Annotated in this window: 40 protein-coding genes and 1 pseudogene; 21 read left to right on the plus strand and 20 right to left on the minus strand. The window is 72.5% G+C overall.

The features are described 5' to 3' along the window. Positions 1 to 9: 9 nt before the first annotated feature. A complete protein-coding gene (locus ACFOYY_RS39440; RefSeq protein WP_386196407.1) occupies positions 10 to 621 on the minus strand; it encodes a dihydrofolate reductase family protein in 612 nt (203 codons plus the stop codon). 87 nt (positions 622 to 708) lie between these two features. On the opposite strand from ACFOYY_RS39440, the gene ACFOYY_RS39445 reads away from it, so the two are divergent. Genes ACFOYY_RS39445 through ACFOYY_RS39455 form a run of 3 tightly spaced genes read left to right on the plus strand, consistent with a single transcriptional unit; the run spans position 709 to position 2018 of the window. After that, positions 709 to 1044 carry an ArsR/SmtB family transcription factor gene (locus ACFOYY_RS39445; protein WP_352013367.1) on the plus strand — a complete coding sequence of 112 codons (336 nt, stop codon included), beginning with the start codon at positions 709 to 711 and terminating at the stop codon, positions 1042 to 1044. Then, a complete protein-coding gene (locus ACFOYY_RS39450) occupies positions 1041 to 1541 on the plus strand; it encodes an SRPBCC family protein (RefSeq protein ID WP_362911913.1) in 501 nt (166 codons plus the stop codon). The genes ACFOYY_RS39445 and ACFOYY_RS39450 overlap by 4 nt, the downstream gene beginning before the upstream one ends. Positions 1542 to 1556: 15 nt before the next feature. After that, positions 1557 to 2018, plus strand: a complete 462-nt coding sequence (locus ACFOYY_RS39455; RefSeq protein WP_362778879.1) for a VOC family protein — start codon at positions 1557 to 1559, stop codon at positions 2016 to 2018. Between the two features lie 91 nt (positions 2019 to 2109). On the opposite strand, the gene ACFOYY_RS39460 is transcribed toward ACFOYY_RS39455, so the two are convergent. Beyond that, positions 2110 to 3894, minus strand: coding sequence for a DUF4132 domain-containing protein (locus ACFOYY_RS39460; RefSeq protein ID WP_386196410.1), 1785 nt, complete (start codon positions 3892 to 3894; stop codon positions 2110 to 2112). A gap of 163 nt (positions 3895 to 4057) precedes the next feature. Here ACFOYY_RS39460 and ACFOYY_RS39465 point away from each other — a divergent pair. Further along, positions 4058 to 4231, plus strand: a pseudogene (locus tag ACFOYY_RS39465) (alpha/beta fold hydrolase); the annotation flags it as partial. Between the two features lie 144 nt (positions 4232 to 4375). Here the strand turns inward: ACFOYY_RS39465 and ACFOYY_RS39470 are convergent. Continuing rightward, a complete protein-coding gene (locus tag ACFOYY_RS39470) occupies positions 4376 to 6175 on the minus strand; it encodes an alpha/beta fold hydrolase (RefSeq protein ID WP_386196411.1) in 1800 nt (599 codons plus the stop codon). Between the two features lie 120 nt (positions 6176 to 6295). Here ACFOYY_RS39470 and ACFOYY_RS39475 point away from each other — a divergent pair, with 120 nt between their 5' ends. Then, a complete protein-coding gene (locus tag ACFOYY_RS39475; RefSeq protein ID WP_352013372.1) occupies positions 6296 to 6853 on the plus strand; it encodes a winged helix-turn-helix domain-containing protein in 558 nt (185 codons plus the stop codon). A gap of 406 nt (positions 6854 to 7259) precedes the next feature. On the opposite strand, the gene ACFOYY_RS39480 is transcribed toward ACFOYY_RS39475, so the two are convergent. Further along, positions 7260 to 7850 (minus strand): hypothetical protein, encoded by a 591-nt coding sequence (locus tag ACFOYY_RS39480; RefSeq protein WP_386196414.1) that lies wholly within the window; start codon positions 7848 to 7850, stop codon positions 7260 to 7262. Positions 7851 to 7988: 138 nt separating this feature from the next. Here ACFOYY_RS39480 and ACFOYY_RS39485 point away from each other — a divergent pair, with 138 nt between their 5' ends. Continuing rightward, positions 7989 to 8732, plus strand: coding sequence for an SAM-dependent methyltransferase (locus ACFOYY_RS39485; protein WP_352013374.1), 744 nt, complete (start codon positions 7989 to 7991; stop codon positions 8730 to 8732). A 195-nt stretch (positions 8733 to 8927) separates the two neighbouring features. Here ACFOYY_RS39485 and ACFOYY_RS39490 read toward each other — a convergent pair whose 3' ends face one another. From ACFOYY_RS39490 to ACFOYY_RS39510, 5 genes are all read right to left on the minus strand, one after another. Further along, entirely contained in the window at positions 8928 to 9782 is an 855-nt protein-coding gene (locus tag ACFOYY_RS39490) for a S1 family peptidase (protein WP_386196416.1), read from the minus strand. Positions 9783 to 9814: 32 nt separating this feature from the next. Then, positions 9815 to 11299, minus strand: a complete 1485-nt coding sequence (locus ACFOYY_RS39495; protein ID WP_386196418.1) for an alpha/beta fold hydrolase — start codon at positions 11297 to 11299, stop codon at positions 9815 to 9817. 191 nt (positions 11300 to 11490) lie between these two features. Continuing rightward, positions 11491 to 12351, minus strand: coding sequence for an aminoglycoside phosphotransferase family protein (locus tag ACFOYY_RS39500; RefSeq protein ID WP_352013377.1), 861 nt, complete (start codon positions 12349 to 12351; stop codon positions 11491 to 11493). Between the two features lie 37 nt (positions 12352 to 12388). Continuing rightward, positions 12389 to 13978 carry a multicopper oxidase family protein gene (locus ACFOYY_RS39505; RefSeq protein ID WP_362778899.1) on the minus strand — a complete coding sequence of 530 codons (1590 nt, stop codon included), beginning with the start codon at positions 13976 to 13978 and terminating at the stop codon, positions 12389 to 12391. After that, complete coding sequence (locus ACFOYY_RS39510; protein ID WP_386196420.1) at positions 13971 to 14384, minus strand: hypothetical protein; 414 nt, start codon at positions 14382 to 14384, stop codon at positions 13971 to 13973. The genes ACFOYY_RS39505 and ACFOYY_RS39510 overlap by 8 nt, the downstream gene beginning before the upstream one ends. A 107-nt stretch (positions 14385 to 14491) precedes the next feature. Here ACFOYY_RS39510 and ACFOYY_RS39515 point away from each other — a divergent pair, with 107 nt between their 5' ends. Next, on the plus strand, positions 14492 to 15370 hold the full coding sequence (locus ACFOYY_RS39515) for a LysR substrate-binding domain-containing protein (protein WP_386196422.1): 879 nt from the start codon (positions 14492 to 14494) through the stop codon (positions 15368 to 15370). Here the strand turns inward: ACFOYY_RS39515 and ACFOYY_RS39520 are convergent. After that, a complete protein-coding gene (locus tag ACFOYY_RS39520; protein WP_352013381.1) occupies positions 15345 to 15968 on the minus strand; it encodes an SRPBCC family protein in 624 nt (207 codons plus the stop codon). The two genes, ACFOYY_RS39515 and ACFOYY_RS39520, sit on opposite strands and share 26 nt — an antisense overlap. 143 nt (positions 15969 to 16111) lie before the next feature. Here ACFOYY_RS39520 and ACFOYY_RS39525 point away from each other — a divergent pair, with 143 nt between their 5' ends. Further along, positions 16112 to 16759, plus strand: a complete 648-nt coding sequence (locus ACFOYY_RS39525; protein ID WP_352013382.1) for a TetR/AcrR family transcriptional regulator — start codon at positions 16112 to 16114, stop codon at positions 16757 to 16759. Here ACFOYY_RS39525 and ACFOYY_RS39530 read toward each other — a convergent pair. Further along, the gene (locus tag ACFOYY_RS39530; protein ID WP_386196425.1) at positions 16725 to 18053 is read right to left on the minus strand and encodes an MFS transporter; all 1329 of its coding nucleotides are present in this window, start codon (positions 18051 to 18053) and stop codon (positions 16725 to 16727) included. The genes ACFOYY_RS39525 and ACFOYY_RS39530 overlap by 35 nt on opposite strands. Before the next feature lie 57 nt (positions 18054 to 18110). Between ACFOYY_RS39530 and ACFOYY_RS39535 the strand changes: the two genes are divergently transcribed. Then, entirely contained in the window at positions 18111 to 19037 is a 927-nt protein-coding gene (locus tag ACFOYY_RS39535) for a LysR family transcriptional regulator (protein ID WP_386196427.1), read from the plus strand. Here the strand turns inward: ACFOYY_RS39535 and ACFOYY_RS39540 are convergent. From ACFOYY_RS39540 to ACFOYY_RS39555, 4 genes are all read right to left on the minus strand, one after another. Beyond that, a complete protein-coding gene (locus ACFOYY_RS39540; protein WP_386196429.1) occupies positions 19015 to 19854 on the minus strand; it encodes a pentapeptide repeat-containing protein in 840 nt (279 codons plus the stop codon). The genes ACFOYY_RS39535 and ACFOYY_RS39540 overlap by 23 nt on opposite strands. A 76-nt stretch (positions 19855 to 19930) precedes the next feature. Next, a complete protein-coding gene (locus ACFOYY_RS39545; RefSeq protein ID WP_386196431.1) occupies positions 19931 to 21100 on the minus strand; it encodes a serine hydrolase domain-containing protein in 1170 nt (389 codons plus the stop codon). A gap of 203 nt (positions 21101 to 21303) precedes the next feature. Then, on the minus strand, positions 21304 to 21690 hold the full coding sequence (locus ACFOYY_RS39550; protein WP_386196433.1) for a hypothetical protein: 387 nt from the start codon (positions 21688 to 21690) through the stop codon (positions 21304 to 21306). Positions 21691 to 21833: 143 nt separating this feature from the next. Then, positions 21834 to 23003, minus strand: a complete 1170-nt coding sequence (locus ACFOYY_RS39555) for an alpha/beta hydrolase family protein (RefSeq protein ID WP_386196435.1) — start codon at positions 23001 to 23003, stop codon at positions 21834 to 21836. Positions 23004 to 23113: 110 nt separating this feature from the next. Between ACFOYY_RS39555 and ACFOYY_RS39560 the strand changes: the two genes are divergently transcribed. Together ACFOYY_RS39560 and ACFOYY_RS39565 are read left to right on the plus strand one after the other, a co-directional pair. After that, the gene (locus tag ACFOYY_RS39560; RefSeq protein WP_386196437.1) at positions 23114 to 24250 is read left to right on the plus strand and encodes a sensor histidine kinase; all 1137 of its coding nucleotides are present in this window, start codon (positions 23114 to 23116) and stop codon (positions 24248 to 24250) included. After that, positions 24247 to 24894, plus strand: coding sequence for a response regulator (locus ACFOYY_RS39565; protein WP_386196439.1), 648 nt, complete (start codon positions 24247 to 24249; stop codon positions 24892 to 24894). The genes ACFOYY_RS39560 and ACFOYY_RS39565 overlap by 4 nt, the downstream gene beginning before the upstream one ends. Before the next feature lie 86 nt (positions 24895 to 24980). On the opposite strand, the gene ACFOYY_RS39570 is transcribed toward ACFOYY_RS39565, so the two are convergent. Next, positions 24981 to 26153 (minus strand): FAD-dependent oxidoreductase, encoded by a 1173-nt coding sequence (locus ACFOYY_RS39570; RefSeq protein ID WP_362778920.1) that lies wholly within the window; start codon positions 26151 to 26153, stop codon positions 24981 to 24983. Between the two features lie 140 nt (positions 26154 to 26293). On the opposite strand from ACFOYY_RS39570, the gene ACFOYY_RS39575 reads away from it, so the two are divergent. The 5 genes from ACFOYY_RS39575 (at position 26294) to ACFOYY_RS39595 (ending at position 30659) form a co-directional block, all read left to right on the plus strand. After that, entirely contained in the window at positions 26294 to 26899 is a 606-nt protein-coding gene (locus tag ACFOYY_RS39575) for a TetR/AcrR family transcriptional regulator (protein WP_386196441.1), read from the plus strand. A 58-nt stretch (positions 26900 to 26957) separates the two neighbouring features. Then, entirely contained in the window at positions 26958 to 28199 is a 1242-nt protein-coding gene (locus ACFOYY_RS39580) for a GNAT family N-acetyltransferase (protein ID WP_352013392.1), read from the plus strand. Between the two features lie 166 nt (positions 28200 to 28365). Continuing rightward, entirely contained in the window at positions 28366 to 29199 is an 834-nt protein-coding gene (locus ACFOYY_RS39585; RefSeq protein ID WP_362911937.1) for a maleylpyruvate isomerase family mycothiol-dependent enzyme, read from the plus strand. 114 nt (positions 29200 to 29313) lie between these two features. Then, entirely contained in the window at positions 29314 to 30180 is an 867-nt protein-coding gene (locus tag ACFOYY_RS39590) for a universal stress protein (protein ID WP_386196443.1), read from the plus strand. After that, positions 30177 to 30659, plus strand: a complete 483-nt coding sequence (locus tag ACFOYY_RS39595; protein ID WP_352013395.1) for a CBS domain-containing protein — start codon at positions 30177 to 30179, stop codon at positions 30657 to 30659. The genes ACFOYY_RS39590 and ACFOYY_RS39595 overlap by 4 nt, the downstream gene beginning before the upstream one ends. A gap of 3 nt (positions 30660 to 30662) precedes the next feature. Here the strand turns inward: ACFOYY_RS39595 and ACFOYY_RS39600 are convergent, their stop codons facing one another. After that, positions 30663 to 31178, minus strand: a complete 516-nt coding sequence (locus ACFOYY_RS39600; RefSeq protein WP_352013396.1) for a hypothetical protein — start codon at positions 31176 to 31178, stop codon at positions 30663 to 30665. An 827-nt stretch (positions 31179 to 32005) separates the two neighbouring features. On the opposite strand from ACFOYY_RS39600, the gene ACFOYY_RS39605 reads away from it, so the two are divergent. Next, complete coding sequence (locus ACFOYY_RS39605) at positions 32006 to 34417, plus strand: HelD family protein (protein WP_386196445.1); 2412 nt, start codon at positions 32006 to 32008, stop codon at positions 34415 to 34417. Positions 34418 to 34424: 7 nt separating this feature from the next. On the opposite strand, the gene ACFOYY_RS39610 is transcribed toward ACFOYY_RS39605, so the two are convergent. The 3 genes from ACFOYY_RS39610 to ACFOYY_RS39620 form a co-directional block, all read right to left on the minus strand. After that, positions 34425 to 36062: an ABC-F family ATP-binding cassette domain-containing protein gene (locus ACFOYY_RS39610; RefSeq protein WP_352013398.1), complete on the minus strand. Its 1638-nt coding sequence runs from the start codon at positions 36060 to 36062 to the stop codon at positions 34425 to 34427. Positions 36063 to 36338: 276 nt separating this feature from the next. Further along, the gene (locus tag ACFOYY_RS39615; protein WP_352013399.1) at positions 36339 to 37592 is read right to left on the minus strand and encodes an FAD-dependent monooxygenase; all 1254 of its coding nucleotides are present in this window, start codon (positions 37590 to 37592) and stop codon (positions 36339 to 36341) included. Between the two features lie 131 nt (positions 37593 to 37723). Beyond that, positions 37724 to 38611, minus strand: coding sequence for a universal stress protein (locus tag ACFOYY_RS39620; protein ID WP_386196448.1), 888 nt, complete (start codon positions 38609 to 38611; stop codon positions 37724 to 37726). Between the two features lie 405 nt (positions 38612 to 39016). Here ACFOYY_RS39620 and ACFOYY_RS39625 point away from each other — a divergent pair, with 405 nt between their 5' ends. The 4 genes from ACFOYY_RS39625 to ACFOYY_RS39640 all read left to right on the plus strand — a co-directional run. Continuing rightward, positions 39017 to 39667 carry a CBS domain-containing protein gene (locus tag ACFOYY_RS39625; protein WP_386196450.1) on the plus strand — a complete coding sequence of 217 codons (651 nt, stop codon included), beginning with the start codon at positions 39017 to 39019 and terminating at the stop codon, positions 39665 to 39667. Between the two features lie 42 nt (positions 39668 to 39709). After that, the gene (locus ACFOYY_RS39630; RefSeq protein WP_352013402.1) at positions 39710 to 40570 is read left to right on the plus strand and encodes a universal stress protein; all 861 of its coding nucleotides are present in this window, start codon (positions 39710 to 39712) and stop codon (positions 40568 to 40570) included. Positions 40571 to 40719: 149 nt separating this feature from the next. Beyond that, positions 40720 to 41589: a universal stress protein gene (locus tag ACFOYY_RS39635; protein WP_352013403.1), complete on the plus strand. Its 870-nt coding sequence runs from the start codon at positions 40720 to 40722 to the stop codon at positions 41587 to 41589. Between the two features lie 46 nt (positions 41590 to 41635). Then, on the plus strand, positions 41636 to 42061 hold a 426-nt coding region (locus ACFOYY_RS39640), incomplete at its 3' end, for a universal stress protein (RefSeq protein WP_386196541.1).

Consider the following 42061-nt stretch of genomic DNA (forward strand, 5'->3'; position numbering starts at 1 on the left):
TCTCTTGCATTACCCCGGTGTCCGGGGCGTGCGGCGATAGATCATGTGGGTCACACCGATTCCCTCGATGATCTCCGCCTGCTCGAAGCCGATCGGTGCTGTGGCGTTGAGCCCGGCCAGCACAGGCGTGCCGCCGCCGAGTACCACCGGCACGACGTCCAGCCGCAACTCGTCGAGCAGGCCGACCTTCAGCGCGTCGGCCGCGGTGCCGCCGGGACCGACGCCGACGTCGCGATGCCCGGCCACCTCGCGGGCTCGCGCGATCGCGTTCTCCACGCCGTCGCTGACGAACGTGAACGGTGTCGTCGCCGTCCAGCCGGACGGTGGTGGGCGGTGGCTGACAACGAACACCGGTACGCCGCCCGGGTGCCGCCCGTTCCAGCCCGCGGTGAGGTCGAACAGGTTCCGGCCGATGACACAGGCTCCGAGCGTCTCCTGGAGTCGGCGCAGGTAGCGGGCCGTTGCCTCGGAGGTGCGGTAGGTCAGCCGGTCCGGATCGGCCGTTGGCGTGGCCACGGAGCCTGCCGTGCACCAGGCGAACAGCTTGTCGAAGCCTGACTGGCCGGGGCCGGAGATGTACCCGTCCAGCGAGACCGACGCCTGTGTGAAGACCTTTCCCATGGTTGCCCCCGAGCGTCTGCGATTTTGACAAAGCTGGACGCTAGCACATATAAAACCATCAGGTTATGGAACCGGAGGGTTATGGAAATGGTTGCAAGCGACAGGCTGGACGCGACGTTCGCGGCGCTCGCCGACCCCACCCGACGGGCCATCCTGGCCCGGCTCGCGGCGGGTGACGCCACGGTCACCGAGCTGGCCGCGCCGTTCGCGATGAGCCAGCCCGCCGTCTCCAAACACCTGCGCGTGCTCGAACGGGCGGGCCTGATCAGCCGCGGCCGCGACGCACAACGCCGGCCATGCCGGCTGGTGGCCGAGCCGCTCAAGACGGCCACGGACTGGCTGGCCGACTACCGCGACTACTGGGAAGCGAGCTATCAGCGACTGGATGCCTTGCTGGAGGACCTGCAGGACGGCAAAACGTGACCTCCCCCCACCCCGGCCTCGGGCTGCACGTCGTCGCGTCCGGTGCCACCGGCCTCGTCCTCACCCGGACCTTCGCCGCTCCCGCGCCGCTGGTCTTCGCCGCGCTCACCGAGCCGGAACTGCTCCGCCGCTGGTACGGCGCCCGCGGCTGGCAGCTCACCGTTTGCGAGGTCGACCTACGCCCAGGCGGTGTCTGGCGGTTCGTCTCAACAGGGCCGGGTGGCTCCGAGATGGAACTACACGGGCTGTTCCGTGAGGTCGTGCCGCCTGTACGCCTCACACAGACCGAGATCCACCGTGACTGGGCCGACGGCGCGGCACTGGTCACCACCGTTCTGGACGAGACAGACGGACACACCACCATGACCGTCACCGCGCAGTACTCCTCGCCCGAAATTCGCGACATGGTCGTGCGCAGCTCCATGCAACGCGGCGCCGGCGAAGGATACGACCGCCTCGCCGCTGTACTCGCCACACTGCCACCACACCTCCCCTGACGAAAGGCGCCATCCATGACCGACGCATCCGCACCAGTCACCGAGATCCCGGCCGACCTCGGGGAAGTTCCCGAGGACTCCGGCAACCCGCCTGTGCCCCCTGGCACGCTGCTGCTGGAACTCGTGCCGGTGCCGACCACCGACATCGAACGGGCCAAGGCCTTCTACCAGGACCAGCTCGGGTTCCGTCTCGACGTCGACGTCAACCCCAAGCCCGGTGTCCGCGTCGTCCAGCTCACTCCGCCCGGTTCGGCATGCTCGATCACGCTCACCGAAGGCCTGCCCACACTCGACATGCCCCCAGGAACTCTGCGCGGTCTGCACCTCGTGGTGGCCGACATCGAGGCATCGCGCGCCCAACTCGTCGGGCGTGGCGTCGAGATCAGCGAGATCGAGGACTCCGGCGGCGTGCTCTACGCCTACTTCGCCGACCCGGACGGCAATACCTGGTGCCTTCAGCACATGCCCTGGCGCTAGTGGGGCGTGTGGTTGCTCGACGACTTCGACAGCCCGGGCGCCTGGCCAGGTGGCTGGACGACGTGCCCGTCGTGTTGGTGCCGCATGACTTCTAGTGCCAATATCCGTCGTAGTAATCAACCAGGTGCTGGGCGTCCGGGCCGGCCGAAGCGGCGGCGACTGTGAGGTCGGCCTCCCGGAGGATCTCCGACCGCACCCGTGGCGGCACCGACGCCGCGGGCACCTTCTGGCCGTCGCGGTGGAAGGTCATCGGGTTGGTCGCGCACAGCGCGTCCAGGTCCCAGCCCTCGTCGGACATGCCCTCGACGACGCGCAGGAGCCAGCGGGCCTGCCAGCCCGCGAGGTCGCGCACCACCTCGCCCTGCCCCTCGTGGCAGTCGTGCTCCCAGTAGCCGATCGACACGCCGGTCCATCCGTGCCGGATCAGTTCCGTCCGGGCCAGGTCGTAGCGCACGACATGACCGGCGACACGGTCCGGCTCTTTCACGTACACCTCGCGGAGGACTTGTTCGAACGGCTGCGCCAGACCCCTCTCGCGCCACGCACTCACCTCCTCGGCGCTTGCGTCGGCCGGGTGCCACAACGTGACAGGGCCCTCGGGGTGGTGCCCGGCCAGTTCCCAGCCGTCGACGGTTCTGACGGGCAGGCCAGAGGGGCCGCCGGGGGTCCGCCACACCAGGGTGCGTGCGTCGGGGCCGGTGACGGGGTGGTCGAGGAGATGTTCACCGACCTCACGCCAGGTCCATTCACGCTGGTGGATGAGCGCCTGCTCCAGGCGGTGGCGCGCGGCCGTGTGCGCCTGCTCGACCTCTCTGGGCGTGGCGGCGGTGGCGGGCAGAGCGCGGTCGAGGAGCTGGTCGCGGGTCAGCGCCGCCGCGTCGGCGAGCGCATCGAGTGCGCGAGTGGCGTTCTCCTGTACGGACGCCGCCCGCACGCGCGCCTGAATGAGCGCCAGTGGTGTGACTGTCTCGGGCCCGCCCCGGCGGGCCAGCACGCCGACAGCCCCGTTGGCGACGGTCTCGCTGCGGCAGCTGGAGCCGGGGCCGTCGTGGCCGGTGCCGCAGGTGACGGCGGCGTCGGCGAGCAGCGACGGGACCCAAGGCTCGTCAATGACCTCGCAGGTCCAGATCAGGCCGCACGCCGTCGAAACGGTCTGGCCCTTCAGGAAGCGGTCCTCGCTCCAGCTGATGTCGGCGTGATGACAGACGAACGGGCCGCCCCGGTAGGCGGCCAGGCGGGTGACCAGCTCGTGGACCAGGGTGACGGCCTCAGGAGTGAGCAGGTCGCAGACGACCCGCAACCAGCCGTCGCCTGGGGCCGGTGTGTCAGCGGTGGCCCAGTGACGTAGCAGCGGCAGCATTCCGGCCAGGCGAAGGCCGTACTCCTCGGCCAGTATCGTGGCGAAGGGGTCGGCCTCCCCGATCACGTTCCTGACCGCACCGTCTGGGCCGTCTTCGGTGAGCAGGCTTTCCAGGAGCGGCTGGAGCTCTCCGAGGTCTGTCAGGTGGCCGAACAGGTCGCGGCGCTGTTGCGGATGGAGCAGGTGGGCGGCTGACAGCGGAATCCGATAGAGCTCCTCGTGGCGGGTGTGGCCTTGGCGGGCCCAGTATCCGGCGCGTTCGGCCAGGTTCCAGGCGTCGCCGGGAGTCCAGTCGACGGCGCGCGCGGCCACGGTGCGGACCAGGCGCAGGACGCGCTCGTCGTAGTCGTGGCCGCCCTGCGGGCTGAGCCAGAGCTTGGTGTGGGCGTAGGTGCCGTAGAGGCGCCAGTCGGTGTCAGGGCCGGGGTCGAGGCCCTGCTCGGTGAGGGCGTCGAAGCGCTGGTAGGCCTCTTTGGTAGCCGGTTCCAGATGGTCCCAATTTCCCGCGCACGTCACCTGGTGATCATAGTCGCACGATGAAGGACCGCCGGGACGGTGGCCAGGTCGTCGCGGTCGTCCAGGAGCATCACCATGGCACTGAGCCTGTCCCAACAGCCGGGCCGGCCCCGCCGACGCCCCCGCGATCGTCCTGCTGCACGGCTACCCCACCAGCTCGTTCGTGTTCCGCGAACTCATCCCGCTGCCGGCCGACCGCTACCCTGTCATCGCGCCGGACCACCTCGGCTTCGGCCACTCGGTCTCCCCTTTCGCGGGGGAGTTCGCCTACACCTTCGACGCCCTCGCCGAACTCACCTCCGGACTGCTCGAACATCTGGGCCTTGACCGCTACGCCCTCTATGTCCAGGACGACGGCGCCCTCATCGGATGGCGTCTCGCGCTCCGGCACCCCGATATGCTGCCCGGCCCCCGTGGCCGTGGTCTTGGGCGGCGGCTTCGTGCGTTCTTGCACCTGTCGTGGAGTGGCGGGGTGAGGGGGTTACCGGGTGGGGATTCGCACGGTGAACGGTTCGTTGTCGAGTTCGCCGTGGACTTCGGTCTGGTTTTCTGCGCGGAAGGGTCGCCAGCTCAGCGACAGGCGGTTCCCGGGCGCGGTGGTGAGGGTCGCGGTTGCGGTTTTCGGGTTGAGGCGGATGGTCCCGGAGACCTGGACGTCCTTGACGTACCGGACCTGGTGGAGGGTGGTCGGCCCGCCTTCGGTTCGCAGGATGCGGCCGCCGCGCAGGCCGGGTTCGGTTTGGGGCGCAGGGGTGAGGGAGGTCGGGTTGAGGGGCGCGATCGCGTCGGCGGCTGTCGCGAAGGCCGCTGCCACGGTCCGGCGTTGCCTGTCGCTCAGTTCGTGGCCGTACGGCATGGCCAGCTCGCGTGCCTGTGTGGGGAAGTCGCCGAGCAGCCGGTAGTTCTCCGCGGTGCAGTCAGGGTGCGCCGGCTTGGTGGGGTCGGCGATGAAGGAGCGTAGGACGCCCTGCAGGCATGCGCCGAGCGGGTTGGATCCGAACAGCTGGCCGTGGCCTCCGAAGGGCACGGTGTAGGCGTGTCCCCTGGGGTGGCGGGCGGCCACGGAGGTGGCGTCGAGCGGGGAGGTGTCGGAGTCGAACTGGCCGCTGATCGCCAGGACGGGGACGTTCGGCCGGTTGCCGGTGGCCGGTGGGCTCTGGCGTGGGGTGGGCCAGTGGGCGCACTGTCGCGTCCAGTCGGCGACCGGTCCGGTGACTTCGGAGGGCCGGTAGGGCGCGTAGAGGTGGTGGCGTCGCGCGTAGGCGTTGAGTTGCCGGAGGCGTTCGGCGGTGGGGGCGTCGCGGTCGAAGGGGAATCTGGTGTCGCCGCAGTAGTAGGTGAACAGGGCCGGTGCGGGGGATCTGTCGGGCGGGGGTGGCGTGGCGCGGTTCATCAGGCGGCGCAGTGGGGCCGGGTCGTCTTTGAGGTAGGCGTTCGCCGCGGCCAGGGTGGATCTGGCGTCGGGGTTGGCGGCGGCGGTGAGCAGGTGGCCGGTCTGGCCGATGGGTAGCTTCGGGTCGGGCTGGGCGCGGAGTCGTTTCAGTAGTTCATCCCACAGGGCGGCCGGGTCGGGGTTGTGCCTGGCGCAGGCGGGTGAGCGGCGGCACGCGTTTCGCAGGGCTTTGAGGCCCAGTTTCTGCTGGTTGCGGAAGCCCTGTTCGGCGTAGCCGTCCTCGCCGGTGCCGATGACGCTTTCGAGGAACATGGCGCGCAGGTGCTTGGGGAAGCGGGTGGCGTAGGCCTGCCCGAGCAGTGTGCCGTAGGAGGATCCGACGAAGGTGACGTCGCGGACGCCGAGTGCGGCTCTGACGGCGTCGAGGTCGGCGGCGGCCTGGCCGGAGGTGAAGAATCCGCCCCTGTCGCCGATCTGGTGCGCGCACGCTTCGATCGTGTTCGGCCGGGTGATGTCGAGCCCGCGGCATGACAGCGGCGAGGATTCGCCGAATCCGCGTGGTTCGACCATGAGGATGTCGACCCGGTCGGACAGCGGTCCGAGCAGCGTCTTGGCGAGCCCGGCGTAGGAGGGGTCGAGTGGTCCGGGGCCGCCGCCGTTGGCGATCGCGGTGGTCAGGGGTGGGCGGCTGCGGTCGCCGCGGGGGATCCACAGGTAGGCGACGGAGATCTTCTCCGCGCCGGGGTTCGACCAGTCGAGGGGGACGCGGAGTTCGCCGTGGCAGGGGGTTGTCGCTTCCGCGCATGAGCGGGTGTGCGCCGCGGGGGTGGGCAGCAGGGCGGTCAGGGTCGCTCCGGCCGCCAGGAGGGCCTTCCAGGCAAGGTTCATGAGTACACAATGACTGTGCACAATGGATTGTGCAAACAGGTTGTGCACTGTTGGGGACGTCCGGCCAGGTCAGGGCGGCGAAAGTTGCACAACGGATTGTGCACAGCTAGTTTGTCGACCATGGTTGGAGAGCCCGCGCGTCATGAGGTCACCGACCTGGAGGCTCTGACGTCGCTCACGCACCCCCGGCGGCGGCGCATCCTCGACCACCTCTACAAGCACGGGCCCGCGACGTCGGCCACGCTCGCCCGCGAGCTCGACCTCAACACCGGTGCCACCAGTTACCACCTGCGTGAGCTGGCCAAACACGGCTTCGTCGAGGAGGCGCCGGCAAGGGGGCACGGGCGGGAGCGGTGGTGGCGCTTCGTCATGGCCGACTTCCGGTTCCCCCGGCGCAGCCGGCAGGACGCCAAGACGCGTGCCGTGCTGGACGAGATGAACACGCGGGCGTTCGCCGCCGACATCCAGCAGTTCCAGCAGGCTCTGGCCGACACCTCCGGCCAGGATGGCTGGGACGACGCGTTCCCTTACTCGCGGGGGAGCATCCGCGTGTCGCTGGGCCGGCTGGAGGCGTTCTTCGAGGAGTACGTGGCGCTGCTGATGAAGTACTCGGGTGAGGAGCCGGACGAGGACGCCCGCACCGTCAACACCGTGTTCATGGCCTATCCCGACGTGTGAGCGGGCGCCGGGCGCCGTGGGCCCCAGGCGAGTGGCCTTGGCGGGGATCCCGGCGCGGTGTGCGAGCACCCCCGATCGGCGTTCGGTGACGGGCCAGGAGAGCCCGTACGGCGGTGCGGACCGGCTCGCTTGGAGACTCGGCAGCCGGTGGCGAGGGCGCGCCCGGCGCGCTCATCCCCAGAGGCACGGCCTCGTCCTGGCCGGCGCCGATTGCGGCGGCACGGCATCGGCGGACGATGAGATCGCTCCGGCCGCGCGGGGCGTCGGTCGGCGTGCGCCGCAGGCGAGGGGTTTCCGGTGCTCCCAGGTGCGGCTCGAACGGGGCCGGCGGATCGCGCCGGTCGGCATCGTCGTCAGGACGGCGACCAGCGCTTCCTCCAAGCCGGCCGGTGAGCCGGTCACCGCGTCAGGGGAGGCGGACGCCGGCGACGATCTTTTTGAGGTCGGGGACGAGCGGCGTGCTGGCCATCACGGTGATGACGGTTCCTTCTCGTTCGATCCAGCCGACGTACCGCCCGTCGCCGAGCGCGCCGTCGCCTTGCTTCGTCAGTGCTCGACGGCCGCCGATCGTCGTGGTCTTCGCGTCTTCGGCGAAGGTTCCGTAGGTCACGGGGAGGCGCTTCAGGTCGGTGAGTCTCCTGGCGTCCGGCCAGCAGAGCACGCGTACCCACAGGCTGCGCTGCTTGGGGTCGGCGTTGGCCCGGTTGTCTCCCCACTGGTAGCCGTATTCGGTGACGCCGTTGTGCCTGCCGGCCACCACTCCGCCGTAGGTGAAGCCTTTGGGGATGTAGCCGATGCGCACGCCCTTGATGGCTCCCGCGCCTCTGGCGGGCTTGTCGATCCTGGAGTCGTGGGAGCGTTTGATCTCCGCCTTGCTCGGGGTGGGGCAGGCGGTGGTGTTCCCCGTGGCGGCGTGGGCGGAGGGGCCGGTGAGCAGCGTCGCGGCGGAGGTCGCGGACAGGGCGGCGATCGTGAGTGCCTTCGTGATTGTGTTCACGTACGGATTGGATGCGGCGGGCGGGCCGGAGGTTCGCAGTCTTCTGAAGTGTTTCGAGTGCCGCCTCCGGCCGGTGCCCTCCGGAGTCGGGCCGGAAATGTGTGGTCTCGTCTGTGGGAGATGGGACAGATTGGTGCCATGGAACGTCAGCTCATCAGTCATCTCGCTCATCGTGACCACCCCATCGCCGCGCCGGTCTCCGGCGCGCAGGTGACCCGGCTGTTGCGCCGGGCCCGGTTGCCCGAGGGGGCGAGGATCCTGGACCTCGGCTGCGGCGAGGCGGCGTGGACGTTGCGTGCGCTCGCGCTCTACGAGGACGCGACCGCCGACGGCGTCGACATCTCCGCCGACGCGCTCAAGGCGGCCGAGGGGCACGCCGAGGTCCAGGGCGTCTGGGAGCGTGTCCGGCTGCACGAGAGGCCGGCTGCGGATTTCCCGGTGGCCGAGCGCTACGACCTGGTGATCTGCGTCGGGGCGACGCACGCGTTCGGGGGTCTTGGCCCGGCCGTCGAACGTGTTCGGCGCTATCTGCGGCCGAACGGGCTGGCGCTCGTCGGTGAGGGGTTCTGGGAGTGCGCGCCGACGCCGGAGGCGCTCGCCCGGCTGGGGGCGGGGCCGTCGGAGTATTTCGACCTGCCGGGTACGGTCGCCGCCGCCGAGTCCGCTGGTTTCGACACGGTTTACGCGTACACCAGCGACCTGTCGGAATGGGATGACTACGAGTGGTCCTGGACGGGGACGTTGCTGCGCTGGGCCAATGAGAACCCCGGCCCGGACGCCGAAGCGGTCCGGGCGGCCGCCCTGGAGCATCGCGCCATGTGGCTGCACGGCTACCGGGGGGTTCTGGGCTTCGTCACTCTCCTGCTTCAGCGAACAGGCTGACCGCCGGGCCTGACCGGTTTCTTCCGGCGCCGCCGTCGTCGTCTCTGCGCGCTTCGGGTGCGCGGCCCTTGGCCGCCCGGCCGGCCAAGGGCCGCATCAGGGCCGCATCAGGGCCGCATCAGGGCCGCATCAGGGCCGCGCCAGGGCCGCGTCGTGGGTCGCTCGTGGCCGCTCCGCGGCCCGTCAGGCGGCCCGTCAGGCGGCCGGAGCCGTGTGGGGATCCGCGGATCGCGTGCCCGGCCTGGGCAGCGTGCAGCCGGGGCGTTCCAGGTCGAGTTCGTTGCCCGCTGCCACGCAGGCGGCGAGCTGGTAGGTCTGGGTTCCGTAGGAGGCGCCCTTGCGCACGCTGACGGCGCCGTCGCGGTTCATCTCGCAGGGGTTGTCCAGCGTGCATCGGCGGCCGTCGCGGTTGCTGGTGTTGTTGATGCCGACGACCTTGCCGCTTCCGGCGTCGACGATCGGGGATCCGGAGGTGCCGGGGCCGGTGTCGCACCGCGGGGTGTAACGGATGACGTCCTTGGTCATGTAGCCCACCTCCAGCACCCGGTAGACCAGCGTGTCGATTCCGCACGAGAAGATCTTCTTCGTGCCTGCGGAGATCACCCGGATGTCCGTGCCCGGTGCGGGACGGTCCGTCGACATCGTGAGCGGCCGGAGGCGGTGGTCGCGTTCCAGTTGCCGGTAGGTGGTCTCCAGCCGGTACAGCGCGATGTCGGTGCCGGTCATGGTCACGTAGACGGCTCTGGCCGCGTGCAGGGTGACCGCCGGTTCGCCTTCGCGGCCGAGCAGGTCGATCAGGAGATGGGACGGCTGGTCCACCAGGGCCTCGTCCGGCACCGGCCACGCGCCCTCGTAGCAGTGCCCGTTGGTCAGGACGAGGGCTTTGTCGTCGGCCGTGGTGGCAGGGGCCCGTACCAGTGATCCCGAGCAGCCGCCTGCGACGGCGGTGCCGGTGAAGTCCGTGGCCGCCGCCTGGGCGGAGGGCGTCGGCAGGGTGAGGCTGAGGAGGATGGCGCTCAGTGTCGCGCCGATTCGCCGGAACGTGCGCATCGTGGGTCCGTTCGTGGGAGGGGTCGCGGTCGTCACGCGCCGGGACAGGTGCCCGTGGCGGTGCGGCCGGTGCGGAAGAAGTCGATCACCTTCGAGGCGCAGGGCAGCCGGCGCAGTGAGGCGTGCGCGCCGTCCTGGACGGTCAGCAGTGTCCCGCCGACGGCTTTCCACGCCTCGACCGCCCACGCGTACGGTGTGACGTCCTCGTCGAGGTGGCCGGACAGTTGCAGCGGGCTGGTTCCCCTGACGGGTTTCCACGGGCGTGCGGGCCATGGCCACTGCCCGCACCAGCCGCTGCGTTCGAAGTAGCCGCCGGTCGCGGGGAAGGCGGTCTTCCTGGCCTGCGCGGCCGCCCACATCTGTTCGAAGTCGCGGCCGCCGACGCCTTCGTTGCAGAAGATCGCCTGGTACTGGATGAGGTTCAGGCCCAGGGAGGTGTCGTCGAAGCCGAACGTCTTCGCGGGTCCCGGGCCGGGGGACGCGGACAGCGGGACGCCGCCTTCACGGACGGTGGCCAGGTCTCTGGCGGAGGAGACCCAGCTTCCCGGTCCTCCTCCAAGGAGTTGGCTGACCCATTCACCGTTGATCACGGTGTTTTCATCTATTTTGCGGGGTTTGCGGTGGAGTTTGTCACGCAGCGTGAATATGGTCTTGCGGACCATGGCGTCGGTCGTCCCGAAGTGGTACTCGGTGTCGTGCCGGGCCAGCCACGGGACGAACGCGGTGAAGCGTCTCTCGTTGAGCGCGTCCGCCGAGGCGTCCATGGCGGCCAGGTCGATGACGGGCGGCATCACCGAGTCCACCCACATCGCGTTCACCCTGTCGTCGAACAGCGACCGGTAGTTCAGGCCCACCGCGGTGCCGAAGGATACCCCGTAGAAGTTGATCTTCGATTCGCCGAGGGCCGCGCGGATCGCGTCGACGTCGCGCGCTATGTTCGTGGTGGTCAGCTGCCGGACGAAGCCGGGGTCCTTGGCGGCGCACCGCTTGTTGTACGCGGCGTCCTGGTCGAAGGCGGCCCTCGCCTGCGCCTTGGGGGAGGTGGCGGACGTGGCGGGCGGAGGATCCCCCCAGTCGCATTTGATCTTGTCGCTGTAGCCGACGCCTCTGGGGTCGAACCCGATCAGGTCGTGGTCGGCGGCCAGCGTGCCGAGCCCGCCGGCGGCGTACGTCGCCGGCGCGTCGATGTTGGTGACGCCGGGGCCGCCGGGACTGATGACCAGCACACCGCGGCGCCTGCCCGGGTCGGTGGCCTTGATCCTGCTCACGGCGATCTTTATCTTCCGGCCCTGCGGGTTGGCGTAGTCCATGGGAACCGTCAGCGTGGAGCATTCGGTCCTGGTGTCGCCGGCGACGGGCCAGTTCTTGGCCGCCTGGGCGCATTTCCGCCAGGTCAGAGGTTCTTCGGCGGCGTGGGCGCCGGCCGCGCCGGCGGTTGCGAGACTCGCCAGGCCGGTCAGGCACGCGATCGCCACGGGTGTCAGGCGTTTGCCCGGTAGTGCACGGATGCTGAACACGGTCGAACCTTTCGACGGTCCTGCCCGCGCCTCCGAACGCGCGGGGCACGCCTTCGGGCGCACGCCGCCCACCCTGGGGGGCGAAGATCTCCACGCCGCAGCGGCCTCGTATCGGTGACCGCGCGGCCGTGTATCGGCCGTGTATCCGCGCAGGGCGTCGTCCCCGCGGTGAGCCGGTGAGGCTCGATTCCTTAGGGGAGAGTCACCTGGTGGAGGACGTGGTCGCCGACGGCGGCCATGCCGGGGTTGTCGGCGGAGTGGGCGGCCAGGGCGGTGCCCATGACGAGGGCCCAGCCCCGTGCGCGTTCCCAGGTCGTCTCGTCGGCGTCCACGCCTGACCGGAAGACCTCACGCGCGTCCTCGTCGAACACCAGCCACGCGGCGGCGAGGTCGGTGGCGGGGTCACCGCCGGTGAGGTCGCCGAAGTCCAGGACGGCGGCCAGGCCGTCCCCGCCGATGAGGAGGTTTCCCGGGTGCGGGTCGCCGTGGAGCCAGAGGGCGGGCCCCTGCCAGGGCGGCAGGGCGGCCAGTCTCTCCCACAGGGGAAGGAGCCCGGCCGATCGGGGGATGGACGACAGGCGTTGCCGTACCACCTGGTCGCGGGCGGCGAGCGGGACGCCTCGGACGGGGTTGCGCGGCGCGTCGGGTGGTGCGGGCCGGTGGAGGCCCGTCATGAAGCCGGCCAGCGGGACGGCGAGGCCGGAACGGCCGGACGGCGGCACGTCGGCGGCCGGGCGGCCCTCGAACCAGGGCGCGATCGTCCACGGCCACGGGTAGCCCTCACCGGGCACGCCGGTCCTGACGGGCACGGGCAGCGGGACCTCGACGTGGCCGGCCAGGACCGGCAGCCAGCGTTGCTCGTTGACGATGAGGCCGGCGGCGGCCCGGCGGCGCGGCAGCCGTACGGACAGGTCCTCCCCGAGGCGGTAGACGACGTTGTCCCAGCCGTTGGCGACGAGGGTGAGCGGGCCCTCCAGGTCCGGGTGCTGCAGGCGGATCAGGCGGCGGACCAGGTCGTCGTCGACGTCGGTCTCGGCCGCGGGGGTGTTCACCCCGCAACGATAGTCACGCCCGCGGCCTGTGCGCGGGTCAGACGATCTCGAGGTTGGCCATCATCGCCATGTCCTCGTGTTCGGCGTTGTGGCAGTGGAAGAGGTAGCGGCCCCGGTAGCCGTCGAAGCGGGTGATGATCTCCACCGCCTCGCCGGGGCGCAGGGAGACGGTGTCCTTGAGGCCCGCGTCGTGGGGCAGCGGCGGGCGGCCGTTGCGTGAGAGCACCCGGAAGCCGACCAGGTGGAGGTGGACGGGGTGGTGGACGTCGGCGATCAGCCGCCAGATCTCGACGTCGCCGAGGCGGACGGTGACGTCGGAGCGGGCGGGGTCGAAGGGGAGGCCGCCGATGAGCCACCCGTGCCCGCCGTGCGTCCGCCCGGCGCGGAAGGAGAACTCGCGGGTCACGGCGGCGTCCGAGGGGCGCCAGGACGGCAGGTCGGTGGACAGGACCGGGGGGACGCGGCTGTCGTCGGTCGTGGCGCGGGTGATGTGGAAGGCCATGACGTCGCGGGTGCGGCCGGTGCCGAGGCGGTTGAGAAGTTTGACGCGGCTGCCGACCGGCAGGCCGGTGAAGTCGACGACGACGTCGTAGCGTTCGGCCGGGGCGACGGGAAGGGCGTGATGGGTGACGGGGGCGGCGAGCAGTCCCTGGTCGGCGCCGATCTGGACGAGGGGGAGGCGGCGCCCGGTGTCGGTGACGGCTTCGAGTTCGTAGTGGCGGGCGTTGGAGGCGTTCAGGACGCGCAGGCGGTGGCGGGCGGTGTCGGTTTCGTGGACGGGCCAGGGGGCGCCGTTGACAAGGATGACGTCGCCGAGGACTCCGGCGAGATAGGGGTCCCGCACGCCGGGCCGCAGGCGGAGGGTGGGATCGAGGGAGGGGTAGGTGAGGGTGCCGTCGGCGGAGAAGGCGCGGTCGGTGATCATGAGGGGGAGTTCGCGGGCTCCGGAGGGCAGGCCGAGGTCGTCCTCGGCGTCGTCGCGGATGATGTGCAGCCCGGCGAGGCCGCGCCAGATGGCCGGGGCGGTGAAGTCCATGCGGTGGTCGTGGTACCACAGGAGGGTGGGGCGCTGGTCGAGGGGGAAGGTGTAGTCCCGGCTCAGCCTGGTGACGGCCGCCCGCGGGTCGTGCATGGTGTGGGCGCCCGCGTCGTGCGCGGCGTGCGTGGTCTGCGGCCAGTGCGCCGGCAGGACGAGGTCGGTGGGGTATCCGTCGGACTCCGGGGCGGTTCGCCCGCCGTGGAGGTGGACGACGGTCGGTACGGGCAGGGTGTTGTGGTGGGTCACGGTGACGGGGCGGCCGCGGCGTGACTCGATGGTGGGGCCGGGGAAGGTGCCCTCGTAGGTCCACAGCGGGGTCCTGACGCCGGGGAGGATCTCCGCGGTCGTCTCGCGCTGGGTGATCTCGTAGTGGTCGGTGCCGCCGGAGGCGCCTGCCGGGGCCAGCGTGGCGGGGACGGGCAGGGGCACCTGGAAGGGCGGCGGCAGCGGCAGGGCGCTGCGCAGTTCGGTGCCGGTGACGGCGGGGCGGCGGGCGAGGGCGGCCGAGGTCGTCAGTCCGGCGGCGGCGGCGAGGCCGAGGGTCCCGCCGATGCCCAGGAGCCGCCGCCGGGTGATGTCGTCAGGCATGGCGGACGGTCCGTGGCCGGGGGCCGGTGAGGGGGCGCAGCCACAGGGCGACGAACAGGACGGTGAGCGCGGTGACGGTGATGACCCCCAGGGGGATGTGGAGCCACAGCGCGCCGTCGAGCCCGGCGAGGTACTGGACGGTTTCGGCGGCGACCACCGCCGTGGTGGCGAGGAAGGGCCAGGCCCGGCGCAGCCGGATCCAGGCCGTGAGCGCGGCGATCATCTGCAGGTAGCCGATGGAGGTGACGACGTCGGCGCCGACGGCGTGCAGGTGGAGGCTGTCGTAGTCGCCGGTGAGGTAGGTTCCGGCGAACACCGGCTGGCCGATGATCGCCACGGTGTGCGCGCCGGCGAGGACGCGCAGTGCCCACCCCGTGGGGGTCGTCCGAGGCACGGTTTCGGTCATGAGGTTTTTCTCGTTCTGTTCGCAGGTGTCGTGGCGCCCCCGAAACTATGGGCTGCGGGTTATCCTGTCCAAGATCAATATTGCTATGGTGTTATGCCTTGGGGGGCATGATGGAGCTGAACGCGCTCAGGCAGTTCCTGGTGGTGGCGCGGCTTGAGCACCTGAGCCGGGCGGCGGAGGAGCTCCGCGTCGCCCAGCCGTCGCTGAGCCGGACGATCGCCCGGCTGGAGGGAGAGCTGGGCGCGCCGTTGTTCGATCGCAGCGGCAGGCTCCGGCTGAACGACGCGGGCAGGCTTTTCCGCGGGTACGCCGAGCGGTGCCTGGGCGAGCTGGAGGCGGGCAGGCGGGCGGTGGCCGAGGCGGCCGGTGAGGGTCTGGGCGCCGTACGGCTGGCGTCGGAGACGTTCCTGACCCTCACCGGTCCGCTGGCGGCCTACAAGCGGGCCCATCCTCGCGTCGAGACCGAGCTTCGCTGGATGCCGGCCGAGGACATGGGGCGCCATCTGCGGGCCCGGGAGGTCGACCTGTGTGTGGCCTCGCAGCCGATCCACGCCGACGGGCTGGAGTCGGCCCGTCTGCTGGAGGAGGAGGTCGGGCTGGCGGTGCCGTCCGGCCATCGGCTGGCGGGACGCGCCTCGGTCGGGATCGAGGAACTCGCCGGGGAGTCCTTCGTGGCCGCCCGCGGGGGGCACTGGCAGCGGCGGCTGCTGGAGCGGCTCTTCGCGGCCAGGGGGCTCACGCCGAGGGTGGTCTGTGAGGCGGACGAGTCCGGCGCGATCGCCGATCTGATCGGCGCGGGGCTCGGCGTGGGGCTCGTCCCGGCTTTCGCGCGGCGGGCCGTGTGGAGTGTGCCGCTGGTGTGGATCGCGGTCGACAGCCCCGACTGCCGCCGCACGCTCACGTTGTTCTGGGCGGCCGACGGTCATCTGTCGGGCGCGGCGCGCCTGATGCGTTCGGCGATCACCGGATGGGACTGGGCGGGGTGACCCGGTGCCTCTCCGCGGTGGTCTTCAGGTCGCGCAGCCAGGCTTGCAGGCCCGCGCCGAGGATCGCGGTCGAGGTGGGGACGTCGGCTTCGACCTGGGGGCCGGTCCAGGTCTCCTCGGTGTGGACGCGGACGCCTCCCTTGACCCTGGTGAAGGTCCACAGGTGGGTGCCGCGGTCGATGCGCACGCCGTCGCCGACGGCGGGCCCGCTCCACAGGATGCAGGTGTCGCGCTGGATCCGCCGGACGGTGGAGGTGATGCGCAGGACGGTGGCCGGGGTCGTGGCGGTGGCGGGGGCCGGGGTGGTCCACCGGAAACGCGAGCCCGCGCGCAGGGGGCCGGGGTCGAGGCGTTCGGCGGTGAGGACGGGGGCCTGCCAGCCGGGCCAGCGCTCCACGTCGGCCTGGAGGGCGAAGACCCTGCTCAGGGGTGCCTTGATGAGGATGTCCGCCTGGTGGCGGATGCGGGCGGCGGGGTCGAGGCCCTCTCCCCGGCAGTGGGGGGCGGGGCCCGGCTGGGCGGCCACGGCGGGGGCGCCGCCCGCCAGCAGGGCGGTGACGGTGAGCGGGACGGCGAGGACGGCGAGAGCGCGGGACACGGGTTCCTCCGAATCGGCTAGAAGCATGTGCTTTCGTTAGAAGTTATAACCAAGCCGCGAGGAGGGTGTCAACGGGATTCGTGATAAGTTCTAACTATCCCTTGATGGTGTAGCCCTGTCGGTGGGGCGGAAAGGCGGAGGCCTTGGCGGAGACGGACGCGAAGAGCCCCAGGGAGCGCTACCGCGCCCAGGTGCGCGCGGAGATCAAGGAGTGCGCGTGGGAGCAGATCGCCACGGCGGGGGCCTCCGCGCTCTCGCTCAACGCCATCGCCAAACGGATGGGCATGAGCGGGCCCGCCCTCTACCGCTACTACGCCGGCCGTGACGAGCTGATCACCGAGCTCGTCGGCGACGCCTACCGGAGCCTGGCCGACACCCTGCGCCCGCTCTCCGAGGCGGGGGCCGGGCTGGAGGCGCTGGCGCACGCCGTCCGCGGCTGGGCGCTCGCCGACCCCCAGCGTTACCTGCTCATCTACGGCACCCCCGTGCCCGGCTACCACGCGCCCGACGACATCACGGTCATCTCATCGCAGATCATGGGAATGCTGCTCGACGCCTGCGCGGAGTCCGTGCCGGACGGCCCGGCGGCGCCGTTGGAGGAGCATCTGGCCGGCCACCGCGGATGGGCCGGTGCTCACCCCGCCCCGCCCGCCGTCCTGCACCGAGCCCTGGTCCTGTGGACCCGGCTGCACGGCGTCCTGTCCCTGGAACTGGCCGGGCACTTCGCGGGGATGGGGTTCGATCCCGGCCTGCTCTTCACGGCCGAAGTGGACCACCTGCTGGGGCGCTGAGCGCGCGCGTGCCCGTCAGCCAGCCCACCACGGGCGCCGCGCCCACCGCGACGCACAGTGCCACGATCACCAGGCCCGCCCGCAGGCCCGAGGTGGCCAGCGCGGTGCCCATGACCGCCACGCCCACGGCGCTGCCGAGTTCACGTGCCGCGCTGTTGAGCCCGGAGCCGAGCCCGGCCCGCCCCGCGGGCAGCCCGGCCATGATCTGGGTGGACAGCGCGGGCAGGGCCAGCCCCATGCCCGCGCCCACCAGGACCAGCCCGGCGGCGTAGAGGGGGTAGGGCAGGGTCGTCGCCCAGGCCAGCCACCCCAGCCCGGCCACCACGGACGCCAGGCCGCCGGCCACGGCGGGCAGCGTCGGCGCCCGCCGCCCGGACAGCGCGACCATGGGGATCACGAGGGGCAGGATGGCCAGGCCCGTCACCATCGGCGACAGGCCGCGCTCCTCCTGCAGGAAGCGGGCGTTGACGAAGAACAGGGCGAAGAGCCCGAAGAACAGCACGCTCACACCGAGGGCCCCGGCCCGCAGCTCGCGCCGGGCGAAGAGCCGGGGGTCCAGCAGCGGGCGGGGGATCCGCAGCTGGTGCAGGACGAATCCCGTGAGCACGACGGCGGCGGTCGCGAAGGCGCCCAGGACGACGGCGGACGTCCAGCCCGCCTCCGGGCCCTCGATGATGGCGAAGACCAGGGCCAGGCAGCCCAGGACGAGCAGGCCGGTGCCCACCGGGTCGACGGCGGCCGCACGGCGGGGCTGACGCGGGACGAGCAGGCCGGTGACCCCGGCCAGCAGCAGCGCGAGCAGGGCGGGGACGGCGAAGAGGGCCTGCCAGGGCAGGTATTGGATGATCAGCCCGCCACCGACGTTGCCGACGACCCCGGCGGCGCCGCTCGCGGCGCTCCAGAGGCCGACGGCGTGGGCCCGCCGCTGCGGCGGGTGGGCGGCCACGGTGATGGACAACGAGGCGGGCATGATCATGGCGGCGCCCGCTCCGCTGAGCGCGCGGGCTGCGATCAGGGCACCGGTGTGCGGGGCGAGGGCGGCGGCGAGGCTCCCGGCGGCGAAGACGGCCAGGCCCGTCAGCAGCACGCCCTTGCCGCCGAGACGGTCCCCGGCCGCCCCCATCGGGATCAGTAAGCAGGCGAAGACCAGGACGTAGGCGTCGACGATCCAGACGAGCTGACTCTCGGTGGGGTGCAGGGTACCGGTCAAGGCGGGCAGGGCGAGATTCACCGCGGCGACGAGGGAGACCACGAGGACCGACGCGGCGCACATCACGATGGAGGTTCGATTCACGAGGCCACGGTAAAAAGACCCAAACCTAACCTCAAATGCATATTTATCATGAGATATATGCGCCAAACGCAACCAAGTCTGGACCTTCTCATCGCCCTGGACGCCCTGCTTGAGGAGTGCAGCGTCTCCGGGGCCGCCCTGCGGCTGGGACTGTCCGAACCGGCCATGAGCCGCGCCCTGGGCCGGATCCGCCAGGCGATGGGCGACCCCGTCCTGGTCAGGTCCGGTCAGCGGATGGTTCCCACACCGCGCGCGCTGGCCGTGCGGGCCGAGGTGCGCGGCCTCGTCGAGGGGGCGCGGCGGGTGTTCACACCCGCCGTCTTCGAACCGGCCACCCTCAGGCGCGACTTCGTCGTCCTGCTGTCGGACGCGGTGGCCACCACCGTCTGCGCCCCCCTGCTGGCCTGCGTCGGCGCCGCCGCGCCGGGGATCCGGCTGCGGTTCGTCCCGGAGGGGCACGGCGACCAGCGGGCGCTGCGCGAGGGGACGGCCGACCTGGAGATCGCGGTGATCTCCGACCCCTCACCGGAGACGCGTGTCGAGCCGCTGGTCGACGACCACGGGGTGGGCGTCGTACGGCCGGGCCACCGGCTGCTCGGCTCCCCGGTGACCCCGGAGCGCTTCGCCGCCGCCGAGCACGTCGTCTCCTCCCGCCGGGGCCGTACGGCGGGGCCCGTCGACGCGGCGCTGGCCGAGCGGGGGCTGCGGCGGCGGATCGTCGGGTCGGTGCCGACGTTCACCGCCGTCCTGCTGGCCGTACGCGGGTCCGACCTGGTCGGCATGGCGCCTGCCCGCATGTCGGCGCCCATGATCGACGCCCTGGGGCTGGTCACCTTCCCGATCCCGCTCGACCTGCCGGAGATGGCCGTCTCACAGGCCTGGCACCGGCGTCACGACGCCGATCCGGCGCACGCCTGGCTGCGCGGGCAGGTACGGGCGCTGTTCCCCCAGGGGGAGGTCCTCACCAGTGGGCGGGACGGGTGAGGGAGGCGGGGACGCCGGTGGCCGCGTCGCCCTTGGCGGCGTCGAGCTGGGCCTGGGTGAGGAAGATGCTCCCGGCGAGGTCGGCGCCGCGCAGGTCGGCGCCGCGGGTGTCGGCTCCGGTGAGGTCGGCCATGGTCAGGTTCGCGCCGCGCAGGTCGGCGCCGATGAGGTAGGCGCCGCGCAGGTTGGCGCCCCTGAGGTCGGCCCCTTTGAGTTTCGCGCCGATGAGGTCGGCGCCCCTGCGGTCCCTGCGGGGGCCGGGGGCGTTGGCGCGGGCGAGCTCACTGGCCCGCTGCAGGAGGGGGTTGACCTGCGTGCGCCGCGCCATGACGTCGGTCCGCGCGAGGACCTCCGGAGACTCCCGGGTGAGCGCTTCGAGGGCGGCCCGCGCCTCGGTGAGCGCGTCGCGGACGGGGGCGGTGCCGGGGAGCGCGAGGGCCTGTGTCAGGTACCACAGCAGTTCGTGCAGGTCGCGCATGACGGGGAAGACCTCGAACATCCGCCTGGCCGTACCGGGGGAGGAACGCCAGTCACGCCCGCCGAAGGTCACCTGGGAGACCCGCTGCCCGGCGCCGAAGCAGTCGTAGACCGTGCAGCCCGCGAAACCCCGCCGGCGCAGGGAGGAGTGGATGCCGCAGCGGAAGTCGGCGCCGAGGTTGGGGCAGGGCTGGTGCGCGGGCTTGTCGATGGCGAAGTCGGAGGAGGCGGAGAAGGCCGGGACGGTGCAGCACAGGGCGAAACAGCTCGCGCAGTCGGCGCGCAGATCACGCGGGTCGGTCGCGGTCGTAGGGCTGGGACGAGCGTGGTCGCCGGACAACGTGCTGTGTTCTCCCCTGTGAGATGTCGCCTCAGGGCACCTTAGCCGACCCGGCGAAGGGCCCGGGCCGGGCCGCTCAACGACCGGCGGGATCGGCGGGGGAGTTCGCGGCGGCGTGCAGGGCGTCGAGCAGCCGCAGCGGACGCCGGTCGGGGCTGGGCGCCGACCGGAGCTGGTTGGTGGCGTAGGAGAACCCGACGCGTTCGGCCGGCCAGGCGGCGTGGCGCGAGCCCCCCATGCCCGCGTGCCCGAAGGCGTCCGGTGCCGGGCCGAAGATCGCCGCCGCGGTCTGCAGCTCGAAGCCGGTCCCGTAGGCCATGGGGCTGTTCCAGAGGGGCTCGATGCCGTGCCTGAGCAGCCTGCGGCCGTTTTTGAGGGTGGTCTCTTTCAGGACGCGGATGCCGTCCAGTTCGCCGCCGCGCGCCAAGCAGGCGTAGAAGCGGGCGAGGGAACGGGCGGTGCCGTGGGCGCCCGCCCCGGGCAGCTCGGCGGCCCGGAAGCCGGCGCTGTTCCACAGGGCGGGGGCGTCGGGAACGGAGATGGGGTTGCGGGCCAGGTCGCGCAGCGGGTCTCCGGTCGGGGGCGCGTCGGGGTCGGTGAAGACGAAGCCGGGGGCGACGTGCGTGGTGGCCACCCGGTGGTGGTGCTCGCGGGGCACGCCGATCCAGACGTCGAGGTCCAGGGGGCGGGCGAACTCCTCGGCGAAGAAGGTGCCCGCGCTGCGGCCGTCGACGCGGCGGATGAGCTCGGCGGCGAGCCAGCCGTAGGTCAGGGGGTGGTAGACGAAGGCGGCACGGGGGTCGGTGAGCGGCTCCTGGGCGGCCAGCAGGGAGGCCATGAAGACCGGGTCCAGGAACTGGCCGGTGGTGAAGCTCTCCCGGACGCCGGGGAGCCTGGCCTGGTGCGACATGATCTGGGTGACCGTGATGGCGGACTTGCCCGCGGCGGCGAACTCGGGCCAGTAGCGGGCGGCGGGGGCGTCGAGGTCGAGCCGCCCGCGCTCGGCCAGCAGGAGCACGCAGGCGGCGATGAGCCCCTTGGCTCCGGAGAACACCAGCTGCAGGGTGTCGCGCCGCCAGGGGGCGCCGCTGTCCGGGTCGGCGCTGCCGCCCCACAGGTCGGCGACGAGCCGCCCGTCGTGGTAGGCGGCGAACGCGGCGCCCACCTCGGCGGAATCGGTGAAGTTACGGGTGAAGGCCTCGGCGACGCCTTCGTAGCCGGGGGCCGTGAAGCCGTTGACGTTCATGGGTGCGCTCGCTTTCCCGGGCATGTGCCGGTGGAGTCTCCCGCCCAGGCGGCACGCATAGATTGCGGTGATCAGTGCATTTCGCCCGTTATGTTATTAGATCGGTTGATCTCGCCCCGCTCGGTGGAGGCGCTGACCGCCGACCGGCCAGGTTGCGCCTCCGAGGCTCGGCCATGTGATCCGAGCCCTGGACGGCTTGTGGCTCAGCAGAGGACGTTGACGCCCGTGACGAGGTTGCCGGGGTCCAGTGGCCGGCTGGACCAGGGCTGCACGCGGTCCCATCTCTGGTCCGCGTAGATGACGTCGAAACCGTTTCCGTGGGCGCTGCCCCGCCTGTAGTGGTCATTGATCGTGTGATAGCCGCAGCCGTCCACGTTCCACCACGACCCGCCCGCGCCCTGGCGTCCGCCCGAGAGCTGGATGCACGCTCGTCCCGCGTCGCACCCGCGTGCCCAGTACCCGCCGCCGACGGCGGCCTGAGTGTGGGGGGCGGGGGCGGCCAGGGCCGGGGCGGCCAGGGCGGCCAGGGTCAGGCCGCCGGTGCTGACGACGGTGACCGTGAAGGTGACGATCCTGCTGCCGATGCGCATGTGAACCGCTTTCCTTGAGATGTTCCCGGCGGGGCCGGTGTTGTCGCCTGGGATCCTGCAGTAAACGGCTGTTCGCCGTCTGTATCCGACCGGCTACTTTCGGCTATCGACCCGTCCGGTGTGGTCTCGGGGCACCGGGCCGTCTACCAGATCCTCACCTCGGGAAAATCTCCCGACGGCCTGTCCAGCAAGGGCCGGCGCCTGCCCTTGAGGTGCAGGTCAAGGAAGGCGGTGACGTACCTCCGGGTGATCGTGACGGCGCGTTCGCCGTCGAGGGCGGCCCCGGGCAGCCCGAGCTGCGGCTGGAGCACCGCGTAGTCGACGAAGCTCATGTGCTCGGCGCCGGTCACGGTCAGCCAGCGCCTCCAGCCGCCGGTCACGTGCGGCCAGAACTCCTCCCATGAGGAGTCCCGGCCGCCCGCTCGCGGCTGGTGCCTCGGGTTGCCGACCATCATGAAGGGCTTGTCCAGCGGCCGGGCCGGCGTCCTGGGGTTGTAGGTGCCGTCGAGGTTGACCGCGGCCTTGATCCGCCTGGAGACGGCAAGCAGGTGGGCGGCGCTCTGGCCGCCGGCCGAGTGCCCCACCATCGCGATGTTCCGCTCGTCGATCAGCCGGTTCCAGCGTTTGCTCCTGCTCAGCCGATCCAGGACGAACTCGGTGTCGGCGGCCCTGACCCGGGCCACCTTGGCGCCGGTCTCGGCGGTCTGCCCGGCCTTGCCGGCCTCGAAGGTGACGGTCCGCCCGTCGGGGAACGTGGTGGCCACCGACTCGTAGGTGTGCTCGATCCCGGCCACCAGGTAGCCACGGCTGGCGAACTCCTCTGCCAGCGACGTCATCGTCGCGCGGGGCAGCGACATGCCGGGCGACAGGACCACCAGAGGCCATCCGCCCTTGCGTCTCAGCGCCGGGGCGTCGGCGCGGGCGTGTGTGGTGGTCCTGGCGAGGGTGTCGGCCGGTACGCCGTCGAGCTGCGGCACCGCCCTGATGATCAGTTCCGATTCCCGCGGCGTGACGTAGGGGGCGAGCCTGCCGCCGCCCCTGCGCGCCGGGTACCAGACGGAGACCATCAGTTCGCGTACGTCCCGGCCGGCGACCCAGGGGTCGGGGCGGCTGGAGTCGATCAGGTGCAGGTTCGTCTCGCCCACCGGATAGGCGCCGGTCGGCGCCGGGAGAGCGGTCACCGGGGAGGCGGGCACCGGGGAGGCGGCCGAGGGCGGGGCCGTCACGGGCGTGGGAGCCCCGGCCGGGGGCGCGCTCAGGGGCGCCGGTGAAACGGAGAACGCGAGCACGCTCGCGGCCAGCATCTTCTTCATGCGGTCAACCGTGCCGCGCGGCCCCGCCGTACGGTCCCCGGCGAACGTCACACGGCGTCTGCGACTTTCGTAGGGGGTGTCCCGTCCGGGCGGGCTTGTAGCCTCTCACCATGATTGACCGGGCATCGAGGATCGTCGACCGGGCCGCGCCCTGGGCGCTCGGCGTGGCGGTGTTCCTGCTGTCCATGGCGGCGACGGCCGGTTCGGTGGGGGTGCGCTCGGCGCTTCCCGTGCCGGTGCTCACGGCCGTGGCGGCGTGCTGCGGTGTGGCCGCGGCCTTCGCCAGGCGGCGGCTGTGGCCGCTGGCCGCGGCGGGCGCGCTGTCCTACGCGTGGCTGGTGATGTGGCCCGCCGCCGTCGCCGCCTCGTACTACGCGGGCACGCGGCTCGGCCGCCGCGGCCTGTGGCTCTACGCCGGTGGCGCGGTCGCGCTGCAGGCGCTGGGCGGGTTCGTGTCGTACCGGAGCGAGGGGTATCGGGCGCTGGTCGCGGGCACGGTCGTCAACGTGCTGATCCTGGGCGGCGCCATGGTGGGGCTGCCGCTGTTCGCCGGGCTGTGGGTGCGCGCCAGGCGGCAGGTGTTCGACGCGATGCGCGAGCAGTCCGAGCAACTGCTGCGCGAGCAGGTGCTCCGCGCCGGCCAGGCACGCGACCAGGAGCGGGCCCGCATCGCGCGGGAGATGCACGACGTGGTCGCCCACCGGGTCTCCCTGATGGTCCTGCACGCGGGCGCGCTGGAGGTCAACGCCCCGGACGCCCGTACGGCGGAGGCCGCCGCGCTGATCGGCGGAGTGGGCAGGCAGGCGCTGACGAACCTGCGGGAGGTGCTCGGCGTGCTGCGCTCATCCGATCCGGTACGCGGCCCGCAGCCCACGCTGGCCGACCTGGACCGGCTGCTCGACCAGTCGCGGGCCCTGGGCATCGTGGTCAGCCGCCACGACGAGGGCGAGGCGCGCCCGCTTGCGCCGACCGCCGAGCGCACCGCCTACCGGGTGGTCCAGGAGGCGCTGACCAACGTGCACAAGCACGCGGGCGGCGCCGAGACCGAGGTTCGCCTCCGCTACCGGGCCACCGAGCTGGAGGTCCTCGTCCGCAACCGGCCCTCCACGGCGGACGGCGGCCTGCCCGGCTCCGGATGGGGCCTGGTCGGGCTGCGTGAACGCGTCGAACTGGTCGGCGGCAGGCTGGAGGCGGGGCCGCGGGCGCAGGGCGGCTTCCAGGTACTGGCCGGGATCCCCACGGCATGATCCGCGTGCTGATCGCCGACGACGAGGCACTGGTCAGGGCCGGGCTGCGGATGATACTTGAGGCGGCGGGCGACATGGCGGTCGTCGGTGAGGCCTGTGACGGTGACGAGGCCGTGGGCGCCGCGGCCCGGCTCAGGCCGCACGTCGTCCTGATGGACGTGCGCATGCCGGGCACCGACGGGCTGAGCGCCGCCGCCCGTGTGCTCGCCGCCCCCGAGGCGCCCAAGGTGATCATGCTCACCACGTTCGACCTGGACGACCACGTCCACGAGGCGCTTCGGCTGGGCGCCGTCGGCTTCCTGCTCAAGGACACCCCGCCGCGTGATCTGGCGGCCGCCGTCCGCACGGTCGCGGAGGGGCAGGCCATGCTGTCCCCCACGGTCATCAAGCGGCTGATCGGCTCGTTCGTCGACAGGGCTCCCTCGCGGGCCGAGTCCGCGCGCGGGCGGCTCGCGGCGCTGACCGCCAGGGAGGAGGACGTGGTCAGGGCGGTGGCGCGCGGCCTGTCGAACGCCGAGATCGGGCGGGAGCTAGGGCTGACGGAGGCGACGGTGAAGGCGCACGTCAGCCGGGTGCTGGCCAAGCTGGGCCTGGCCAACCGGGTGCAGGCGGCCATCCTCGTCCACGACGCCGGCCTCGGCTGACCGGCGCGGCACCCGAAGACGAACCCCCGGTCGCCGGCTCCGCGAGACGACCCTCGGCACCGTCCTTCCCCGTCCTGACGCGGCGTTCACCCGACGACGACGGCGGCGGGGTCGTGGCCGTGGAGCCAGGCGGTGCTCCTGTCGTAGAACAGCGGCAGGAACAGGCGCATCGCGGCGGCCTGCGCCCGGCGGGCCACGGGGCCGGCCTTCTTGGCCTCGCGGTTGTCCTTGGCGGCGCCCAGGAGCCTGGTGACGCGGGGCCTGCGGGCGGCGTCGTAGCGGGCCAGGGCCCCGGGAACGTCCGACGGGGCCCGGCCGCGCAGCGCGGCGGCCAGGACCAGGGCGTCCTCGACGGCCATGGAGGCCCCCTGGCCCGCGCCCACCGGGTGGGCGGCGTCGCCGATGAGGACGCTGCGGCCGCCGTGCCAGGTGGGGACCGGGCCGAGGGCGTGCATGAGCACGGTGGGGTGGGTGCCGACGGCGGCGGCCAGGACCGCCGAGGGGACCGGCTCGCGCCGGTACAGCGCGGCGGTCTCACGTAGCCATCCGGCTCCGGCGGCGTCGTCGAGGCGGGGCTGTCGCGGGTCGGCGATCTGGGCCGACCACCACACCGTGCCGTCGCCCGCGGCCAGGTGGATGAAGGCCCCGTTGCGGGCGAAGGTCATGTTGAAGACGCCGGGCTCGACACCCAGGCCCCGCGCGTCGGCGGAGACACCGGACACGCAGTACAGGCCGGCGTAGCGCGGGCGCGGCGCGGCCGGGTCCAGGACGCCGCGCACGAGCGACCAGATGCCGTCGGCGGCCACGAGCAGGTCGGCGCTGTCGCGGCGGCCGTCGAGGAAACCGGCGGTGACGGCCCCGGGGGCCTCGGTGACGCCGGTCAGGCGCTCCCCGGTGACGATCTCCGCGCCCGCCTCGGCGGCCGCGGCGCGCAGGGCCTCCACCAGGGCGCCGCGCATCAGGGTGACGCTGTGCAGCGGGTCGTCGCCGCGACGGCCCCGGGGGACGTCGCCGAGGAGCCTGCCCGAGGCCGACCACATGCGCTGGCGGGGCAGGGCGACACCCAGGCGCTGGACCCGGGGCAGGCAGCCGAGGGCCTCCAGGCCGCGCAGCCCGTTGGCGGCCAGGCTGATGAAGGAGCCGACGTCGCCCGCGGGGTCGGCGTAGGCCTCGTACACGGTCACCTCGGCGCCGATGTGACGCAGGGCCAGGGCGGCGGCGGAGCCCGCGACGCCCGCTCCGATCACTATGACACGCATCGTCAACCTCCGAATGCTCATTCACTGAAGTTTGATTCACTGAACCTGAATTTGGTGAAAGTGTGTTCGGTAGGATGACCGCTGTCAACCCCGCCCGGAGGGGGCGGGCGGGAAGACGGCGGAGCGTGACGGTGGCGGGTGTGCGCAAGGCGAAGGCGGCCGAGACGAGGGCGGCGCTGCTTGAGGCCGCCAGGAGACTGTTCGCCGAGCGCGGCTTCCTCAACACCAAGATCACCGACATCGCGGCGGCGGCGGGACGCTCGGCCGGCTCCTTCTACGAGCACTTCGCCGACCGGGAGGAGTTGCTCGGGGCACTGCTGGCCGAGATGGAGGACAGCGCCGACCGGGAGGTGGCGCGCGCCGGCCATCCGCGCGAGCACGACCTGACCGACCGCGACCAGCTGCGCGAGCACCTGCGGATCGCCTGGAGCGTCTTCCGCGAGCATCGGGCCGTCATGGTGGCCCTGTTCCAGTCCCGCGTCGGCGCGGGTCCCGGCGACGGCCGGGCATGGGACGACCTGACCTCCGAGACGGCTGTCTTCCGCCACCACCTGGAGTATCTGCGCGAACGCGGCCACCGGCTGCCCGGCGACCCCGAGCTGGTCGCGGCGGCGATGGGCGCCATGCTCGGCATGCTCGGATACTCGATGCTCACCCGCGCCGAGCCCGTCGGCGACGACACGGTCGTCGACACCCTCACCGACCTGCTGCTGTACGGACTGGCCGGCCCCGCCGGGACACCCTGAGGCCGTACCCCGGGAAAAGCGGTCGCGCCGCGGCGCCCCGATCCGTTAGACAGGTCCGGTGTCCGACACCTACCCGATCCGTCCCGTCACCGGCGAGGAGTTCGAGACCTGGGCCCGGGTCGTCTCCGACACCTACGGTGAGGACCGGACCGAGGAGGACCTCGCCGTCGAACGGTCCGCGACCGAGCTGGAACGCACCCTCGCCGCCTTCGACGAGGGCCGGATCATCGGCGGCACCGCGGCCTGCACCCGTGTGCTGACCGTTCCCGGAGCCGTGCTGCCGACGGCCGGGATCACCTGGGTCGGCGTGACCCCCACCCACCGCAGGCGCGGCGTCCTGACCTGCCTGATGCGCAGGCAGCTCACCGACCTGTACGAGGGCGGCGGCGAGCCGATCGCCGCGCTGCGCCCCTCGGAGGCCCCGATCTACGGCCGGTACGGCTACGGCCCGGCCTCACGCGGAGCCCTGCTGCGCTGCGAGAAACGCTCCATGGCCTTCCTGCCGGGCACCGACTTCGGGGACGGGCGGATCCGGCTGCTGGAACGGGACGAGGCGCGGCCCCTGGTCGAGGAGGTCTACGAGCGCGTCCGCCCCGGCGCCGTCGGCTGGCCCGACCGCCCCGGCAACTGCTGGGACATACGGCTGGCGGACGGCCCGCAGGACCGGCAGGGCGCCACCGCCCTGCGTCACGCCGTGCATCGCGAAAGCGGCGGCCGGGCCGACGGATACGCCCTCTACCGGATCAAGGACGGGCACGGCGACGGCGGGCGCGCCGTACAGGTCGTGGAACTCGTCGCGGTCACCCGCCGGGCCTACGCCGCGCTGTGGCGTTTCCTGGCCGGGATCGACCTGGTGCCGTGGATCGAGTACGAGGGGGCGGCCGACGAGGCCCTGCCGTACCTGCTGGCCGACCCCCGCGCCGTGCGCGCGCACGAGGTGGACCGGCTCTGGGTGCGGCTCGTCGACGTCGCCCGGGCGCTGGCCGGACGGCGTTACGCCCTGCCGCTTGAGGTGGTGCTGGACGTGCGCGACGACTTCTGCCCGTGGAACACCGGCCGTCTGCGGCTGTGGGCCGAGACCGGGACGGCGGGCTGCGAGCGTACGGCCGCCGCCCCCGACCTGCGCCTCACTCCCGCCGAGCTGGGCGCGGCCTTCCTCGGCGGGACGACCCTGGAGACACTGGCCCGCGCCGGGCGCGTCGAAGAGCTGCGGCCCGGCGCGCTGGCCCGCGCGTCGGCGGCCTTCCGGGGCGCCGGGGAGCCGTTCTGTCCCGGGGGCCCGGCCTTTCCCGCTTTCTGAGCACCACCGTCGCGACGGCCGCGCCGCGCCGCCGTGACGTGGGTGCGGGCTGTCATGGCGGCGCGGTCGATAGCTTTGCGTCACCGAACGGACGCACAGAGTGTCGGCGAGGATCGCGGCACGGGCGTCCGGACGGCCCACCGCAGGCGACCAGAAAGCGACACCCATGAACAAGCCGACCCCCTTGGGCGGCACCGCCGTCCACGAGCCGGTCCCGCTGGGCCACGACCGCCACTGCGCCGAGATCGTCGCGCAGACCGACCAGCTCAGGGCGGTCGTGGCGGGGGCGGACCTGGCGGCCGCCGTGCCCTCCTGTCCCGACTGGAACCTCGCCCAGCTGCTGCGGCACGTCGGGTACGGTCACCGCTGGGCCGAGACGATCGTGCGCACCAGGGCCACCACGCCACCTCCGGACACGGAGCTGCGTGACCTGCCCGCCGACACCGGACAGGACCCCGCGGAGATCGACGCCTGGCTCGCCGAGGGCGCGCGGCTGCTGGCCGACACCCTGCGCGAGGCCGGGCCCGACGCGCGGACATGGGTGCCCGTCGAGATGGAGACCTCGGGATTCTGGGCCCGCCGCTTCGCTCACGAGACCCTCGTGCACCGGGCCGACGCCGCCCTGGCCGCCGGGCGGGACTTCACCGCCGGGCGGGAGGTCGTCGTCGACGCCCTCGACGAGTGGATGGAACTGGCGTCCCTGCCGCAGATGCTCGACGTCAACCCCAGGCAGCGCGAACTGCTCGGCCCCGGCCGCACCATCGGCCTGCACGCCACCGACACCGGGCCGTCGGCCGGGACGGAGTGGCTGGTCGACCTCACCGGCGACACCGTCACCTGCCGCAGGGGGCGCGGGGCGGCGGCCGTCACCCTGCACGGCCCGCTGACCGCCCTGCTGCTGGTCGTCTACCGCCGCCGCCCCGCCCGAGGCGGCGGCGTCGAGATCCTCGGCGACGAACGGCTGCTCGACTTCTGGCTGGACCGCGTCGGCTTCGGGTGAGCCGCGGGGCCCTGCGGCGCCGGCGGGCCGGAAGTCCCTCACGGTCGGGTCTTTCGGCCGCTGCGCCCACCGGGGCCGAAGCGGTCGGATGGAGGAGGGAACCGAGGAGGAGACATGACAGCACATGTAGTGGTGGGCGTGGACGGCTCGCCCGCCTCACAGGCCGCGGTCGAGTGGGCCGCCGACGACGCCGTGCGCCGCGGACGCCCGCTGCGGATCGTTCACGTGTGCGCGCCCTGGATCTACGACATCCCGCTGCAGACCCCGCCCGGATTCCGCGACTCGATGACCGAGTACTGCCAGGAGATCCTCGACACGGCGCTCGCCCAGGCCCGTTCACACGCCCCCGGCCTGCAGATCGAGACCGTGCGCGAGCGGGGCAAGGCCGGCGAGGTCCTGCGGCGCGAGGCCGAGGACGCCGAGGAGGTCGTGGTGGGCAGCCGGGGACTCGGCGGGTTCACCGGGCTGCTGCTCGGGTCGGTCTCGCTCGCCCTGGCCGGTCACGTCGCCGCCCCGGTCGTCGTGGTCAGGAAACCCCGCAGGCACGTTCACGACGAGATCGTCGTCGGCCTCGACGGCCCTCCGGCGCCGGAGGCGGTCTTCCGGTACGCCTTCGAGGAGGCCGCGATGCGCAAGGCCGTCCTGCACGTCGTCCACACGGTCCAGACTCCCGTCCTGGGGCCGTACGCCGAGGCCTACACCTCGCTGATCGACGACGCCTTCGTCACCGAGAAACGCGTGGCCGCCGAGACGCTGGAACCGTGGCGGGAACGCTACCCGCAGGTCGAGGTCAGGCGGACGGTGGTCATCGGGCACCCGGTCGCCGTCCTGTGCGAGGCGTCGCAGACGGCCGACCTGCTCGTCGTCGGCTCACGCGGGCTGGGCAGGGTCGGCGCGGCCGTGCTGGGCTCGGTCAGCCACGGCGTGCTGCACCACGCCCGCTGCCCCGTCGCCGTCGTACGTCCCAGGGGTGAGGCATGAACGACATCACCGTCCTGACCGTCGCGCAGATCATGAGCCGCACGCTCGTCGCCGTCCCGCCGGACGAGTCGCCCCTGCTGGCCTGGGAGATCATGCGCCGCGCCGACGTCCACCACCTGCCGGTCGTCGACGACACCGGCCGCCTGTACGGCGTGCTGACCCGCGAGGACCTGGCCGCCCACTGGTCCGGTGGCCCGATGGAGCAGTCACACGTCCACGTCCGCGCCCTGGTGGCCGGGCGCCGCTGCCCGCGCACCACACTCGGCGCGAGCCTGGCCGACGCCGCCGCGGCCATGGTCGGCGCCGGGGTGAACGCGATCCCGGTCCTGAACGACTCGGCCAGGCTCGCGGGGATGGTGACCGTCACCGACGTGCTGCGGGCCGTGGCGGGACTCCTCCCCGAGCACCAGGAGCCACCGGAGCTCATGACGGGCATGTTCCGCCTGGTACCGGTGCTTCCCCGGGTCCCGGCCCGCTGACGTCTACCCGCCGGGGGTCACGGTCGCTCCGGGCAGTGACTCCTTCCTGACCTCCGGCGGGCCGACGACGGCGTTGAGGCCGCCGCCGTAGATCTGCGCGGACGCGTTGCCCTCGACGGAGGGTTTCGACGTCTGCCCCTTGACGGTGATCAGCATCCTGGTGGGGGTGCAGACCAGGATGAAGGTGCTCTCGGTGGAGACGGTCGTCGCAGGTTCAAGCGGCCCGGAGAATCCCTCCTCCCGCATCAGATCCCTGGAGGACCTGGTCATGTCGCTGCTCATGCTCCAGTCGGCTTCCATGTCCTTGCTGGAGCCGGCCAGCCCGCACTGGCCTGAGGGATGGATCCACGCGGTCAGCTTGTGGGAGCCGACCTTGATCCGCGCCAGTACCCGGTCCGCCCCCTCGGGCAGTTCCCCGTCGTCGGGCAGGCGCTTCAGCTTGGCCAGCGGCCACTGGGCCGGGTCCTTCAGCACCGGGTCCGCAACCGGTGCCGAGCACGCCCCGAGGGCCGATAACACCAAAAACCCTGCTAAAGCACGCGAAAGACGATCGATCACTGCGATTCCCCGTTCGTAATGACTCAGTCGATTTTGAGTCTAGGGATCTCGCCTGACACGCGAGCGTCACGCGCCCCGTGAGAGGTCTCCGGCGGTCACCGTGGCAATCGGATCAGCCCAGCGGGGCCGGGGCGGGGCCTCCCCGGTGGCCACCCGCGTGTCCGCTGGAGGAGCATGGTCAACGCGGGGCCGGCAGGGGAGCCCGGCGGGCGTGGATGGCCTGCGGGACGGCCAGGCAGGTTCCGGTGAGCGCGAGGGCCGCGGCCGTACGGCGCAACGGGGCCAACGGGGTCATGGAGGACAAGACAAGAGAGGCACGATTCTTCCTCGTCGTAACGGTACGGAGGTGGCCTGGCGGCCACGGTCAGAACCGTACGAGCGCACCGGCCGCCGGGACGACGACGCGGACCCCCCAACCGTTGGCAGGGTCCGCGCCACCGCCGGCGGTCGCGTTCGGGGAGCGGCAGGGAATTCGAAAAGCGGCAATGTGTTCTGCGCTTTTCCTGGAAGCGCAAAAACCGTAAGCGGCGTTAATTGCGTGGTATAATGTTAACCGGCCTTTCCTGGGTGGCTTTGAATTGCGTTTTCCCTGCTTTTGGCGCGGGAGGCGGAACACTCCGCCACGGACGTCGCCGCCCAGGCCACAGCCGCCTCCCTCCCAGGGCGATCGACGGGGTTCCCCGCGGCTCGCATTTATGGCTGAAGCGTGCGAACCTGTGGGGCGCACCCCGAGGATTCCCCGGTGCCGAACCCCGTCCCCTGGCCTTGGAGCAGTCTTGTCCTCTTCCGTGCCGGTGCAGTCAGAGCAGTCAGAGATCGAACGCGAGCAGGCCTACCTGGCCATGCTGCACTCCCAGGTCGACATCCACCGTGAGAAACTCGCGCGGGAACTGGCCGAGGTGCTGCGCGAACCGGCGGAGACGGCCCAGGCCCAGGCCGAACGCGGCGCGGCGGTCGGCCGTCTGAACCGGAGGCTGGCCGCCTTCGACGCGGCCGAGCACGGACTGTGCTTCGGCAGGCTCGACTCGGTCGACGGCGGCCGCCGCTACCTGGGCCGCATCGGGGTGCGCGGCGCCGAGGAAGACGAGGAGCCTCTCCTGATCGACTGGCGGGCTCCCGCCGCGCGCGCCTTCTACACCGCGACCGCCGCCGCCCCCCAGGGTGTACGGCTGCGCCGCCACCTGCACACCCGGGAGCGCAGGGTGGTCCGGGTCGACGACGAGCTGCTGGACGGCACCGCCCCCGCCCCGGCGGACATGGAGCTGTGCGGGGAGGCCGCGCTGCTGGCGGCGCTGCGGGCCGAGCGGACCGGCCGCATGCGCGACGTCGTGGCCACCCTCCAGACCGAGCAGGACCGGATCATCCGCTCCCCGCACGCCGGGGTGATGGTCGTGCAGGGAGGCCCCGGCACCGGCAAGACCGTCGTCGCCCTGCACCGCGCCGCCTACCTGCTCTACAGCCACCCCCGGCTGGACGAGCGCGGAGTGCTGGTGGTCGGCCCGAACCCGGTGTTCCTCAGCTACATCAGCCAGGTCCTGCCCGGCCTGGGGGAGACCAGTGTGCTGCTGTCCACGGTGGGGGAGCTGTTCCCCGGCGTCACGGCCCTCGAACGGGAGGACGCCGCGGTCGCCGAGGTCAAGGGACGGCTGGTGATGGCCGAGGTGCTGGCCGCCGCCGTACGGGCACGCCAGGCGGAGGTGGGCGGGCCCGTCGAGGTGATCGTCGAGGGCGAGCCGCTGAGCCTGGAGCCGGAGCTGCTGATCGACGCGGCCGAACGGGCCCGTGCCGACGGGCTGCCGCACAACCTCGCCAGGCCCGTCTTCTGCCGGATCGTCATCGAGGAGCTGGCCCGCCGCATGGCGGGCGTGGTCGCCGGGATGGAGGAGCAGATCGAGGCCGACCTGGCGGGCCGGATCGACTCCGCCGCGCTGGAACAGGCCGTGGCCAAGGACCTGGCCGGGCTCTTCGGGCAGGACGCGCCGCCGGTCGACCGGCACGAGCGGGAGCACGCCGAGTTCGAGGAGGCGGAACGGGCCTGGCTGAAGGCGCTGCCGTACGATCCGCAGGTGCGCGCGCTGCTGGAGTGGCTGTGGCCCGCGCTGACCCCGCAGCGGCTGCTTGAGGAACTGTTCGCCGATCCCAGGGGGCTGGCCGAGGCCGCGCCGCAGCTGACGCCCGCCGAACGGGAACTGCTGCTGCGCGAACCCGGCGGCGGCTGGACCCCGGCCGACGTGCCGCTGCTCGACGAGGCGGCCGAACTGCTCGGTGAGGACCGCCGCGCCGAACGGGCCAGGCAGGCCAGGGAGCGCGCCAGGCAGATCGAGTACGCCCAGGGCGTCCTGGACATCGCGCGCGGCTCGCGCTCCGGCGAGGACGAGAACGACGACGAGGCCGAACTCCTCAGTGCCGCCGACCTGCTGGACGCCGAGTTGTTCGCCGGCCGCCATGAAGGACAGGATCTGCGCACGGTCGCCGAACGGGCCGCCGCCGACCGGACGTGGGCCTTCGGCCACGTGATCGTCGACGAGGCCCAGGAGGTCCCGCCCATGGCCTGGCGCCTGCTGGTACGGCGCTGCCCGACCCGTTCGTTCACGGTGGTCGGCGACATGGCCCAGAGCGGTCAGACGGCGGGCGCGCGCTCCTGGACGCAGGCGCTGGAGCCGTTCTTCGGGACGCGCTGGCGGCTTGAGCGGCTCACCGTCAACTACCGGACCTCGGCCGAGGTCATGTCCGCCTCGGACCGGGTGCTCACGGCGATCCATCCCGATCTCGAACCGGCGCGCGCCGTACGCGCGGGCGGCGTCCGGCCGTGGCGCGCCCGGGCCGAGGCGGCCGACCTGCCCGCCAGGCTGGCCGGCCTGGCGGCGCGGGAGGCGGCGGGGACGGGGAGCGTCGCGGTGATCACGCCACGCGAGGACCTGGCACGGCTGGCCGAGGCCGTCCGCGCCGCCGTCCCCGACGCCTCCTGGGGGCGTGAGCCCGACCTGGAACGACGCGTCGTGGTGCTGACGGCCCGCCAGTCCAAGGGGCTTGAGTTCGACTCGGTGGTGCTGGCCGACCCGCAGGCCGTGCTCGACGGCTCCTCGCACGGTCTCAACGACCTGTACGTGGCGCTGACCCGCGCCACCGAACGCCTGGCCGTGCTGCACCCCGGGCCGGTTCCCCCGGTGCTTGAGCACCTGGAGGAACGCGAGCCCTGACCGGTGTTCACACCGCCGGTGGGGCCGTCTCGGTCAGCCGCCCCTCGGACAGGCGCAGCCAGCGGCCGACCCCGACCTCGGCCAGGAACCGTTCGTCGTGGCTGACCACCACGAACGCCCCCCGGTAGGCGTTGAGCGCCGCCTCAAGCTGACCGACGCTGACCAGGTCGAGGTTGTTGGTCGGCTCGTCAAGCAGCAGCAACTGGGGGGCCGGTTCGGCGTACAGGACGCAGGCCAGGGTGGCGCGCAGCAGCTCACCGCCGGACAGCACCCCGGCGGGCAGGTGGGCGCGGGCGCCGCGGAACAGGAAGCGGGCCAGCAGGTTCATCCGCTCGGCCTGCGGCATGCCGGGCGCGGAGGCGGCCAGGTTCTCGGCCACGGTCAGGTCCGGGTCCAGCAGGTCGAGCCGCTGGGACAGGTAGGCGATGCGGCCCTCGGCCCGCCTGACCGTGCCGCCCTCCGGCTCCAGGTCGCCGTTGAGCACACGTAGCAGGGTGGACTTTCCGGTGCCGTTGGGGCCGGTCAGGGCGATCCGCTCCGGGCCGCGGACGGTCAGGTCCAGGCCGTGGCCGGCGAACACGGGGCGCTCGCCGTAACGGACCTGCATCCGCTCGCCGAGGAAGACGGTGCGGCCCGCCGGGACGTCGGTCCCGGGCAGCTCCAGTGTGATCCTCTGCTCGTCGCGCAGGGCACGGCCCGCCTCGTCCAGGCGGGCCTTGGCGTCGCCGACCCGCGCGGCGTGCGTCTCCTGGGAGCGTGCCGCCGACTCCTGGGCGTTACGCTTCATCGTCCCGGCGAAGATCTTCGGCAGCCCGGCGCTCTTGAGGTTGCGGGCGGCGTTGCCCGCCCGGCGTTCGGCCCGCTCCCTGGCCTGCTGCATCTCCCGCTTCTCCCGCTTGACCTCCTGCTCGGCGGTGCGGATGTTCTTCTCCGCGACCTGCTGGGCGGCCCGTACGGCCTCCTCGTAGGCGGTGAAGTCGCCGCCGTAGAAGCGGATCTCGCCCCGGTCGAGTTCGGCGATGCGGTCCATGCGGTCCAGCAGCGCCCGGTCGTGGCTGACCAGCAGCAGGCAGCCGTTCCAGTTCTCGATCACGCCGTAGAGCCGGTGGCGTGTGTCGAGGTCGAGGTTGTTGGTCGGCTCGTCCAGCAGCAGGACGTCCGGCTGCCTGAGCAGCTGCGCCGCCAGGCCCAGGGAGACGATCTGGCCACCGCTGAGGGTGCCCAGGCGCCGGGTGAAGGGGATGTCGCCGAGACCGAGCCGGTCGAGCTGGGCGCGGGTGCGTTCCTCGATGTCCCAGTCGTTGCCGACGGTGGTGAAGTGCTCCTCGCTCGTGTCGCCGGACTCGATGGCGTCCAGCGCCCTGATCACCGGGGCGATGCCCAGGACCTCGGCCACGGTAAGGCCGCCGGTCAGGGGCAGGTTCTGCGGGAGGTAGCCGAGCACGCCCTCGACGGACACGCTGCCGCGGGCCGGCCGGTGCTCACCCGCGACGAGCTTGAGCAGCGTGCTCTTGCCCGCGCCGTTGGGCGCGACGAGTCCCGTACGGCCGCCGCCCACGGTGAAGGACAGGTCCTCGAAGAGCGGGGTGTCGTCGGGCCAGGAGAAGGAGACGTTGGAAAAGACGATGAACGACGCGTCGGACATGACGAAGACCTCAGATGTGCGCAGGGCGTGCCGTGCCGCCCTGTGGCGGGAGAAAAGGGGAACGAAGGAAACGACGGCACGACCACGGCGGCGCATCAAGCGCTCCTGCTCGCGGCCTGCCATCCCGGGTATCACCCGGAGATGTCGTCGTCCCCTGCCATGTCCACTCTTTCGGTCTTTGTCGCGGAATTCGCGAAACCTCGCGTCCGGCCATGGTAGCCGGGCTTCCCCGGGGACGCGAACGGTTAACGCGTCCCCGGGCGTACGGGAGGCGCCTCAGCGGTGTGGATGCCCGGCGTCGTCTCCCGGGCCGTGCGCCAGGTCACGCGCCGGGCTGTGCGGCAGGCCGGACTCCTCGGCGGGCTCCGGCCGTACCCGCGCGAGGGCCCGGCCGGCCAGTTCGGCCAGATGGCCGACCCGGTAGTACAGCCGGGGCGGGACGTACGGGAGCAGCGCGGACTGCCGCTGGCACAGCAGCGTGAACGCCTGCTCCGGGGGCAGGCCGATGTAGCGCGGCAGGTTCTCGTACCACCGGGCGCTGCGGCGGGCCGTGCGCTGGGCGGGGAGGATCACGGCCTTGCGCTCACGTTCGTAGCGGACCAGGGCGGGCTGCAGCGGCAACCCGCTGTGCAACGCCCTGACCAGGAAGGCGGCGTCCCCCAGCGCCAGGGCGGTGCCCGCGCCGATGGAGTAGTGCGTGGTGTGCGCGGCGTCCCCGACCAGGACGAGGTTGCCGCGCTGCCACCTCCTGTTGGTCAGGGTGCGGAAGTTCAGCCAGTGCGCGGTGCCGCCTGGCTGGGAGCGGCCGACCAGCGGGTGCCCGTCCAGGGTGTCGGCGAACAGCTTCTCCAGTACGGCGAGGCTGTCGGCCTCGTTCGTCTGGTCGAGGCCGAGCCCCCGCCAGGTCTCGGGGGAGCACTCCACGACGCAGGTGCTGTGGCCGCGGTCGAACCGGTAGCCGTAACACCAGATCCAGCCGTGCGCGGTCTCCACGAAGGCGAAGACGAAGGTCTCGAAGACCTTGGTCGTGCCGAGCCACATGTAGACGTTGCGTCCCGTCTCGACCTTGGTGCCGAAGTGGTCGGCGTGGCGTTCACGCATCACGCTGTTGACGCCGTCGCCCGCCACGACCAGGTCGGCGCCGGCGACCTCCTCCTCGGCGGCGATCTCCCGTTCGAACTCGACGTGGACGCCGAGGGAGCAGGCGCGTTCGGTGAGGATGTCGAGCATCCGCTGCCTGCCGATGCCGTAGCCGTTGGTCCCGGGCTGCGACGCCACCGTCGTGTGGCCGTCGAAGTACGCGACCTCGGTGTCCCAGCGGACGGAGTTCTCGCCGATGACGCGCGCCGACTCGGGGTCCACGTTGTGCAGGTCGCCGAAGAGCTCGTCCAGGTAGGTCACGCCCCAGCCGTGCGTCGAACCGGCGGGGTTGCGCTCGTAGATGGTGATGTCGTGAGACGGGTCAACCAGCTTCATCAGAATCGAGAAGTACAGGCTGGCGGGTCCACCGCCGACGCAGGCGACCTTCACATGGACTCCCGTTGCACCGCAAGGTAATCAGATCGTGACAGAGAGTAACATGTGCGGTGTGTGGGGCGGCCATCCCATCCGGCCGAGTCCCGGTCATGAGATGGCCAATTATCGGGAAGATCCCAAACCGGTCATGCCGGCGGCGCCGTACCAGGCGGCCGGTGGCCTGGCGGACGGGGGACGACGGCCACGGGCCCGCGGGCGTGGCCGAGCAGGGAGTGGACGGTCGAGCCGAGGAGCGCGGCCCGCCCCGGGGCACCCACGACGACCAGCTCCGCGGTGGCCGAGGCCTCGGCGAGCACTCCGGCCGGGTGCCCGTGCACCACCTGTTCGACGAGGGGGACGTCGGGGAACCTCTCCCGCCAGCCCGCCAGCGACTCGGCCAGCAGCCGTTCCTCCTCGCGGCCGACGCCCTCGACGTCGTAGACCAGCGGCTGCATGTCACCGGGGAACGCGGCCACCGGGTGGGTCCAGGCGTGTACGGCCCGCAGCGGCAGGCGGCGCAGCAGCGCCTCCTCGAAGGCGAAGCGCAGGATGTGCTCCTGCCCGGGTTCCCCGGTCGCGCCGACGACGACCTCCCCGCCGCCCTCCTCGCGCGGGCGCACGACCACCAGCGGGCAGGGGCAGCGGACGGCGAGGTCACGGCTGACCGAGCCGAGCAGCAGCCCGGTGAACCCGCCGCGTCCCCGGCCGCCGACCACGACGAGCTGCGCGGTCCCGGCGGCGGCGGCGATCGCCTCCGCGGCGGCGCCGTCGAGGACCTCGGTGGTGATCTCGGTGGAGGGGGCCTCGGCGCGCGCCCGTTCGACGGCCCGGGCGAGCAGTTCACGGCAGGCGGCCTGCGACGCGGGCCCCCAGTGCGCGGGCTGCGGGACGAGCGGGACGTCGTAGGCCCAGCGCAGGGTGACGTGCACCAGGCGCAACGGCGCCCGCCGCAACGCGGCCGCCGTGGCCGCCCAGGCCGTCGCGTCGAGAGAGGCCTCGGAACCGTCGACGCCGGCGACGACGGGCTCTGTCATGGTCATTACCTTGCTCCGTCCGTGCCACGCTCGCGTGTTCCCCTTCCTAGATGCTCCCCGGTCCTCCGACCTGCGGGGTAGGGGCGAACGTCCCACGGGAACCGGCGGCGGGGGCCGGGAGCCGGGCAAGCAGGCGGAAGGTCCCGGCGGGGTGGGACTTTCCGCCCTGCCGCTTCCCACGGTCCTGCGCCGACCATGAAGAGGGAGGTGACCACGATGGCCGGAGACCACGATGTCGTCGTCGGCACCGGCCTCTCCGGGACGGACGGGGCGCTCCCGCGGCACGGCGCCGAGCCCTGTCGCGGTCGTCCCGGCCCTGGTGAGGCCGGGGAGGCCGGGGAAGGAACACACGTGCCCGGCCGTTCCCTGGGTACGGGGGAGCATGGCAGGAAGGGGAGACAGGTCATGACGGTGCGGGTGATGGACGTCATGGGGCTGGTGGCCATCGCGGTCCGCCCCGAGGCGACGTTCGCCGAGCTGGTCGCGACGATGCGCCGCTTCAAGGTGGGGGCCGTCGCGGTGATCGACGCCGAGGGGCGCCCCGTCGGGGTGGTGTCCGAGGCCGATCTGCTGCTGAAGGAGATCGCCGCCCAGAGCGGGCCGCCGAGCGGGGAGGACGTTCGCGAGAAGCCGGGCAGGACCGCAGCGGAGCTCATGAGCAGGCCCGCGCTGACCGTCACCCGCCAGACCCCGGTGCGGGAGGCGGCCCGGCTGATGCACGCCAACCGGATCAAGCAGCTGCCGGTGGTCGACGCCGCCAGCGGGAAGATCGCCGGGACCGTGCACCAGGCCGACCTGCTGAAGGTCTTCATCAGGCCCGCCGCCGACATCCTGACGGAGATGGCCGACGCCGTCGCCGATCTGGGGCTGAACACGGGCGGCCTGACGATCACGATCGAGGGGTCCGTGATCCGCGTCGAGGGACGTGTGGCCAGACGCTCGCAGATCGCCGCGCTCGTGGAGGCGGGCCGCAGGATCGAGGGGGTCGTCGACGTCGAGGCCGACATCGCCTACGACCGCGACGACGTGCTGAGCGCCTCCTCGGCCCGCCTCTGAGCGGCACCCGGGGCGGACCGGCCCGCACGAAGGGGGAAGAGCATGCCCGAACCCACCGCACCCGTCGTCGTCGCGACCGACGGCTCACCGTCGGCCACGGCCGCCGTGCGATGGGCCGCCGCCGACGCGGCCCGCAGGGCGCTGCCCGTGCTGATCGTGCACGTCGTCGAACGCTGGCCGTACGGGATCTCGGCGTTTCCCCCGCAGGGGTGGCAGGACGCGATGGCCGAGGCCGGTGACCGGGTGCTCACCGAGGCGGCGCAGGCCGCGACGGAACGCACGCCGGGCATCGACGTGACCACCGAGCTGGCCGGGGGAACGCCCGCCGACGTCCTGCGTGAGCGGGCCGCCACCGCGACCGAGCTCGTCATCGGCGGCCGGGGGACGGGCGGTTTCGCCGGCGCGCTGCTCGGTTCGACGGTCCTGCGGCTGGCCGGGCACGTCAGGGGCGCCGTCGTGGTCGTCAGGGCCGGGCAGGACGGCCCCGGCGAGGAGGTCGTCGTCGGCGTCGACGGCTCAACCGACGGCGCGGCGGCCCTCGGCTTCGCCTTCGAGCAGGCCCGGCTGCGCGGCGCCGTCCTGCGGGCGCTGTGCGCCTGGCACGTGCCGCTGCGCACCGTCATGCCGGACAGCGCCCACGACGTCACCGGGATCCAGCGGGAACAGCAGCGGGTGGTCTCGGAACGGCTGGCCCCGTGGCGGGAGATGTATCCCGGGATCGAGGTCGTCGAGGAGGTGACTCACGGCCATCCGGTCTCGGCCCTGACGGACGTCTCCGGCCGGGCGGCCCTGCTGGTCGTCGGCTCCCGGGGGCTGGGCGCGGTCGGCTCGGTTGTGCTGGGGTCCGTCAGTCGGGACGTGCTCCAGCACGCCCGCTGCCCGGTCGCCGTGGTCCGCCCCTGAGGCCGTCGCCTCCCCACGTGCCCACCCGCCGAAGGCCCGGCCGGGTCCAAAGTCCCGGGACGGACGGGTCCGCCGCCTCTGGGGGGTCCCGTTCCCCCGGCAGAGACTTGACCTGAGGCAGGAATCCGCACGCCCATGAGGAGGACGAGATGACAGACTTCCCGGCCAGGGGTACCCGTGACGTCGTCGTCGCGGCCGACGGCTCGGCGGGGGCGAAGGACGCGGTCGCATGGGCCGCCGACGACGCCTTCCGCAGGCACGTGCCGCTGCGGATCGTGCACGTCGTGGAACGCGGCCCCTATGACATCCCCCGTTTCTCCACCCTCGAATGGCCGGGACCCCTGGTCCTGAGCGGCAGGAAGATCCTGGAGGAGGCAGAACGGGAGGCGCGCGAACGCCAGCCGTCGGTGGAGGTGGGCACCGAGCTGATCGAGGGTGACCTCGTCCGGTCCCTGACGGAACAGGCCGCGGGCGCGGTGGAGATCGTACTCGGCAGCAGGGGGCTCGGCGGTTTCACCGGGGCACTGCTCGGTTCGGTGAGCACCCGGGTGGCCGTGCACGCCCACGGCCCGGTGGTCGTCGTCCACCCCGGCGGTGGGGCGCGCCGCGAGGTCGTCGTCGGCGTCGACGACGATCCGCACTGCGAGCCCGCGCTGGCCTTCGCCTTCGAGCAGGCCGCGCTGCGCGGCGGCCCGCTGCGCGCCGTACACGCCTGGCAGCTTCCGGTGCACGCCTTCGCGCCGGAGATCGTCTACGACATGGACGAGATCCGCCGCGCGCAGTTCCGGGTCGTCAAGGACCGGGTCGGCGCCTGGCAGGAGAAGTTCCCCGAGGTGACCGTGCTGGAGGACGTCCAGAGCGCCCACCCCGTCGACGCCCTCGTCGACGCCTCGGCCACGGCGGACCTGGTCGTGGTCGGCTCGCACGGCAGGAGGGCCGTCGCCGCCGCGCTGCTGGGATCGGTCAGCAGGGGAGTGCTGCACCACGCGCGCTGCCCGGTCGCGGTCGTCCGTTCCTGAACCCCGAAGACCCATCCGCACGTGTGAGGAGAGACCATTGATCCTGGTGGGAGTCGACGGGTCACGATCCGCGCTCGAAGCCGTGAGCTGGGCCGTACGGGAGGCCGGGCTGCGCCGTACCGGCCTGCGGGTCGTGCACGTCATGCCCTCCTGGCCCCTGGAGGCGGGTGAGGGCACCCCGCACGCCGAGGTCGGCCGGTGGATGCGCGAGGGCGCCGAGTCCACGCTGGAAGACGCGCTCGGCCGGATCCGCGAGGCGGGCGGCGACGTGGAGGTGACGTCGGAGCTGCTGCCCGGTGGCGACCCCAGACGGGCCCTGATCGAGGCGGCGGCGGACGCCGGGCTGCTGGTCGTCGGCAGCCACGGGCTCGGCGGATTCGAGGGCATGCTGCTGGGCTCGGTCGCGCTGGGGGTCGCCGGGCACGCGCCCTGCCCCGTGGCCGTCGTACGGCGTGCGCCCGTCCAGCCGCGC

It is taken from the genome of Streptosporangium jomthongense, from assembly GCF_042650425.1.
Classification (GTDB): domain Bacteria; phylum Actinomycetota; class Actinomycetes; order Streptosporangiales; family Streptosporangiaceae; genus Streptosporangium.

Excerpts from the sequence above, each read along its gene's own strand:
- ACFOYY_RS39440 (WP_386196407.1), bottom strand. The coding sequence starts at position 621 with ATGGGAAAGGTCTTCACACAGGCGTCGGTCTCGCTGGACGGGTACATC.
- ACFOYY_RS39445 (WP_352013367.1), top strand. The coding sequence starts at position 709 with ATGGTTGCAAGCGACAGGCTGGACGCGACGTTCGCGGCGCTCGCCGAC.
- ACFOYY_RS39455 (WP_362778879.1), top strand. The coding sequence starts at position 1,557 with ATGACCGACGCATCCGCACCAGTCACCGAGATCCCGGCCGACCTCGGG.
- ACFOYY_RS39470 (WP_386196411.1), bottom strand. The coding sequence starts at position 6,175 with ATGAACCTTGCCTGGAAGGCCCTCCTGGCGGCCGGAGCGACCCTGACC.
- ACFOYY_RS39475 (WP_352013372.1), top strand. The coding sequence starts at position 6,296 with ATGGTTGGAGAGCCCGCGCGTCATGAGGTCACCGACCTGGAGGCTCTG.
- ACFOYY_RS39485 (WP_352013374.1), top strand. The coding sequence starts at position 7,989 with ATGGAACGTCAGCTCATCAGTCATCTCGCTCATCGTGACCACCCCATC.
- ACFOYY_RS39490 (WP_386196416.1), bottom strand. The coding sequence starts at position 9,782 with ATGCGCACGTTCCGGCGAATCGGCGCGACACTGAGCGCCATCCTCCTC.
- ACFOYY_RS39505 (WP_362778899.1), bottom strand. The coding sequence starts at position 13,978 with ATGCCTGACGACATCACCCGGCGGCGGCTCCTGGGCATCGGCGGGACC.
- ACFOYY_RS39510 (WP_386196420.1), bottom strand. The coding sequence starts at position 14,384 with ATGACCGAAACCGTGCCTCGGACGACCCCCACGGGGTGGGCACTGCGC.
- ACFOYY_RS39515 (WP_386196422.1), top strand. The coding sequence starts at position 14,492 with ATGATGGAGCTGAACGCGCTCAGGCAGTTCCTGGTGGTGGCGCGGCTT.
- ACFOYY_RS39535 (WP_386196427.1), top strand. The coding sequence starts at position 18,111 with ATGCGCCAAACGCAACCAAGTCTGGACCTTCTCATCGCCCTGGACGCC.
- ACFOYY_RS39545 (WP_386196431.1), bottom strand. The coding sequence starts at position 21,100 with ATGAACGTCAACGGCTTCACGGCCCCCGGCTACGAAGGCGTCGCCGAG.
- ACFOYY_RS39550 (WP_386196433.1), bottom strand. The coding sequence starts at position 21,690 with ATGCGCATCGGCAGCAGGATCGTCACCTTCACGGTCACCGTCGTCAGC.
- ACFOYY_RS39555 (WP_386196435.1), bottom strand. The coding sequence starts at position 23,003 with ATGAAGAAGATGCTGGCCGCGAGCGTGCTCGCGTTCTCCGTTTCACCG.
- ACFOYY_RS39560 (WP_386196437.1), top strand. The coding sequence starts at position 23,114 with ATGATTGACCGGGCATCGAGGATCGTCGACCGGGCCGCGCCCTGGGCG.
- ACFOYY_RS39565 (WP_386196439.1), top strand. The coding sequence starts at position 24,247 with ATGATCCGCGTGCTGATCGCCGACGACGAGGCACTGGTCAGGGCCGGG.
- ACFOYY_RS39570 (WP_362778920.1), bottom strand. The coding sequence starts at position 26,153 with ATGCGTGTCATAGTGATCGGAGCGGGCGTCGCGGGCTCCGCCGCCGCC.
- ACFOYY_RS39585 (WP_362911937.1), top strand. The coding sequence starts at position 28,366 with ATGAACAAGCCGACCCCCTTGGGCGGCACCGCCGTCCACGAGCCGGTC.
- ACFOYY_RS39590 (WP_386196443.1), top strand. The coding sequence starts at position 29,314 with ATGACAGCACATGTAGTGGTGGGCGTGGACGGCTCGCCCGCCTCACAG.
- ACFOYY_RS39595 (WP_352013395.1), top strand. The coding sequence starts at position 30,177 with ATGAACGACATCACCGTCCTGACCGTCGCGCAGATCATGAGCCGCACG.
- ACFOYY_RS39610 (WP_352013398.1), bottom strand. The coding sequence starts at position 36,062 with ATGTCCGACGCGTCGTTCATCGTCTTTTCCAACGTCTCCTTCTCCTGG.
- ACFOYY_RS39620 (WP_386196448.1), bottom strand. The coding sequence starts at position 38,611 with ATGACAGAGCCCGTCGTCGCCGGCGTCGACGGTTCCGAGGCCTCTCTC.
- ACFOYY_RS39625 (WP_386196450.1), top strand. The coding sequence starts at position 39,017 with ATGACGGTGCGGGTGATGGACGTCATGGGGCTGGTGGCCATCGCGGTC.
- ACFOYY_RS39630 (WP_352013402.1), top strand. The coding sequence starts at position 39,710 with ATGCCCGAACCCACCGCACCCGTCGTCGTCGCGACCGACGGCTCACCG.
- ACFOYY_RS39635 (WP_352013403.1), top strand. The coding sequence starts at position 40,720 with ATGACAGACTTCCCGGCCAGGGGTACCCGTGACGTCGTCGTCGCGGCC.